Below are 57,671 nucleotides of genomic sequence, written 5' to 3'. Positions count from 1 at the left end.
ACTTCGCATAGCTCGCCGATCATATCGGGCTTCGCGCTGATGCCCACGAGCCGCATTCCCTCTGGCGTATGGAATTCGAAGTCCTCGCCGGGATGCAGCGCAAGAAGCGCATAGCCGTCGACATGCTGCCGCTGGAACGTGCCTGCCAGCGGCGCGAGTACCGGCATCGCCAGCGAAGTCCGTCCGCGCGGCGATACGCCGGTTTGCGCGACGCGCCGGTTGGTCGTCTCGCGGAAAAAATGGAAATCGTCGCACAAGACCTGCGTGACCGTACCCTTGAAGCGGCCGGGCGTCATCTGCCGATAAATCTGATGCCAGCCGGCAATGGCCAGCCCGTGATCGTGGACGTCTTCGAGCGAATGCGACTGAAACAACATGAGTGCCTCCAGACAATTCCGATACGGCAAGCCAGGCGTCGCATCACGGGCTATGCGCGCGGCGGCGCGGCATCCCGACGGCATCCGTGCATGACGTGCGCCACAGTATGTCAGATCGAGCGGCCGTTCATCGGGCCCGCCCGTTGTGCAGCGCATCCTCGACGGGCACCGGCCTGAACGGATGCTTGCGCTGCACGACGACCGTCCAGAACAGTGCATACAGCGCGGTGAGTCCGAGCATCGCGCCGAACGGAATGTAGGTGTCGCGACCGCTCATCCCCGGCGGGGCGATGTACACGATCGCAAGCACGATGCCGATGCTCGAGACGATCTGCGGCAGCGGAAACCACAGCGACCGGTACGGTCTCGGCAGATCCGGCCGGCGAATCCTCAGCAGCACGACCGACAGCGTGACGAGCAGGTACGCGGTGCCCCATGCGCAAGTCGCGGCGAGCACGAGATGCAGGATGCTGCCGGGACTGCCCTGGATCAGCCACGCATGCGCGATCGGCACGACTGCCGCCACGACGATCCCGACAACGGGTGTCTTGAAGCGCGGATGCAGATAGGCGAAGCACTTGGGCAACGCGCCGTCGAGCGCCATCCCGTACAGGATGCGCGGCAGCCCCGCCATCAACGTATTGATCGTCGCCGCGCCGGCGCACAGGAATGCAATACCTAACCAGATGCGCCCGAGCGGGCCGAGCACCTGCAGCGCGAATGCCGGAATCGCGCCAGGCGTATCGAGCAGATGCGTGAAGCCGTCGGCGCTCAGTGCAACATTCGGCACCTGTCGCTTGATCGCCGCGCCGTAGACGAACATGCAGGCCGCGACGCCCACGAGCCCGAGCGCCGTCGCGCGCGAAATCGTCTTGCCCGGCGCCGTCATTTCCGGCGCAAGCGGCGTGACGAATTCGCAGCCGACGAACATGAACATGGCCATCCCGACGAGCGACAGCACGGCCGGCGCCGACACGCCCAGCGACGACGGCCCGAACCAGCCGTCGAGATGCACGACGGGCGCGGCAACGAGCCCCAGCACGCCGAAGATCATCAGCGACAGCCACATACCGGCCGTCAGCACGATCTCGAGCTTGCTGAACACCTGAATGCCGACGATGTTGGTGATCGCGAACACCGTTACGAGACCCACGCCGACGAGCCACGCGCCATTGTGCCGCTCGGATGCCGCGTTCGGCGATTCGAAGTTGACGAGCGCCATCACGCCGCTGAGGATCGTCTCCGCGGTGCCGGCAAACACGTGAACGATGAAATATGCGGAGATCGTACCGGTGATCGCCCAGAAGCGGCCGAGCCCGCATGACAGATAGGCATATACCGAGCCGGCTGTCGGCAGCATCGCCGCCGCCTCGGAGAAGGGCGTCGCTTGCGCCTGCATCATCACGAACGCGATCGCGATCGCGAACGCGAGTACCCAACCGCCGGCGCCGAAGCCGGACGTCGCGGTCAGAATCACGGGACTCGCCATGATGAGACCGACGGCGCTCGCAAGCGCTGTCGGAAAACCGACTGAGCCGGCCGCCGGCTTGGGCTGCGCTGCCGGTTTCGCGGCGGGCACGGTCGGTGTGTCCAAACCGTCTGACCAATCCGACATCCGCGCCTCCTGATTGATGATTGCGTCGATGTCGAGAAAATACGAAGACCAAAATTCCCGGATATAGCGCAAATTGGCAAAACGCTCGCAGCCGTGCCAACGAGGCTCCGAGCGTACACATACGCCCTTCGCGCACGCTCAGCCCGCGTTAAATGGCGTCGCATCGAATCCGGCCGCCAGCCCCGCGACGATCTGCTCGATCTGCTCGCGCTGAATCACGAGCGGCGGCGACAGGATGATCTTCGTGCCGACCGGCCGCACGAGCACGCCGTTTTCGCGCGCGACCTCGGCAACCGAGTTCGCGTAGCCCGACGCAGGATCGATCGGCACGCGCGTCATCTTGTCTGCGACGAGATCGAGCGCGACCATCAGCCCCTTGCCTCGCACCTCGCCCACCGCTTCGAAGCGCTCGGCGAACGGCTGCAGCGCTTCGAGCAGATGCGCGCCCTGGCGCGCCGCGTTCGCGGGCAAATCCTCGCGCAGCACGATATCGAGACTCGCCAACGCCGCCGCGCACGCGACCGGATGCCCTGAATAAGTGTAACCGTGCATGATCGCGCCGCTGAAATCCGCATTTGCCGCGAACGCGTCCTCGATGCGTGCGTTGACCGCGGTTGCGCCGAGCGGCACGTAGCCGGACGAGATGCCCTTCGCAAGACACATGATGTCCGGCTTCACGCCCCATCCGCGGCTGCCGAACAGGCTGCCGCTGCGGCCGAAACCCGTCACGACTTCGTCGGCGATCAGCAACACGCCGTGACGGTCGCAAACTTCGCGCACGAGCGGCCAGTAGTTCGCGGGTGGCACGATCACGCCGCCCGCGCCCTGGATCGGCTCGGCAATGAACGCGGCAACCGTGTCCGGGCTCTGGAACACGATCTCGCGCTCGAGCAGCTCCGCGCAGATCCGGCCCAGCGCTTCGGGGTCCTGGGTAAACGGATTGCGATAGAGCCACGGCGTCTCGACATGAAAACAGCCGGGCAGATTGGGCTCGTAATTACGCCGGAACACCGTGTTGCCGTTCACCGACGCGCCGCCGAAATGCGTGCCGTGATAGCCCTGCTTCAACGAGATGAACTTCGTGCGATCCGCCTGCCCCTGGACTTTCCAGTACTGGCGCGCGATCTTGAGCGCGGTCTCGACGCAATCCGAGCCGCCCGAGCTGTACAGCACGCGGCGCATGCCCTCGGGCTCCATCATGTCGATCAGCCGTTTCGACAATTCCTCGGCGCGCGGATGCGTGATGCCGTCGAACAACTGAAAGTATTCGAGTTCGTCGAGCTGGCGCACGATTGCCTGCTTGACCTCGGCGCGGTTGTGGCCGACGTTGACGTTCCATAACCCGGCGACGCCGTCGACGAGCTGACGCCCGCGATCGTCGTACACGTAGCAGCCGTCGCCACGCACGATGCGGATCGGCTCGCGGCGCGTCATGTCGTTCGGATGCAGCATCGGGTGCCAGAAACGGGAATCGTTGCAGGTCATTGGATTGCTCCGGAAAAACATACTGCCAGCGCATTCAATGCGCGATACAGACAGATTTGGTTTCGGTGAAGCCTTCGATCGCGTATTGGCCGAATTCGCGGCCGACGCCGGATTGCTTGTAGCCGCCGAACGGCATCGCCGGATCGAGCGGCACGTGGCAGTTGACCCAGACCGTGCCCGCCTCGATGCGCGGCACGAGATCCATCACTGCCTTCAGATCGTTGCTCCACAAGCTCGCGGCAAGCCCGTAAGGCGACGCGTTCGCAAGCCGCACCGCTTGCGCGGGATCGTCGAACGGCAACACCACGACGACCGGGCCGAACACTTCGTCACGCACGATCGCGCTATCGTGCTTCGCGTCGGCGATCACCGCCGGACGCACGAAATAGCCGGGCCGATCGTCGGCCGGATCGCCGCCCGCGAGAAACGTGACGCCATCACGACGGGCCTGCTCCAGATGCGCGAGAACCTGGTCGCGATGCCGGGCGGACACGAGCGGATTGATCTGTGCGGCCGGATCGAGCCCTGGGCCGAGCCGCATCGACGCGGCGGCTCCGGCCAGGCCGTCGGCGAGCTGGCGAAACCGGCTGCGATGCACATAGATTCGGGACGCGGCCGCGCACACCTGCCCCTGATTGAAGAACGCGCCGGCCGCGACGCCCGCGAGCGCTTGCGCGACATCCACGTCCTCCAGCATGACGACCGGATTCTTGCCGCCCAGCTCGAGCGAGAACCGCGTCATGTTCTGCACCGCAGCCGCGCCGACGAGCTTGCCCGTCGGCGTCGAGCCGGTAAACGAGATCTTGCCGATCGACGGATGGCCCGCGAGCGCTGCGCCGCATTCGCGGCCTCCGGTGACGACGTTGAACACGCCCGCCGGCACGCCCGCTTCGCGCGCCAGCTCGGCAAGCCGCAGCGCGGTGAGCGGCGTTTCCGGCGAAGGCTTCAGCACCACCGTGCAGCCCGCCGCGAGCGCCGGCACAAGCTTCCAGACAGCAATCATCAACGGGAAATTCCACGGCACGATCGCGGCGACGACGCCGACCGGCTCCTTGCGCGTGTACGCGGTATAGCGCACGCCAGGCGGAAACGGGATCGACACGTCGAACGTTTGGCCGGTGACCTTGGTCGCCCAGCCCGCCATATAGCGGACATACTCGATCGTCGCGCCGACCTCGACGCCGCGCGACACGAGAATCGATTTGCCTTGATTCAGCGTCTCGAGCTGCGCGAGTTCTTCCGCGTGCGCTTCGAGCACGTCGGCCAGCCGCAGCAGGATGCGCTCCCGGTCCGCAGGCCGTAGCCCGCTCCAGACACGCGCGTCGAACGCGCGCTTCGCGCTGGCGACGGCGGCGTCGACGTCGCGCGCGTCGGCGTCGGGCACGCGAGCGAGGCGCTCGCCCGTCGACGGATCATGGACGTCGAGCAGCCGGGGCGAATGTGCGGCGTGCATCGCGCCGTCGATGAAGAGGCCGAATTCGCGCCCGGTGAAGGCGCGTACCGCGTCGCTCACGGCGACGATGTTCGTCTGGGTCATAGGCGTCTCACAACTGGAATGGGCACCTCGCGGCAGCGATCGTGCGGCCGGTTCGCGCCACTGTAGCCGCGCCTGTTTGCAATCGGTTAGCGCAAATTGGCAGGCCGGCGGCCCGCAGCCGGGAATTCAAGCAGCGCCTGCCCATGCCCGCGGCAGATCGACGCGGCGCATGAGCAAGCCGCGCGGCCGGCCGTCAAAGAAACAGCGCGCCGACGAGTTCGGTCCGGTTCGACACGCCGAGCTTGCGGAACATGCGCAGCAAATGCGTCTTGACAGTTGTCTGACCAAGCGCCAGATCGCGCGCGATCTCCTTGTTCGAACGGCCTGCGCGCACGAGACGCGCGATCTGCTCCTCACGATGCGTGAGTCTCGTATCGGATACGATCCTGCGAATTCCGCGCACGGCCCGCAACGGCGGCACGAGCGCCGCCTCGGCGAGCGGCTGGAGCGCATGCAGCGCCGCGATTTCGCTGGCTGAATAGCGCCCGCCGCTCGCAAAACGCAACAGCGAAAACGCGGCGCGCGGCGCGCCGCCGTCGCGCAACAGCACTTCGACGACATCGGCGACGCGATACCGGTGCAAGAAACCCGTCCAGTAAGCCGATGCGGCGCGCCGCTCGTCCGGCAGCTGCGATGCAAGCGTGACGACCGCACCCGGCTGCGCCGCGCAGCGCAACGGATGCAGAGGATCGAGCGGCCGATAGCGATTCACGTAAGCGCGATGCATCGCGGCCGTCATTCCGAACAGCTCGAAATCGACAGGCTCGCCGCTCGTGTCGATCCGGTAGAACACCGTCGCGCTCGGCCGTGCGAGCGTTTGCAGGGCGGTTACGCAGGCGTGCAACGCGCGTGCATACGACGCGCAGTCGGCATCGATACCGTGACGGGCCGGAACTGGATTCATCTCGAAGCACCTCGGGCACAGACGAATGTGCGCCGGCACAGCTTAAGCACGCGATCGCCGCGGCGATGAGCGCAAATCGGCAAATCGCGCGCGCGTCCATTCAGCCGAACGGTCGATGCCGGACGCCAAGCCCGCGCCGTACACTCGTTCGTGAACCGGAAACCATCGCCATATGCCAGGAGAGCCTCGAATGGAAAATACTTCGCCGCGCACTGTCGTCGTGACGGGAGCCGGGACCGGAATCGGCGCCGCATGCGCATTGCGCTTCGCTGCGCAACGCGAGCGCGTCGCGTTGATCGGCCGCCGGCGAGCGCCGCTCGACACGATCGCGGCGCAAACCGGCGGCCTCGCGCTGGCCGGCGATGCAGCAGACGCGCGCGCGTGGACCAGCCACATCGAACACATTCACGCCCGCTTCGGTCCGATCGACACGTTGGTCGCGTGCGCGGGCGGGCACGGGCTCGGCCGCGCCGGCGAAACCGGCGACGCGGCATGGCGCGACGCGCTCGCGGCCAATCTGGACACCGCATTCGTCAGCGCACGCGCATGCTTGCCGGATTTGATCGCGCGGCGCGGTTCGATCGTGTTCGTTGCGTCGATTGCATCGCTTGCGGCCGGCGCGGACGTATGCGGCTACACCACCGCGAAACATGCGCTGATCGGGCTGATGCGCTCGCTTGCACGCGATTACGGGCCGGCCGGCGTTCGCGTGAACGCCGTATGCCCCGGCTGGGTCCGCACGCCGATGGCCGACGCCGAAATGGCGCCGCTGATGCGGCGTCACGGCGAAACGCTCGACGACGCATACCGGCGGGTCAGCGCCGGCGTCCCGCTGCGCCGCGCGGCCGATGCCGGCGAGATCGCGGCCGTGTGCGGCTTTCTCGCGTCCGACGATGCGTCGTTTATGACCGGGGCGGCGATCGTGGTCGATGGCGGCGCGACGATCGTCGATGTGCCCACGCTGGCGCTCGACGGATAAGGCCGCGCGCCGCGAATTCCGTGCGCAAGCAACAGCCGGTGCGTGGTGTTGGCGCTGCGGCGGGCCCAACAATCGCCCGCGACAATCGCACGGCACAGGCCGCGCAGGCTATACAGGCACCGCCCCCGTTTCAGGCAACGTCGCGCCGCCATCGACCACGATCGTCTGCCCGGTGATGTAACCCGCGCAATCCGATGCGAGAAACAGCATCGCGGCCGCGATGTCGTCGGGCTCGCCAAGACGGCCAAGCGGTATGCTCCGCGCAATGCGGGCGGCATGCGCCGCATCGCCGAGATTAGCCGCCGCCGGCGTGCGGATCATCCCAGGCTCGACGCCGTTGACGGTCACGTTCCGGCTTGCCAGCTCCAGCGCCGCCGCACGGATGAAACCGTTCACGCCGGCCTTCGACGCCGCGTAGTGCGCAAGCCCCGGATACGCGACTCGCGGCCCCGTCACCGAAGACGTCGCGAGCACGCGCCCCTGTCCGGCCCGCTCGAACGCGGGCAACGCAGCCTGCGTAAGCCAGAACAGCGCCGATAGATTGACGGCGAGCGTGCGTGCGAGGAGGTCGGGACCGATCGCGTCGAACGGCGTGAGCGGAAAATACGCCGCATTGTGCACGACCACGTCGAGCCGGCCGCTGTCGGCCTCGATCCGCTCGACGAGCCCGGTCAACTCGTCGCGCTGCGCCGCATCGGCGCGATAGGCGCGCACCGTTTGTCCGTCGGCGAGCCCGCGCAGCGCAAGCCCGCCGGCGCACGCGGTGGCCGCGTCGGCTTGAAGATCGGCGATCGCCACTGTCGCGCCCGCCGCCGCGAACGCGCCGGCAATCGCGGCGCCGATACCCTGTGCGCCGCCCGTGACCAGCACCACGCGACCGCGGAAATCCGCGACAAGCGGCCCGCGCAGCGGCGCCGCACGCGTCGAATCGGCACGGCCCGAATCGACGCGGCTCATCGCGTGAACGGATAAACGGTTTCGTTCAGCATCCGGACGTGCGCGCCGACCGGGAAATTCGACAACGCGCAGAAATCGCCGTCGCGGTAGCCGAAGATCTTGCCATCTGTTTTACCCCGGTCAAAATCGATCAGCACGACGCCGAGCGTCGGCACGATTTTTTCGCGCCAGACGAACAGATACAGCGCATCGGCAAGCTTGAAGTAGTGGCACCGGTCGACGTCCGCGAGACCGCGCTCGGTGCCTTCGATGCAATGCCACGCATAGAAACCGTCGTTCAGGTAAATATGCTCGTAGCACTCGGTCGGGCTGTAGCGGTACATCACTCGCTTGCCGATCAGCTCGCGCGTTGGCGCATGCAGCTCGCCGGAGGTAGGCGCTCCGTCGATCGTGCCGTGGCGGAACGTCACCGCGACGCCCGTCAGCGGTAGACCGCGCGCGACGCGGGAAAACGCGTCGATACGCACATCCGCTTCGCCAGGCAGCACGCCTTCGACCGATGTCCACACGCCGCGCGCCCAATCCAGCACGAGGCTGGTCGAGGTTGCGCGGCGGGCCGGATCGACATAATCGACGAGATAGACGCCGGAACGCAATTGCGTCGCGCGATATGCGAGCGCTCCGCCGTCGCCATGCTCGCCGGCACTGCCGCTGCGCGCGGCGTGCCAATGTTGCGCCCCAGGCCGCTCACGCCAGCGCAGCGTGCACGTATCGACGAAGACGTATTCACATGCCGCGCCGCCTTGCGTGGTGAGCGCAATGGTCCGTCCAGCCAGATCGCCGGCCGGCTCGAGAATATGACCATCGGGCGCGAAACCTTCCGCCAGCGCGCCCACCTGAATAAATACCGGGTCTGCTCCCATGCGTTTCTCCGATCGAGCGGCGCGCCGGCTGGCGCGGCCGCGAGACACGTAGCCATGGTGCCCGGACAGCGGGACGCGTGGTATCAACCGGAAGGATGAAGCCCATGGCGGCCGGGGCAAATCACGCTTTGGCCGCTGGCCAGCGCCTCGATGCGCTCGTGGACACGCGCGACGAGCCCGCTCGGCCGCTCGTTGAAGCCTATGCGCCGGATGACCGGACCTTCAATGACAAACGGCAGCAACTGCCGCGCAACGCCTTTGCCCAGTACCGGCCGAGCCGCCTACGGCAACAGTTCGGCTTAAGGCGCGCTTGCGTCGTCAAGCTGTTTGACGTCGCTCGCATCGAGCCGCAGGCGGATCGCCGCGCCAAGCGCCGTCAATTGATCGAGCGACGTCGCGCTCGCGATCGGCGCCGTGACACTCGGCCGCGCGATCTGCCACGCGAGCGCGACCGCCGTGGGCGTCGTATCGTGTTTGTCCGCCACCGCGACGAGCGCATCGACGATCCGCAAGCCGCGTGGATTCAAATATTTCTCGACGCGGCTGCCGCGCGCACGCTCCTTCAGATCGGCTTCGGACCGGTACTTGCCGGACAGAAATCCGCTCGCCAGCGCGAAATACGTGACGACGCCGAGCTTCAGCTCGGTCGCGGCCGGCTCGATGTCGCGCTCGTACTCCGCGCGATCGTACAGGTTGTATTCGGGCTGGATCACCTGATACGCAGGCAACCCGTCGCGCCGGCTGATTTCGGCCGCCTCGCGCAGCCGCGAGCCGCTGTAGTTGGACGCACCGATGATGCGCACCTTGCCCTGCTCGATCAGCGTTTGGTATGCGCCGAGCGTTTCTTCGAGCGGGGTATCGGCAAGGTCGCGGTGCGAGAAATAGAGATCGATGTAATCGGTCTGCAAGCGCCGCAGCGAATCGTCGACGGCCTTCAGGATATTGTCGCGCGACAACCCCGCGCGGCCTTCGAGCAGGCCGACCTTCGTCGCGATCACGAGCTGGTCGCGCTTACCCGTGCGCCTGAGCCACTTGCCGATGATCGTCTCCGATTCCCCGCCTTGATTGCCGGGCACCCAGGCCGAATAGACATCGGCGGTATCGATGAAGTTGATGCCGGTGTCGGCGAGCGCGTCGAGCAGCGAGAACGACTGATTTTCGTCGACGGTCCAGCCGAACACGTTACCGCCGAATACGACCGGCGATACCTGAATGGCCGAGGTGCCGAGTGAGCGTAATGCCATCTTTCTCTCCGTTTTGCGTTCCGAGGGGAGGACCGGCTCGGCGCGCACGCGGCACGCGGCGCCTCCTGAGCCGGGTTGTCAACGATCGTAGCGCGCGAGGCGCGCTGCGCAAACCGATTAAAGCTGATTTCCAAAGACCACATACTGACAAGGGATCGTCAACGGCAAACGGCCGATAGCGGCACTGACAACGCGACCACAGCCCGTGAGCGGAACATGAAGCCGCGCCACGGCAACGCAAGCGGCGGTAATGCGCGGTATCCGGCGGCGCCGCCGATGCGCTGAGCGGCGAATCGGCGGCCGATACAGCAGTCGGGCAGCCGCGGCGGGCGTGGCACCGAACCGCGATGCCACAAAAAACGAATCCGCCGCCGCAACGAAGCACCGCACGTTCACGCCAGCTCACCCGTGCGCGGCACGATCCATGCGCTCGACGGACATTTCGCGTTAATCGCCGCCCCGATCCCGCTTCAAACCCCGCCTTGCAATACCCGCTCAACCGCGGACACCGCCGCCGTGGAACCGGCATACAAGCTCGCGCTGTTCAACACATAGCCGCGCTCGCCGATCGTCAGCAGCAGTTGCGGCACTCCCGACACGCCGAGCTGCCGCATCGCATGCTGCGCACGCTCGACGCGTGCGGCCGTTGCGTCGGCAAGCGCCGCGTCGCTGTCGATGCGGCGCGCAAGCGCATCGGCGTCCACCGCCAGCCCGGCCTGCGCGGCGAGCTCCGCGGCCACGCGCGCCAGCACATCGGCACGCGCGGTATCGAAACCGTCGACATAGCGCGCGCGCTGAGCCGCTTCGAGCAGCGGCCGTTCGAGCCGCGCGTCGATTCCATGCATCGCGGTCAGCACCCGGTTCGCCGGCCCTGAATCGAAACGCACGCCGCCGCGCAGCAACACCTGCTCGCGATACGCGCTCGTAAAACGCTGGCCGGTCATCTGCTCGATACGCTGATCGTTGCGCCACGCGTATTCGCCCCATTCGGGCGTCAAATCGCGCGCACCTTCGTCAGCAAAGAGTCCGGAAGGCATTAGTTCGAGCTTATCCGGATAGGCTCTTGCAAGACCCGCGAGCGCGGGCGCGCTCGCATAGCACCAGCCGCATAGAGGATCGAAGAAATACTGAAGTGTGAAGCGGTCCATCGTTGTTTCATTGATGAGTCAAATAAAATACGAGTCTATTCGATCTAATCCCGATCAAATACAATAGACAAGTCGACAATTTGTTGCGTAGATTGATCGAATATGGATCGAATCACCGCATTGAAGGTGTTCGTCGAAACCGCCGAGCGCGGCAGCGTGTCAGCGGCCGCCCAGCATCTCGACATGTCGCGCGCGATGGCGTCGCGCTATGTCGCGTTCGTCGAACAATGGGCGGGTGCACGGCTGCTGCACCGGACCACGCGGCGTCTGTCGCTGACCACCGCCGGCGCGCGGATGCTGCCGCTCGCCCGCGATCTGCTTGGGCTCGCCGACGATGTCGAGTCGACCTTCGCCGAGCCCGGCGACGCGCCACGCGGCCTGCTGCGAATCACCACGAGCGCGCTATTCGCGCAGGCGCGGCTGACCGACGCGATTCTCGACTATCTCGCCCGCCATCCGGCCGTCTCGGTCGACCTGCAGGCGACGGATCGCACCGCCGATCTGATCGACGAGCGGATCGATCTCGCGATCCGCATTACGAATGAGGTCGACCCGAGCCTGATCGCGCGCCGGATCGGCACGTGCCGCTCGGTGATCTGCGCGTCACCGGGCTATCTGGCCGCGCACGGAACGCCCAAGCGGCCGCACGATCTGGCTCGGCACAATTGCCTGACTTACGCGTATTTCGGGCAGAGCCTATGGCACCTGACACGTGATGGAGAACCGTCGGCCGTGCCCGTGCAAGGCAATCTGAGCACCAACGATTCGCTCGTGCTGCTGCGCGCGGCCACCGCAAACGGCGGCATCGCGCTGCTGCCGACATACGCGGCGGCCGGATTGCTTCGCAGCGGCACGCTCGTGCGCGTGCTGCCCGATTGCGTGGCGCCCGACCTCGGCATTCACGCGGTTTACGCATCACGCAAGCAGATGTCTCTCGCGATGCGCACGCTGATCGATTTTCTTGCCGAGCGCTTCGGCGACACGCCGGATTGGGACAAGTAATGGCGGACAAGGCAAACAGCATGTAGACAACGGCCAAACAGCGACTCGGCCTTTGCGCCCTGCACGCGCCCATCGCGAAACGTCGCGCGGCCGCACGCCGATCGAGCACGAGTAAAAGCTGGCGGGCGGCCGGCGTATCAAGCCGCACGATCGTGCGCTCGATGACAAGCGAGGCTGCATTCCGTGCAACCGCGCTGGCGCCAATTGCGCCGGCCGCGCACAACAGCGCGCCGGCCGGCTGCGGCAAGCGCCCGATGCGCGCGGCGCGCCATGTCGGGCGCGGCACCGCCCGCGCGTCAGCTCAACCGCCACCAGCGCGGCAACAAGCGCCGCACGTCCGGCCGGCAAAAACGGTCGTCGATCAGATGAACGACGCCCTCGTCATGTTCGGTGCGGATCACTCGCCCCGCCGCCTGCACCACCTTGCGCAGCCCCGGATACAGATAGACATAATCGTAGCCGTGGCCGAAGCGCGCCTCCATCGCACGACGCATCTGTTCGTTGACGTCGTTGACCTGCGGCAATCCGAGCGTCGCGACGAACGCGCCGATCAGCCGATCGCCCACCAAATCGACGCCCTCCGCGAAAGCGCCGCCCAGCACCGCGAAGCCGACGCCCTGCCCGAGCGCATCGAAACGCGCGAGGAACGCGTCGCGCGCGGCCTCGTCCATGCCGCGCGCCTGCTCCCAGACCGGCAATGCCGGATGCCGCTCGCGCAGCCGCGCGACCACCTGCTGCAAATAGTCGAAACTGCTCAGGAATGCCAGATAATTGCCCGGCCGCGCCGCGTACTGCCCGGCAATCAGCTCGACGATCGGCTCGATCGAATGCTCGCGGTCGCGCCAGCGCGTCGACACGTGCGCGGCCACCTTGACCGTCAATTGCTCCGCGCGAAACGGCCCGTCGACATCCAGCCAACCGGTGTCGTCCGGCAAACCCAGTGTATCGCGGTAAAACTCGAACGGGCTCAGCGTGCCGGAAAACATGACGGTTGCACGCGCCGCCGCATGGCGCGGCGCGAGAAAATCCGCCGGAACCACATTGCGCACGCAAAGCAGCGACGCCTTCGTGCGGCGGCTGCGTGCCGGTGCGCGCACGAGCGTCGAATCGAAAATCGAATGCGCGCCGAACTGCTCGGCAAGTGCGACGAAGTGCATCGCGTCAAAGCAAAAGCGTTGCACATCGGCATCGATCGCGAGCGGCGTCTGCGCCGCGAGTTCGGAAAACCGGCCGATCAGATTCTGCGCGGCAAACAGCACGCGCGGCGGCACATCCGGATGCACGGCGTAGCTGTCGCGCTGTTCGCGATTGAGCGCATTCCATTCACGGTTCAAGCGTTCGAGCGCTTTGGCAAGCGGCGCGGGCGCGAGCTTGCGAATCGCCGTGAGTTCGCGCTGATCGAGCGTCGCGCTATACATGGCGCGTGCGCGATCGAGCAGATTGTGCGCTTCGTCGACGAGTACGCCAACGCGCCACTGGTTCTGTTGCGTGAGCGCGTACAGCAATGCGCTGCCGTCGTAGTAATAGTTGTAGTCGCCGACGATCACGTCGCACCAGCGCGCCAGTTCCTGCGCGAGATAGTACGGGCACACGCCGTGCTCGAGGGCGGTCGCGCGCACCACCGCGCGTTCGAGCCGGCCCCGTTCGAGGGCGGCGGCACGCGCAGCCGCGAGCCGGTCGTAGAAGCCCCGGGCAAGCGGACAGGCGTCGCCGTAACACGCCGCGCCGGGATGCTCGCACGCCTTGTCGCGCGCGACGAGTTCCAGCACGCGCAGCGGCAGCGCGCCGTCCGAGGCCGCGCGCAGCGTATCTGCCGCATCGAGCGCGAGCGCGCGGCCGGACGTTTTCGCGGTCAGAAAGAACAGCCTGTCGAGACGGTCCTGCGCACACGCTTTGAGAAACGGGAACAGCGTGCCGACCGTCTTGCCGATACCAGTCGGCGCCTGCGCGAGCAACGTGCGGGCGTCGCGCGCGGCACGATACGCGGCAACCGCGAGCGACCGCTGCCCGTCACGAAACCGCGAATGCGGAAACGCCAGCGCATGCAGCGCCGCATTGCGCGCGGCCCGGTGTGCGGCTTCGCACGCGGCCCAATCGGAAAATCGTCCGCACTGCTCGACGAAGAACGCGCGCAACGACGCAGCCGTATGCGCCTCAGTCAGCACCGTTTCACGCAGCGTGGAAATGTCCAGGTAAACGAGTGCGACCGTGAGCTCGCCGAGCCCGCGCGCTTCGCACAGCAGATGTCCGTACACACGCGCCTGAGCCCAGTGCAGCGCACGCTGGTTGGCCGGCATCCGGTCGAGATCGCCGCGATGCGTCTTGATTTCCTCCAGCCGGTTCGACATGGGATCGTAGCCGTCCGCGCGACCGCGCACCGTCAGGCCGCGATGCTCGCCGGCCAGCGTGATTTCCCTCTCATAACCGGCGCCGCGCCGCGACGCCACGGCTGCGTGGCCCGCGATGCCCTCCTGCGCGCTCGGCGCGGGCGTGAAGCGCAGATCGAGATCGCCCTCGCGCGCGGTGAATTCGCACATCGCGCGCACCGCGACAACATAGCTCACGCGCGCACCTCGTCGCTCCGCCGCGCGTTGCCGCTCCAGCGCACGTCGAGCACCCGCACCGGCATCCGATGCCGGAGGCAGTAGTCGAGCCAGCGGATCTGATTGTCCTGCAGGCGATCGCCCGGCCCTTTCACCTCGATCAGTTCATAGCGCTGCTCGCCGGGCCAGAAGCGCACCAGATCGGGCAACCCCGAACGGTTGCCGCGCACGTCGTCGAGCAGACGCTCGAACCATAAACGAAGGTGCGCGGCCGGCAAGCATGCAAGCGCATGTTCGAGCAGCGTGCCGTCGAGCGCGCCCCAGAACACGAACGGCGACTGCACGCCCTGCTTCTGCGCAAAGTGGCGGCAAATCGTATCGCGATATTGCGTGCCGTCGAGCTGCGCAAGGCATGCGTCGAACTGCGCCGCGCGGCGCGCGCGGAAGTCCGGTGCATACAAATCGGCCGGGCCGCGTTGAAACGGATGGAAGAATGCGCCGGGTATCGCCGCGAACACGGGCTCCCAGCACAGCAGCCCGAACAGCGAGTTGATCAGCGCGTTCTCGACGTAATAGGCCGGCGCATCCGCGCGGCTCAAATGATCGCGCGCGGCATATTCGACCGGATACGGTTCGTGCGGACGCGCCAGCTCGATGCAGTCGCGCGGAATCGGCTGCGCGCGCGACGCAGCGCGCGCAGCCGGTAAGCCGGCTTGCCGCCGCAGCCGCGGCAGCATGCGCTCGATTTGCTGGCGTTCCGCATCGCTCTCGGGAGCGCGCAGCGCGTCGACGGCAAGCGCGAGCGCCGCGTCGAAATGCGCGCAGCGCTCAAGCACGCGCACGCGCCGGCAACGGCTGCCGGGCCACGCACTCGCCTCGTAAGCGGCAAGTGCACCGTCCCAGTCCGCACGGCGCTCGCACGTTTGACCGATGGCGAATGTGAGTTTCTCGCGGCGCATCGTCAGCCACGCATTGCCGCAGTCGATGGCGGCAGCCTGCGCGACGAGCGGCGCAAGAGGAGCATCGCCGGGCCATGTGTCGAGCCGCTCCCGGCATGCGTGCAGTTCCAGGTACGTATCGACATCGTCACGCCGCTGAAACGCGCGCGACGACGGCTCGAACGCAACGGTTTCGTATTGCAGCAAGCCGAGATCGGCAAGCACGAACTCCGACCAGTCCTGATGCAGGTTGCCGAAAAACATCAGCCGCAGCCGATTGCACAGCGCATCGACCGTGACGCGCAGCACACGATCGTCGACCGACGGCAGCCACTCGGACCAGGTTCGCTCGCCTTCGTGCGCGGCGCGCAGCATGGTCAGCCAATCGGCCTTGCGGCCCGCGCCGGCCGGCAACGGCGACAAATCGGGAAATCCGCCGAGCAATTCGTGTTTCGTCGACAGCGCAAACAGTGTATCGAGCGTGAGTGCAGGCGACGGTTCGACCCAGCCCAGTTCGACGAGCGCGGCGGATGCCGCGAGCGGACAACCAATCTCGTCGTATGCGAGCTTGCTCGCCCGGAAATACGGCCCTTTGCGCATCAGCATCCGCACCAGCAGCGCGCGCGATGCGCGCGGCAATTCACCGAACGCTGAGATGAACGCGCGTTCGGTTGCATCGAGCACGCCGTCGTAACGCTCGAACAGCCATCCGAGCGCCCGCTCGAAGTTCGACAGGTAGTAGAACGCGAAAGGAGTAGAAGAATCGGACGACACGGGATACGGCGATCACAAAATGTATCGGCCGGGCGCCACGCATCCGTCATGGCGGCAAATGCAAGCGCCGACCGCGCAAGTCATCTGCAGATGATAGCGCATCACAGCCGCCGGCCAGGGCGCGCCGCGCCAGCCGTGCCGGTCTCGCAAACCAGCCTGCCGACATCCGGCGGCTCAGCCGCGCCCCGGCGCGCCGCCCGTCAGCCGATCAGCGTATTGCGATACAGCGCGAGCACCGCGCCCACATCAACGTCCACGCATACGTCGCGTGACGGCCGCCCGTCCCATTGCGGCGCGGGGGTGCTCATCGTAGAAGGTTTCTGGATCGTTTGGCCCACGGCGATGCCCTCCGTCACCACGCGCACCGGCCCTTGCCGAATCGTGTAGAGATGCGGCGCGAGCACATAGGCAACCGCCGACGGATCGTGCGTATATGTGCCGTCGAAACCCGCACTCATGCGATGAAACGCATCGTAATGGCGCGACACTTCCCAGACAAACCGGCCGGCATCGCCCGCATCGTCGCGCAGCGCGGCAAGATAGTCGGTCGTCATGATCGTCTTCTCGGTGACGTCGAGGCCGACGACCGCCAGCGGCCATGCAGCCGACAGCACGATGTCCGCCGCCTCCGGATCAGCAACGATATTTGCCTCTGCGGCGGGGGACACGTTGCCGAGCACGCCGTTCGTGCCGAACGCACCGCCCATGATGACCACCTGCTTGACGAGCGTTGCGATCTGCGGATCTTCGGCGAGCGCATGCGCGAGATTCGTCAGCGGGCCGACCGCGATCAACGTGACCTGGTTCGGATGCGCACGCACGGTATCGATCATGAAGCGGTGCGCTGCCCGCGCATCCAGGTTCGGCGCGCGCGCTGCGTCAGTCGATTCGGACAGACCGGTATTGCCGAGGCCGTCGTCGCCGTGAATCCAGCCGATCGGCGCGGGCGCGGGCCGGCTCAACGGCTTGGCCGCGCCGCGCGCCACGCTTACGCCGGGTGCGAAGCGGCTCGCGAGATAGAGGGCGTTGCGGGTCGTCGTGTCGATCGTCGCATTGCCGTATACGCTCGTCACGCCGAGCAATTCGATGTCCGGATGAAGCGCTTGGAAAACGAGCGCCAGCGCATCGTCGACGCCGGGGTCTGTATCGTAGATGATCTTATGCAGGCTCATAGGTATTCCGTGGTGAGAGCGGCGTTCGCGCCGCGCAATGATGCAGCAGCGACGAATGATAACCGCGCCGCCGCGCCTGTCTCACCAAACCGGTTTCAACCCCCTGCCGTGCCATCGCTACACGCGCTCACCGGCCGCGAAAGACCGAGGTGATCGCGCAGCGTCGCTCCTTCGTATTCGGTACGAAAAATCCCGCGCCGTTGCAGGACAGGCACGACGCCGTCGACGAAATCCTGAAGCCCGCCTGGCAGCACGTCCGGCATCAGGTTGAAGCCGTCGGCCGCGCCGGCATCGAACCAGTGTGCGATGTCACCGGCGATTTGCTCAGGCGTACCGACGATCACCCGATGCCCGGTGCCTCCTGCCATCGCTCGCACGAATTCGCGCACGGTGCAGCGGTGCCGCCGCGCATACGCAAGCGTCGCGTTAAAGAACGTGTGATTGCCGTTTCCGCCGTCCGGTGGCGCGAGATCGTCCGGCAGCGGCGCATCGGGATTCAGGCGCTCGACCGGCACGCCGAGCGTAGCCGCGATCCGGTTCAAACTGTAACGCAGCGGAATCAGATCAATGAGTTCGTCACGACGGCGCTGCGCGTCGGCCTCAGTCGCGCCTACGATCGTCGTCAGCCCCGGCAACACCTTGAGGCTGCGCCCATGCGCGGCCGCTGCGGCTTTCAGCCCGCGCGCGTAGCCGAGCGCCTCGTCGAACGATTGCGATGCCGAGAACACCGCCTCTGCGTGCCGGGCGGCGAATGCTTGCCCATCGGCGGAGCCTCCGGCCTGCACCAGCACCGGATGCCCTTGCGGCGAACGCGGCAAATTCAGCGGCCCATGCACGCGAAAGTGCATGCCGCGATGCGCGATCGGATGCACCTTGCTCGTATCGACGAAGCGGCCGTTGGCCTTATCGCCGACGATTGCATCGTCATCCCAACTATCCCACAATGCCTTCACGACTTCGACGAACTCCGTCGCGCGCGCATAGCGCTCACTGTGATCGGGCGCCGCATCAAGGCCGAAATTGCGTGCAGAGCCCGAATCGGCGGTCGTCACGACGTTCCAACCGGCTCGCCCGCCGCTCGCGTGATCGAGCGAGGCGAAGCGACGCGCGAGATTGAACGGCTCGTTATAGCTTGTCGATGCCGTGCCGATCAGGCCGATATGCGTCGTTGCCGCCGCGATCGTCGCAAGCAGGATGGTCGGCTCGAGCGCGGTGATCGGACGAAAATCGAGCTGGTCGACGATCGATGCATTATCCGCCAGAAATACCGCGTCGAACTTCGCCACCTCGGCGATCCGCGCGACGCGCACGTAATGCCCGACGTCGACGAACGCGCGCGGGTCCGCTTCGTCGAGCCGCCACGCGGACGGCACAAACCCCGAATGCAGGATGTTGACGTTCAGGTGCAATTGCCGGCGATGCGGCCGTTGCGGCGCGGCGGTCATTGCCGTGAGATCCCGCGCGATGCGGATGCAGCGAAGCGATGCACGGCGCGCGCGCCCCGTCCCGTGACAGCAGCCGCGATCCCGAACGGGCCGTTATTGCGCCGCGCCACCGCCGCCGTCGTGCTCAATGCAGCTTCGGAAAACCATGCCGCTCGGCCAGCAATTCGAGGATGCGCCGCGGATCGTCGACGAAGCGCTTGTCGCCGAGCGTCAACGCATCGCCGGGCGCCGGCTGCTCGTCGCCGAGCACGAGCACGGGCAACCCTTGATGGTCGGCGTCGAGCGCGGCGATCACCGCTTCGCGCGGCCGCGCGAAAGGCAGCCGGCGGACGTTGAGGCGGGCCTGCTTCGACGGATCGCTCGCAAGCAGCCCTTCGATCGGCGCGCTGCCGGGACAAACGAAACGCTCGCCCGGATATTGAGGATCAGTGAACCCCGGTTCCAGAAGAAGCAACAGATCACGGCTCATCGGTTGTCGGCCTCGTTTGCAACGGATATCGATGGAAATATCGGCGATTCTCATGCGATTGATCGCTTGCCACCACGAATTTATCCGTAGATCGATATGCGCGGCCGAGCTAACGGATGACACCTGCGGCCGCGCCATCGCAACGGCCGGATGCCGCGAATCGCGCATCCGGTCTGCCGAACCAACACCGCCCCACGCCAAAGGGCATCGGTCCCCATGAAAGGATCAGCAAACCATCGGCCGTCACACAACGGCCTGCCCATGTCCTTCATCTTACGAATACATCGGACAATGAAACATTTGACAGCAAAAAATTGTCACCTAAGGTTCGCAGCATAACGAACGTTATTTACAGAACGCCGCTCTGGTCGAGCTTGATCCAATCGCCGGTTCGACCGCGCACATCTATATGCGACTCTGGTTCGATGCGGATGCGCCATTGCATATTCAATAGGGAGACGTCTCATGCACCCGATCATCCGTCGTGACGTTCGCTTCGCGCTTCCGCCCGAGCGCATCGGCGACTGGCATATCAACGGCGTGGCCAACACACACTACTTCAACGCGCTTTCGCTGATGTTTCCGGCTGGCGAGCGCTTTTTCATTGACTAGGTCCGCCATTACCGCGATCGAATTCAAGATTCCGAATTATTGAAACAGGTTCAGGGCTTCATCGGGCAGGAGGCGATGCACAGTCGGGAGCACGTCGAGTTCAACGACATCGCCGAAGCGGCGGGCTATCCCGCTCACCAGCTCGACCGAGGCTTCTGGGCATTCACGGGACTGGTGACGAAATGGCTGCCGGCACCAATACGCCTCGCCCTGACAATTGCGTTCGAGCATTACACGGCAATCATGACCAATTTGCTACTCGACAATTTCGAGCGCTTTCACGGTTCGGTCGACGCATACGCAAACATGTGGCTCTGGCACTCGATGGAAGAAACCGAGCACAAGGCTGTCGCGTTCGAGGTGTGGAATGCGGTCATCAAGCCGGAGCCGATGCGTTACTTGATGCGTACCGGTTCGATGCTGCTCACGCAGCATCGTATTCTGGAGAACGAATCTCTTTTTCCACTTGGCATTCATGAAAGCGCACCAGCGCATGCACGGTAACGTGCCAGGCAAACTCGCGTTCCTCAGGTTCTTTGTGAAAGGCGTCGCCCGCTTGCCCCCCAAGACGCTCGCCTACTTCGAGCCCGGTTTCCACCCATGGAGCCACGACAATCGGCCTCATTTTGCCCAGCTCGACAAGCTGCTCGCCAATATCGACGCAAGCAACGCACGATATGCGGCGAATGCATCGCCGCGGCGCGCTTCGCTGCACGCGTTTGCGAGGCCGATGGGTTGAACGCCGCATCGTCATGCGGGACGGCCGGCTTGCGACAACCCAACGCGCGCCCCAACTTGCAACGGCGGCCGATGTGATCGATCTCGGGGGCGACGCACCACGCATCCAGCGAAAACGCCATGGAGCGCGCCCCACAGCGAGAACTTGCCCGCTTCGCCTCAAGCAGTCGTTCCGTCAAAGGACCGCGCGCGCTGCCGGCGGATACGTGAGGAACAATCCCACAGCGAATCCGGCCGTTGACACGAACCACGGTCAGCCGGCATGCGCGGCGATGAACGCGCCGGCATCCGGCATGCCGGTGACACACGCCGCCTGCTGGAGATCAGTCGATTCGGTATCCTGATGACGCCAGCAGAACGCCGCTGTGCGTCTCAGCATCGGCCGGCCGTTGTACGGCACTGGCACCTCGGTGCCCCACGTCCAGCGTGGTACCGCACTGTGTCCGCGCCTCACGGCCAAGTTGCACGAACTGAATCACGAATCGGCCGTGGAAGGACTGACAGCTTGGCACTGCTGCTCGGCGTTGTGACTCACGTCGAACGTCTCCCACTTCGAACGCATGCGGAGCCCTTGGTTCACCCGATTCGCCGGCGATGAGTGTGCGCGCATCATTCATTGCCCAGGCTTGGCAAACGTCACGCTCACGGACCGCACATTGGCCGTTGGATTGTTTAGTTCCAGCAGCGCAACGCCGTATGAACCGCTTCGTGGGCAGCGAGCATGATGAATGGCACAGATATGAAAAACGCACGCCTCCGAACGAGGCCGTGCGCAGCGCAACGGCGCGACTGCGGCATGCCGTAAACGGCATCGCCCGCGCCGTGAGACGCGGGCGCAATCGAACGCTATGCGTTATTCGATCCGGAATTGTTCGCGGTCCCGGCCCAAGATCCAAGCTGGCGCACGCCCCCGGCCTGTCCAGGTCAAACCTGTTTCCGGATCGCGATAGCGCGGCTTCGGCTCAGTGTCGGCTTTTCTCGGCCGCCCGAGGCGCGGCGGAAATAAATCCTTCTGGGTCAAACCATACGTATCGATCAACCGGCGAAGCTCGACGATGACCTCGGGCAATTCGGCCGCGCGCGCGGTCCTGGCTTGCTGCTTCAGATCATCCAATTGCGCAAGCAATTCCTTGTATGTTGCCATTACCATTTCCCCGTAGAGTGACTGCCTCTTTTTTGACCGGCTGCTGAAATCCTGTTGTTATATCCAATACTGAGCTGCCGAGCCGGTTTTTGGCTATAATAGCCGAATTAGTCCAAGGTGGACTATTCCAATTCAGCAGGGAGCATTCGCCCATGCTCCCTTCCATCCATCATCCCCGTTACGCCGCGCTGCGCATGCATCTGCGCGCGCTGAGAAGAGCGGCAGGCCTCACCCAGACGCAATTGGCCAAACGTCTTCGTATTGATCAGTCTTACCTTTCCAAAATCGAACGTGGAGAACGTTATGTCGACATTCTCTTTTATCTCGATTGGTGCCGCCACTGCGGTGTTGAGCCGGATCAGGCCGTATCTGAATTAATTGATGCAGGCGCTTGAAAAACTGGCGCCGCACAATCCCATTATTTAAAAATTTATGAATTGCGAATTGCGCGCGCATACGTTTGCGCGCGCCATGACTGCCAACCACCGCAGCCCAGGCGCGCATCGCTACACGCCCGCCACGGTTCACCGCTCAGGCGTCCGTCGACGACATCGACGGCACACGCCGTCCCGCCTGATACGCGTAGTAGCAAACAGTCAACGCGACAATCCACAACGGCCCGACGACGAGCGCCACGCGCGTATCAGGCGAAAATGCCATCAGCACGACGACACACGCAAGAAACGCAAGCGCGACAAACGACGACAATGGATAAAACGGCACTCGCAGTGCAAGCCACGCGAGACGCGTGGCCGGCACCTGGCGACGAAAACGCAACTGGGCGAGCAAGATCACGCCCCAGGTCCAAATCGCACCGAACGTCGACACCGATGTCAGCCATACAAAAACTTTTTGCGGTGCAAAATAATTGAGCACGACGCCGACGATAAGCAGCAGCACTGAAACCAGCACGCCATACACCGGTACGCCGCGCCGGCTCACTGCCGCGAGGCGCGCGGGCGCCTGCCCCTGCTCCGCCAGATTGAACAGCATTCGGGCGGTGCTGAAGATCCCGCTGTTGCACGACGACAGCGCAGCCGTCAGCACAACGAAATTGATGATGCCCGCGGCAGCCGGAATACCGAGCCGCGAAAACGTCATCACGAACGGGCTGCCCTGCGTGCCGATCTGATTCCATGGATAAATCGACATGATGACGAACAGCGCGCCGACATAGAAAATCACCACGCGCCAAAACACCGAGTTCACTGCCTTCGCAAGCGATTTCTCCGGATTGCGCGCCTCGCCCGCCGTAAGGCCCAGCATTTCGACGCCGAGATACGCGAACATCACGATCGGCAACGCATCGACGACCCCCGACCAGCCGTTCGGCATAAAGCCGCCATGCGCCCACAGGTTCGAGATACCAGTGGCGATGCCGCCGTTGCCGACGCCCGCGACGATCATCAGCCCGCCGCCGGCAATCATCAGCACGATCGTCACGATCTTGATCAAAGCGAACCAGAATTCGAACTCGCCGTACAGTTTGACCGCGATGAAATTCACCGCGCCCATGACGATCAATGCGGCGAAGGTCCAGATCCAGTTCGGCACATCGGGAAACCACATATGCATGTAGATGCCGACGCCGGTGATTTCCGCCATGCATGTCACGATCCACATGAACCAGTAGGTCCAGCCGGTCAGATAGCCCGAGAGCGGCCCGAGATAATCCTGCGCATAACGGCTGAACGCGCCGGCGACCGGATTATGAATCGCCATCTCGCCAAGCGCTCGCATGATGATGAAAATCGCAAGGCCGCCGGCAATGTACGCCAGCAGAATCGCCGGGCCGGCTGCCCGGATCGCCGTGGCCGAGCCGAGAAAGAGCCCGACGCCGATGGTTGCGCCGAGCGCCATCAAATTGATATGCCGCTCCTCCAGGCCGCGATGCAGCCGTTCTTCTTGTGATGTCACGAATAGTCTCCTGACGGCGCTGTATGCGCCGCCGCTTTTGGTGGAAAAAAGGAAACCGACCGGGGCGCCGGATGCGGCGCCAACTGCGATTCGACGCCGTGCGAGCCGCCAAAGGCATACCCGGCATGCGGAAAAACACACCCGGCGTGACCTACGCCGCCCGGCACGAGCAACGCGGCCACTCTCGCATTGGACAACGCGAGCAGGCAATGGCGGTCAAGCGAACGCTGGCGGAAATGCGTCGGCGTTTTGATCGATCCTGCACGCCCGGTCGGAATGCAGCGCCAATTATATGAACAATCGAGCGCGCGTTGCCAGCGTTTGCTTCTGGGGCGCCAAGATGCACGGGTTCGGCATTGTGCCGGACAAATATGATCACAGTTCTCGATCAGCCGTCGATCAAGGAGCCCGAGCCATGTGCCGAGATTTGATGCATTGTTCGTCTTCGATCAGATCAAACGGTACGCCGCGCGATTGATAAACAAGGAAACCGAAGAAACAATCGCCGACGCTTCGCAACATCACTCATAGGTGGACAAACCAACTCGCCGGCCGATATCCCGCCCGGCGCCCGCGCCATTACCTCGCCGTCGTCATTGGCGGACATCAGCGAGCGCCCCGCTGCCGCCTTGGACAAAGCCGCACATCACGAGCGACATCGCGGCAAACGCCGCGCCGACAAAAAATGTCGCCGATGCGCCGTAGCGCGCCCAAAGCCAACCGGCGATCGCACTTGCCGCCAGCACACAGATCCCGCCCGCCAGGTTGAACACACCAAACGCCGTACCGCGCCAATCGGCCGGAGCGGTTTCGGCGACGAGCGCGGCCAGCATCCCCTGCGTGAAGCCCATGTGCAGCCCCCAGACAACGGCACCAGACCAAAGCGCGGCCGGCGATGCGCTTGCGCCGAACAACAGATCGGCGGCGATCAGCAGCGCCATGCCAACCGCCAGCGGCGCACGCGCGCCGAGCCGGTCTGCGACCACGCCGACCGGATACGCGGATAACGCATACGCCGCATTCATCACAACCATCACGGCCGGAATCCAGGCAAGCCCAATGCCCGCCTGCTGCGCGCGCAACACGAGAAATGCTTCGCTGAAGCGCGCCAGCGTGAACGAAGCACCGATCAAGACAACGAACCAATAACGCGCGGGAAACGCGCGCAGCGCTCGCCAGTGCATCGGCGAGCGGAACGCGCGGGCGGCGTCGCCCTTATGCGTCGGCTCGTCGACACCGAACACGATCAGCGCAATCGACAAAAACGCGGGCACCACCGCACACCACAACACGATCCGGATATGTTCGGCAAATACGAGCATCAGCACGATCGCGAGAAGCGGACCCGCGAACGCGCCGATCGTGTCCATCGACTGCCGCAGCCCGAAACATGCGCCGCGAATCTCAGGCGGCGCGACATCGGCGACGAGCGCATCGCGCGGCGCACCGCGAATGCCCTTACCGAGCCGGTCGAGCAACCGCGCGGCGACGACTTCCGATGGCCCGTTCGCCAGCGGAAAAAGCGGCTTCGTCAATGCCGCGAGGCCGTAGCCCGCGATGAGCAGCGCCTTGCGCCGGCCCAGCCAATCGCTCAGCGCGCCAGAAAAGATCTTCACGATCATCGCGCTCGCCTCGGCCATGCCTTCGAGCACGCCGAGCGTCACGACGCTCATGCCCATCGTCGTGACGAGATAGATCGGCAGCAGTGCATGAATCAGCTCCGACGACAAATCCATGCACAGGCTGACCAGGCCAAGCGCCCATACGGTGCGAGGAATCCGTGCACGGGAAGGCGTACAGCCGGAAACGGAGGAACGTTCGGACATGGCGGGCATCGAAATCGGTCGGGACAAGTTCGCTGCACAGCATCACAGTACCGCCGCCGCGCTCGGGCGCAGCAGGCACCCGATACTACTCCGTCAAGCCGGCGGCACCGCATAGCCGCCGTCGCGCACGGACAGATCCGTGGCCGGCGCGACATAGCGCGCGGCATCGAAATCGGCGGGCAACGGCTCCACCGGGAAGCCCTCCTTCTCCCATGCGTCGAGGCCGCCCTTCAGCGCCAGCACGTGACGCATTTGCTTGCGATGCAATTGGCTAACGATGCGCTTCGCGCTCGCTTCGTTCGGACATACGCAATAAACGACGATCGAACGCGCCATCAAATCGGGATGCAGCGGGTCGGGAGAATCGAGATCGAGCGGATACGCGCCAGCGATCCGGTATGCCTCCTTCGCGCGGACCGCGCGCGGCCGCGCATCGAAAACGACGGGCGGCGCGCTCGAGCGCATCATCTCGTCGAGCTGCTGCGGGCTGATGCGAACTTTCGCGAGCCAGCGGCGAAAGCGCAACCGGCAAACCCATCTATACAGCAGGAATGTGACGAAGATTGCAGCGAGCGCATCGAATAGCGAGCCACCGCTCGCGCTCACCCATTGCATCAGCCGGGCGATCTCGTCGTGCAGCGCGGCGCCGCCGAACAGCCACACGCCCGCCCACAAAGATGCGCCCGCGATGTCCCATGCGAGGAACACCCACACGGCCACCGCCGTGGTGCCAAGAAGCGGCGCGGAAACGAGGCCGAGCCCCGGCAGGAATTTCGCGAGCACGAGCAGCGGCGCGCCGTGTTTTTCGAACACCTTGCGCGCGACGCGCAACGTCGTGTCGAGCGACAGTGAAAAACGCACCAGCGAATTGAGAAGACGCCGGCCGCGCGCGCGGCCGGCAAAAAACCACAATGAATCGGCAAGCACCGTGGCGCCGACGGCCGCGCACAGCATGCTCGCATACGATGCCTGCCCCATCGCCGCCATCGTGCCGCCGACGATCAGCATCGGCACGGCCGGCACGGGAATGCCAAGCTGTGTGATGAGCACACTGACGAATACGGCCAGCGGACCAAGCGACGCGGGAATAGCCTGCGGAAAATGCCACACGGAACACACCTCGAACGCAGCAAATGCCGAGCGGTTGCAGCGGCGCCGGCATATTGCCCGGCACCGGCCGCGGCGCATGCGCGGCGTGAATCGGCATTTCGCATTCTAAACTTGTTTCATTACAGCCTCCCGCAAACCTGCGACGGCCCGCTCTTTTTCGTCATTGCGCGAAAAGCGGAAACCGGCGCTGTACAATGCACGGGCATCAGCCATCGCGTCCGCGCAACGGGCGCAGCCATGCCAATGCCCGGCAGGCGCCGGTGCTTGTTGCATCGAACGGCAACCGTAGCCTCGTGGGAGATTCATGGATTCGGACATCATGCACATCGGCGGGCGCATCCGCCGCCTGCGCCGCGAGCTGAAAAAAACGTTACTCGAAGTGGCCACCGAGGCCAGCCTGTCGGTCGGATTCCTGTCGCAAGTCGAGCGTAACCTCACCGGCATCTCAATTTCCTCGCTCGTCAACGTCGCGAAAGCGCTCCACACGCCGCTTTCCGCGCTCATCGAGCAGCCGCGCCAGGATGCGCCCAACTCGCACCAGAACAGCCGCGAATCATATTCGATCCGCCCTGCCCAGCAGCGCTACGAACGCCTGTCGACCACCTTTCCGGGCAATCAGCTCAATGCCGTCAAAGTGTCGATGATGGAAGGCTATTGTTCGGAATGGGTCGCCCATGCAGGCGACGAATTCGTGTTCGTGCTGTCGGGACAAGTGCGCTATACGGTCGGCAAGCGGGACTACTTGCTCGGCCCCGGCGATTCTCTGCACTTCAACGCGCATACCCGGCACCGCGTCGCGAACGCCGGGGACGAACCTGCGGAACTGGTCGCGGTCGGCACGCTGCCGCTCTTCGGCGACGGGCAACCGGCATTTCCGTCGCTGCCGGGCGAACAGAAACCGGCGCGTGCGCCGGGCGCGCGCCAACCAAAGCCTGGAGTTGCCGCACAAGCCGTGCCCGCATCGGGCTCGCGGCGCTCGAAGCGCGGTGCGAGCGCGCCGGATGCCGCCATGCGCGACGCTGCGCCAGCCGCTGCGGCGGCTATCCGCCACGTTGCCGCGCGGCGCGGCGAGAAAAAAAACACACGTTAGGCACTGCCAAGGTTAACGCCCTGCTGGGCCCGCACGATCCGCAGCGTTGCTGGCTGCCCCATTGCGCCATTACGAATGGTTGACGCGCTCGCATCGAGCAGGCCGCGCGGCGCATCTGCCCGGGCCATTCACTCAGGGCGCCGCCATGTGCTGCGTGAGCGTAGAGATGAAGCGAACGGTTCGCGGATCGCGCGGCCGAGCGAACAAATCGCGCGACGTGCCCGCCTCCACGACCCGGCCAGCCGCCAGAAATATCGCATCGTGCGCGATCGACGCCGCAAGACGCAGATCGTGCGTCGCCATCAACATCGTCGTGCCGTCGCCCGCCAGTTGCCGTAGCACTTCGACCACTTCGGCCGACAGTTCGGGATCGAGCGAGGAGGTCGGCTCGTCGCATAACAAAACCTGCGGCGAAGGCGCGAGCGCACGCGCGATCGCAACACGCTGCTGCTGGCCGCCGGACAGCATCGCCGGCCACGCATCCGCTTTATCGGCAATGCCGACTTTATCGAGCAGACCAAGCGCCCGTTGCCGCGCCCGCTCACGGTCCCACCCCTGCACGGTCACCAGCCCTTCCATCACGTTCTGCACGACGGTTAAATGCGGAAATAACTGGAAATTCTGGAACACCATGCCAGTTTGGCGACGCACCGCGAACAGCGCGTCGCGAGACAGCCTCTGCCCCGGTGCAAACGAAATGCGTGCGTCGCCAACCGTAAGCGAGCCGGACTCCGGAACCTCCAGCAGATTCACGCAGCGCAGCAGCGTGCTCTTGCCGCTGCCTGACGGGCCGATCAATGCCGTGACACTGCCGGGCTTTAGCACCAAATCGATTTGCGAGAGCACCCGGTGCTCGCCGAAAGATTTATCGATGCGTTCGAGCCGGATCATCGCCATTGCGCCTGGAAAAGTGCATGGCGCCCGAAATACGTTTCGAGACGCCGCTGCGCGCCCGACAATACCGAGCTGAACAGTAAATAGATCAACGCCGCTTCGGTATAGAGAACGAGCGGCTCGTATGTGACCGCCGCGATGCGCTGCGCGGCCTGGAAAATCTCCGGCACGGTCAGCACCGCCGCAAGCGACGTATCCTTGACGAGCGAAATGAACGAGTTCGCCAACGCGGGCAGCGCAACTCGCGCCGCCTGCGGTAAGATCGCGCGCCGCAACGCCTGCGCGCGCGTCATGCCCATTGAGTATGCGGCTTCCCACTGCCCTTTCGGAATCGATTCGATCACGCCGCGAATCACTTCGGCGTTATATGCGCCAACGTTCAACGAAAAACCGATGACGGCAGCCGTCAACGGATCGAGCACGATACCGATATTCGGCAATCCGTAAAAAATCACGAAAAGCTGTACCAGCAGCGGTGAACCGCGAAACAGCCAGATGTAGAAGCGCGCCGCCGCCCGCGCGCTGCGCGGTCCAAACAGACGCACGAGCGCGCTGGCAAATGCAAGCAGAAGCCCGATCGCAAACGATGCGAGTGTCAACGGCACCGTAAACACCAGCCCCGCGTACAGCAGCGGCCACAGCGATTGCGTCATCAAATGCAGCCAAGCCGGCATCGTTCGGCTCCACGTCACTGCGAAACATCGCGGCCGAAATACTTGCGCGAGATCTTCGCGTAAGTACCATCGGCTTTGATGTCGGCGAGCGCCTTGTCAATCGCGGCAAGCAGTTCCGGGTTGCCCTTGCGAATCAGCACGCCCGATTGTTCGCCCGCGCCGGTTGTGTCCGTCGCGGCAATCTTCAGCTTCGCATCGGGCTTATGCTTGCGGAAATCGAGATAGGACAGCGAATCGTTGATCGTCGCATCGACACGCCCCGAAGTCAGTAGATCCACCGCTTCATTGAAGCCTTGTACCGGCACGACGTCCGCGCCATGCGCGGCCGCGAGTCGGCCGAAATTGCTCGTCAACGTGTTTGCCGACTTCTTGCCCTTCAGATCGTCGAACGAACGGATCGTCGCATTGTCGGTACGCACGATCAGCACGGCCCGCGACGTGATGTACGGCGTCGAGAAATCGTACTTCACCCTGCGTGCATCGGTGATCGCCACTTCGTTGACGACCGCGTCGAACCGGTTCACATCGAGCCCTGCGATCAGCCCGTCCCACTTGCCCTCGACGAACTGCGGCTTGACACCAAGCCGCTGCGCAACCGCGGTCGCGATATCGACGTCGAAACCCGTCAGCTTGCCCGTTTCGTCATGGTACGTAAACGGCGCGTAAGTGCCTTCGGTGCCGACTCGGAATACGCCGGACGCTTTGACTTGAGCGAGATCGTCAGCGAATGCACTTGTTGCCAAGACGGCCTGGAACAATGCGGCGAACAGCATGGAGCGGATGAGTTTCATGGCGCATACCCTGATTGATGGACGGGATTGAGCCCTCCCGCCTGCGGGCACCGATCGAGAGGTGCGCGAATTCTACCGACGCGCCACGGACAGGCAAAAAAGCAAATCGGGTATCGATATGAACGCGCTGAATAAGGCGCTCGCGGCACGCGATCTTGAAGATCGACGCGAACCGGCAACACGGCACGCAGGCTCGAATTCCCGAACGGCTTCGAGAAGCGGATCGCTCCATCGATCGATCCGCTCAATCAATATCCCAACATATTCGCGCGTTAAATTAATTCATGTTCGCTTGCGCCCGAGAATTATTTTTTTACGTTCGCTTATATAGATAAATGACAAACTCGTCATGTTCGGACGCCGAACCGCCCTCTCCCCTCCGCGTGAACCGATACGTCTTCCGACCGGCCTACCATGCGACTTTTCGTCGCATGGCCGGCGTCGTCCAAGAGTGCAAGAAATTCATATTTAATCGGATACCGAAATGTTGAACTATGAACCGCACATAATCTCAAACATAGCTTCACGCAATTTCCATGATTTTGAAATGAAGATCCTCATCGTAGAAGACGAGCCGAAGACGGGTACGTATTTGAAGCGCGGGCTCACCGAGGCGGGCTTCGTTTGCGACTGGGTACAGGATGGCGTCAGCGGCTTGCATCAATTGCAGACCGAAGACTACGACCTCGCGATTCTCGACGTAATGCTACCCGGCTGCGATGGCTGGACCATCGTGCGCGAGCTGCGCAAAACCCGTCGCACACCGGTACTGTTTCTCACTGCCCGCGACCAGGTCGACGATCGCGTAAAAGGTTTCGAACTCGGCGGCGACGACTATCTCGCCAAACCTTTCGATTTCGCCGAGTTGCTCGCACGCGTGCGCTCGTTGCTGCGGCGCGGACAGACGTCCGATACGTCAGTGCTTTGCGTGGCCAATCTCGAGCTCGATCTGATTCAACGCAAGGCGCGCCGCCAAGGCAACACAATTCTGCTTACCACCAAGGAATTCCTGTTGCTGTGGCTGCTGATGCGCCGGCAAGGCGAGATTCTGCCTCGCTCGCTGATCGCCTCCCAGATCTGGGACATCAATTTCGACAGCGATTCGAACGTCGTCGATGCGGCGATCAAGCGTGTGCGCGCAAAGGTCGATCAAAACTACGAGCCCAAGCTGATCCATACGGTTCGGGGAATGGGATATGTACTCGAACAGCGAGACGAGTCATGCGAATCCTTCGCATGATCCGCCGGTGGGAAGGGCGCACCATGCGCGCGAAGCTGACGATCCGGTTTGCGCTGTCGACGACCGTGCTGCTCGCAATCAGCGGCCTGATGCTCTATGAAACGCTGACGCGTACGTTTGCCTATTCATCGGAGCGTGCGATGGAAACGACGCTCGCGGGCGTGATCGCGCACATTGGCGATGCAAGCGATATGACGGATCTGCGCGAAAAGGCGCATCGCTTCTACGACTCGTTTCATAGCGACGAAAAAGTCGATTTCGCGATCTACGACGCGCAAGGCGCCGCGCGCATGCAAAGCAGTTGGTTCGTTCCGTACAATGGCGTATTGCAGGCGAATGCGAGCGACCATGCATCGATCGTCGACGACAAGCGTCACGCAAAACGCTATCTGGTTGCGCCGATACGCATCGGCAATCAACCAAACCAGCGATTGCACGTCGCAATCCAATACGATTTTCATCGCGAGCAATCACTACTGCGCACTTGTGCAATCAGCATCATCGCGATCATTTTTGCCGGCACGGCCTGCGCGGCGGCGGTCGCGCATTGGATTGCCGCGTACACGCTCAGGCCATTGCGCCGCTTCGCATTGCAGGCCGACCAGATTTCGAGCAGCCGGCTCACGCAGCCGCTACCTGAAACGGAAATGGCAGGCGAGCTGCGGGAACTTGCGGTATCGTTCAACCGGATGCTCGCACGGCTCGACGCATCGTTTACGCGGCTGAAGGAATACTCGTCCGATCTCGCGCATGACATTCGCACGCCGCTCACCAATCTGCTCGCCGAGGCACAAGTCGCACTGTCGCAGCGGCGCTCGGTCAGCGAATATCGTCAGGTCATCGAATCAAGTGTCGAAGAGTATCAACGGCTCGCTCGCATGGTCGACGACATGCTGTTTCTTGCCCGTGCGGACGGCCATCAGAACACGCTCGCGATCGAGCCGATCGACGCCTATGCAATGTCCGACCGGATCGTGCGCTACTACGAGACGGTTGCCGAGGATCGTGGCATCCGCATCACGGTGGAAGGCAGCGGCCACTTCCAGGGCGATCTGATGCTCGTGCAACGCGCGCTAAGCAATCTGCTGTCGAATGCGATTCGTCATGCGCCGGACCATTCGAGCGTCGTCGTCCGCTGCGAGCCATCGGAGCGGCACGTCGTGATCGCCGTGACCGATACTGGCCGCGGACTCGAAGCCGTGCATGTGCCGCGCATCTTCGACCGTTTCTACCGCGTCGATCCGTCGCGATACGATTCCGCCTCGGGCACGGGGCTCGGGCTCGCGATCGTGCGCTCGATCATGACCGAACACGGCGGCGATTGCTGGGTCGAGAGCGTACCGAACGCCTTTACGACGTTTTTTCTGCGCTTTCCTCGCGAGCACTCGGCCAATTACGGCGATCGCGCCTCGCCCCACCATGATTCGCGCCTGCATCTGGAACAAACCTGAACCGTTTCGCGAGTTATTTTATATTCGACTTCGCCCTTGTCATCAAAATGACAAAAACATCATAGGCGGGTCACGTTGGCGGAGGGACTCTTCTTCAGAATGTCAATCATCGAATTCGCTTGTTGGATTCGAGATCGATATGGAGAACGTATGAAAGCCAAATTCCTTACCGTCGCCCTCGCCGCCGCGATCGTTTCACCCGCGGCATTCGCCGACATGCCCGTCGGCAAGACTCGCGCTCAGGTTTATCAGGAATTGGTCGAGGCCAAGGCCAATGGGCTCGATTACATAACCGACGCGTCGTACCCCGAAATTTCGCCGTTCTATGCACACCGCTTTGCGAATAAGACGAAATCGAAGCAGCCGGTGCACACGGTTGCCAATACCGGCAGCGAGGCGCGCTCAGGCTCGACGCGCGATCTTTCGGAAGCGTATCAGGAAGAGCGCTGCGTCGGCCCGCGGACGTTCTGCAATCCGTACACAGGATCGTGAGCGGCCCCGTAGCATGCCGTAAGCGCCAACGGCCGAACCGATTGTGCGTCGCCCTTGTCGCTGAGCGGCGAGGGCAAGCGCGCAAGAGGACCAACATTCGCCAATCGCCAATCCGAGCGGGCGTGCCGCATCACGGACGCACCGACGCGCCGCGCTCCTCGAACAACCGACGCAGAATACCGCGGTGGCACCGCGCCTCGTCGTCGCAATAACAGCCGACGGCAAAATTCGCCGTCGCCGATAGCACCGCCAGTACATCGAGCACCTTGCTCGCATCGCCACGGCTCATCTCGGCGCGGAATTTGCGCTCGAACGCGCGCCATTCGGCGTCCGAAATCGCGGCCTGGGCTTCAGCGACGAGTTCGGCACTCGGCGAAAGCGTCGGCAGCCACACGTCGTAGTAGTTGCGCGACGCGAATTGCGCTTTCGGGACTCCGCGCGGCGGACGCCGCACGGTGCCGATCCGCACCCCCTCATCGGCCGCGCGCGGCGCGCCAAGCTGAACGATGCTGATGCTCATACGCGCCTGCCGTTGCGTGCGGTAACGATCGATGCCATATCAAACGCCGCTCGCGATCACCGCGCCGAAAGCCTCCGACACGATGCCGACATTCGCCTCGTTCAATCCGGCGACGCACATCCGCCCCGAGCGCAGCACATACACGCCGTGCTCTTCGCGCAGCCGGTCGACCTGTGACGCGCTCAGCCCCGTATACGTAAACATCCCGCGCTGCTTCACGTAGCGGGCAAGCGCATCGGCCGGCACGTGCGCGCGCAGGCCGTCGTGAATCGCGGCGCGCATCTTCGCGATGCGCCGGCACATTGCCGCGAGCTCCTCTTCCCACTGCGCACGCAGCGCGGGCGTCGTGAGCACCTGAGCAACGATCTTCGCGCCGTAGATCGGCGAGCTGCTGTAGTTCGAGCGCACGACGCCCGCGAGCTGACCGAGCACGCGCTGCGCAACCGCCGCATCGTCGCAAATAGCCGACAATGCGCCGACGCGCTCGCCATACAGCGAGAAGTTCTTCGAGAACGAATTCGCAACAAGCGCCGGCACACCGCGACGCGCCAACTCGCGCACCGCGAACGCGTCGGCCGCGAGCCCCGCGCCGAAACCCTGGTATGCGATGTCGACGAACGGCAGCAGCTCACGCGCCTGCACGACATCGATCAGCTTGAGCCACTGCGCCTCGTCGAGATCGACGCCGGTCGGGTTGTGGCAGCATGCGTGCAGTAACACGACACTGCGCGGCGGCAGCGCGTCGATCGCCCCAAGCATCGCGTCGAACTTCAGGCCGCCCGTCTCGTCGTCGTAGTACGGATACGTGTTGACCGTCAGCCCTGCGCGCTCGAAGATAAACCGATGGTTCTCCCAGCTCGGATCGCTGATCCATACTTGCGCGCTGGGAAAATAGCGCTTGATGAAATCCGCGCCGATCCGCAACGCGCCCGATCCGCCGAGCGTTTGCACCGTCGCGATGCAGCCGGCCGCGCGCGCTTCGCTGTCCTCACCGAACAGAACCGTCTGCACTGCGTCACGATACGGTGCGAATCCCGTCATCGGCAGATACGGCTTCGGCCCGCCTTCTCGCTGCACGATCGCCTCGGCTTCGCGCACAGCGTTCAGCACCGGAATGCGGCCTTCGTCGTCGAAGTAAATGCCGATGCACAGGTTGACTTTGCGCGCGCGCGGATCTTGCTGAAAATTCTCGTTCAACGTGAGAATCGGATCGCCGGGAAACGCATCGATATGTTCAAACATGGCGGTTTCTGACTGATGAATGGAAAGGGAAATCGGGTCAACGCGCCGAAGCGCCGTCCGTCAGCACATACTGCGCACCGCGCGGCCGGAGGCGGTAGCCAATCGCGAGCACCGCAAGCCATACCGGAATCAAATAGACCGACAGGCGCAGATCCGGCGTCCGGTACATGATGACGAGGATGGCCGCCATGAACGCAAGACACAGGTAATTCGTCAGAGGATAACCAATGCTCTTGAAGCGCGTTTCGGCGCCCTCAGCACGTTTGGCGCGGCGAAAACGCAGATGAATCACGCTGATCATCGCCCAGTTGATGATGATCGCCGATACGACGAGCCCCATCAACAGCTCGAATGCCTTGCCGGGCATGAAGTAGTTGATCAGCACGCACAGCGCGGTCGCGAGCGCCGACATGCCGAGCGCCGCGATCGGAATGCCGCGCCGGTTGACATGCGCGAGCGCGCGCGGGGCATTGCCCTGCTGCGCAAGCCCGTACAGCATCCGGCTGTTGCAATAGACGCCGCTGTTGTAGACCGACAGCGCGGCCGTCAGCACCACAACGTTCAACACATTCGCCGCGACATCACTCGATAACGCATGAAAGATCATCACGAACGGGCTTCCGCCCGTGACAACCTTCTGCCACGGATATAGCGCGAGCAGCACACCGAGCGCGCCGATGTAGAAAATCAGAATCCGATAGATCACTTGATTGGTTGCGCGCGGAATGCTGCGGCTAGGATCGTCCGCCTCGGCGGCCGTGATGCCGACAAGCTCGAGCCCGCCGAACGAGAACATGATGCCCGCCATCGCCATCGCGAGCCCGCCGGCGCCGTTGGGGAAAAAACCGCCGTGCCGCCACAGATTCGACACGCCGGCATCGGGCCCAGCGTGCCCTGACACTAGCAAATAACCGCCGTAGACAATCATCCCGACGATCGCGGCCACCTTGACGAGCGCGAACCAGAACTCCGTCTCGCCATAAGACTTGACGCTCGCGAGATTGATCGCGTTGATCACGCAAAAGAACACTAGCGCAGATATCCAGGTCGGCACGACCGACCACCAGTACTGAACGTAGATGCCGACCGCGGAAAGCTCGGCCATGCTGACGAGCACATACAACACCCAATAGTTCCAGCCGGACAGAAAGCCGGTGAAATGTCCGCAGTATTTATACGCGAAATGGCTGAACGAACCGGCGACGGGCTCGTCGACGACCATCTCGCCAAGCTGCCGCATGATAAAGAACGCAACGACGCCCGCCAGCGCATAGCCGAGCAGCACCGACGGCCCCGCCGTCTGAATCGTCTGAGCAATACCGAGAAAAAGCCCGGTGCCGATCGCGCCGCCTAACGCGATTAATTGAATGTGACGATTCTTCAACCCCCGTTTGAGGCCATCGTCGTTCTGATCCAAAACCATGTCTTCTCCATTGGGCCCGCCCGCGGCGGAGCGGCGGCGCGCATCCAGACCGGCCGGGGCGCCTTATATAGTGTTTCCGGCGGCCGGTCGCGGTTTCACGCCGGGCTTACCGGGCTGGGGACTGCCGAAAAGCCGGCGCTCAGTTTATCGCTGGCGGGACGAAATCGGGTTTCGTACACCCTTCATGCAAACCCTACATTATGAGATAAAATTGCATGCAGGAGACAAATTAGGAAACAAAAATGCAAGAAGTGCTTCTAGATCGCATCGATCGCCAATTGCTCGATATCCTGCAGGAACGTGGGCGAATCTCCAATTTGGAGCTGGCAAGCGCAGTTGGACTGTCGCCCGCTCAAACATTGCGGCGGCATCGCCGGCTCGAGGAAATCGGCGCAATCAAACGCTACGAAACCCGGCTCGATGCCGGCATGCTGGGCTTTGGGGTCACCGCGTTCGTGCAGGTCACGATGGAGCGCGGCCATATCCGCGATTTGTCGACGTTCCAGAAGCTTGTGTCGGAACTCGCGCAAATCCAGGAATGCTTTTCCGTCACCGGAGATATCGACTACGTACTGAAGGTCGTCGCCGCAGATCTGAAAGGACTGTCGACATTCCTGCTCGATACGCTGATGCGCATTCCCGGCGTGAGCGGTGTGCATTCGAGCGTATGCCTTGACGAGATCAAATGCACGAGCGCGGTACCGCTGTAGCCCGGCCGCCAGCGGGACATTCCACCGGCGCGCGCTTCGATTCGCCGCACAAGGCCATCGGCGAACCGATTGATCTTTACGAGGCCGCGCAACGGCGCTCGCGAAACAGGCCGTAACGAGAAGACGCATACTCGAGGGTAGCCGCTTTCGGAAACATGTGCAGGAAGGATAGCGCCGGCATCATCGGGAAAGCCGGCGGGCACGCATTTCTCGACATTTTCCGCTTCGCCAGATGATCAGGATTCCTGGCCACCTAAGTATCGATATGCCCGGCTCTCGGAACCGCGCCGAACCTGCGCGTACTTGTGAGCATCGGTCGAAGCAGCCTACGGGCCGTGGTTGGCGCCATCCGCGTCGAGGTGCCGCCAATTTAGCGCAAACCAACGTGCCCAGGCATTCCGGAAATTGTTACTCGATGCCCGTTGATTCGGGGCGGAAAACCATTCCGCAACGCCACCTGCCAAAACGCAAGCCACCAGGCGAATTCAATATCCGACACACTTAAAAATCCAGTGTGACAAACAGCCATTCAAACAAGGGAAATCCGAGTTAATTTTTATGGGCTACATAGTTCATCTCATACGATCCGGAAAATATCGATAATTTTAAAAAAACGATTTATGTCAGCCAGATCTTCCCATCGATTCGAATTGCTCAATAATTTTCATAAATCATCTTGCACCTAAATTTGGAGCGCAAAATTTAACAAACCATCCAGCATCACAACCCAGGAAAACCCAACTGTCTCCGGCAATCGATAAGAAATTATTTCTGCCTCCCAATTATCCACCCTCAAAATCCACACAAAATAATTTGACAACATAGAAGTTTTGTATAAGTTATGTAGGACGAAATAACCGCAGCTTCCCCCCCAACAAGGACGATCATGAGAAAAGAAATGCTAAAAAGCGTCGTTTCGATTCTTGCCGGATGTGTGCTGGCAGCATGTGGAGATGGCGGTTCCAGCGGTATATCGGGCATGGCGCAAAAATCGATGAAGGCGGTAGCGGCGGCCACGCCCCGATTGATATTTAGTCCTTATAAAGACATCACGATCAGCATGAACTGGAACACGAATGTCATCTCCACCAACGTGACCGGTTCGCTTCAGCCCATCCTCAACGTCATGCCAAGCAATCTGGACACCTTGACTTGGGCATTCGCCACCGGAGAGTGCGGCAGCGAGAACTGGGGGGGCCTTCAACCTGCAATGGTGGCCAGCGCCAACGTGCAAAACATGGTGAATGCCGGAAAGAAATACATTCTGTCGACCGGCGGCGCGGCTGGCTCGTTTACCTGTAGCTCGGATGCCGGCTTTCAGAAATTCATTCAAACCTACTATTCTGCCAACCTGGTGGGCGTCGACTTCGACATCGAAGCAGGCCAGAGTCAGGACGCGATCAACAATCTCGTTCAACGCGTGATCAACGCTTCGCGGATCTACCCGCAATTGCGCTTCAGCTTCACGCTCGCGACGCTCGGCGGCAACTCTGCGCAAAGCCTGAATCAGACCGGCGCCATGGTCATGAACGCAATCAAGACCTTCGGGCTGACCAATTACACCATCAATTTGATGACGATGGATTACGGCAGTGCCAATCCCGGCAACTGCGTGATCGGCAGCAATGGGTTGTGCGACATGGGAAAATCCGCCATCCAGGCAGCCGTCAATCTGCATAATTACTATGGCACCCCGTATTCGCAAATCGAACTGACACCAATGATTGGAGGAAACGATACGCAGGACGAAACGTTTACACTCGCCGACGTCAACACCATCTCGTCCTTTGCACAACAAAATAGCCTCGCTGGCATCCATTTCTGGTCGTTCGATCGCGACAACGATTGCCCGCCCGGCTATGCATCACCCACCTGTAACAGCTATGGACAAGCCGGAACGCTTGGATTCACCAAGCGATTCCTGTCCGCGCTGAATCTTTGACCGCCGCGCCGGTCCGTTCGTCGAAGAGACGGCAAAGGCCAGTTGAAAATAGCGAGGTTTATCTATTGCCGGGGCACCCAGCATGGGCGCCCCGTGGCCCGCGGCGCGTTGCTCCTCGGCGTCACGTCTTCGGATCGATCCACGAAAATCCGGCGCGCACGCGCACCGGGTTCAGAACGACAACACCGACAAAGTCGTTCCGTATCGAACCGGTATAACGCCGGCCGATCGATAAAAGCCTTCGCGAATACCCCGCGAATGCCTGCCCCCTTCCTTCGATACGAAACGCAATTCACTTTCGAAAACCACGATGGAACCAAGCTTGCCTGGATTGAATCGACGGTTTCATTCTTAATCCAAACCGGAACACGCACACCGCCAGGCCAGCAGCATCACTTCCGGCACCGCATCGGCAGATTTATTGCGAAGCCGCCGCACATTTACTCCGGCATCCGCTAGCGGAACCACCGCCCTTACCATGCACCGCCAAGCCGTTTCGTGCGCGGCGCCTGCGTCCTTATCCGCGGTTTTATACAGTCACTGCCGCAACAGATGGCACACCGCGGATCATATTCGGCTTTTCGCATGTGTTAAATCGATTTCGCGTATCGGTCACATTGTCAATTTCGCACCATTAAAGTAAAACTATCATCATTGATTCGTATTTGTTAAACATTGAAAATTAAATTTTAGATAAAACCGAATTAAAAATGCCGTCGCGCCAGATATGGTTATTCGATGTCATATCGGCGCAAACGATCGATGCCGGACGAAGTTCGGCGGATCAGCGCAACCCTCAACCTGCGTAAACGAATGCCATGCCGACCACCACCAACACCACTGCGATGCCATGTCCGGCGTTTGCGCCCAGCGTGCCTCCCATTCCCAGCACCGCCGCCACCCCAGCAAGAATGGCGAAACGCTCGGAAAGTCTGCCAGCCAGGATTTCCATCGATCATCTCCCGGCACGACGCCCCATCGGCCTGGCAAGGCCATATGGCCGTTTCGTATCGCCGAGGAATCTAGCCAACGACGTCGCGAACAGTTTTTTGAAGAATGCGGGATTCGATCTGGCACTTCGTGAAAACAAATTGATCGTGACCCGCCATCGCGATCTCGAAGCGGCCGAGGCTCAATATCCGCCGTCGGGACAAGTTCTCGCGCAGGTCTGCCAGGCATTGATGACGATGGAGCCGACGCCGGCGAAACTGGACATCGCCGCGGCGCTTCTGCCGGTCATCAATGCGCAACTCCTCGAATACATCGAGGATTGCAAGATGGAAGGCAGTTTGAAGGAGTCGGTCAAAGAACTCGCCAGAAAATACCTGACGGCATTCGGCGGCCGGGATTTGGCAATCGACGATCTGATTTCCACCGTCAATACTTATTTTTTCGACAAGATCGGCACGAATAACACGCTGACGAACGCCAATATCGCCTCGGCGGCATTGACGGCTCTTTTCATGCTCGTGCCCACCATCGGCAAGAACCTGCCGATCCTCATGGCGGCCGTGCGGGACAAGCGCTATAAGGACGCCATCCTGCCCGCGCTGTCGCTCATGTCGATTACCGCGATGACGCTCAATCCAACGATGGCCGCATTGGGACGGGACCTTTCATCGGCGATTGCCGGTTCGGCAGGCAACCTGCTGATGATGGCGCATTTGCCGGAAATCCTGCATCACGGTTACGAATGGGCCCAACTCAAAAAAACCCGCTTCCCCGCCGAAACGCACCCATTCACCAATTTTGCGCGTAACCATGGATTGGTCGACCAGGGTTTGCACGCCGCGCTGGATTTCATGCATGAGTTCGGCGCGCAGTCCGGCTTTTTAGTACTCAATATGGTCAACGCGGTCACCAACGGCGGTTCCGCGCGCAATCCGGCGGTCTTTCCGCTGCTCGCGATGCTGCTCGGCTCGTTTGTACTGCACACGACCAAAGGCGAGCCGCCGTTCTCCGAATTCAACACGGACCGCAGCGCCATCGCCGAAGGCTTGGCGGCGAACAGCGAGCACCATAGCGCACGCGCGCGAGCCGCGATGCTTTTCCTTCAGCAAAAGATCGCCGCGACTTACGACGTGGATTTCGGAAACATCATCGTCCCGCAGTTGAGCAGGTCTTTTGCCGATGCGCACATCGCGCGCCAGCTCGGCGGCCATACGTTGTCCGATGAAGACGAAAAAACGTTCGTCAAAAATCTTCTCAGTCATTTTGTCAACGAAAAAAAAGCGAAGGACTCGATTCAAGTAGCGATCGACAAGATCTACCGCTACGAGGACTTCGATCCGGCAACCAACGCGTGCGGTGATCCGCAGTTGGCTGAGATCCTGCGCTTCGTTCAAGCACAACGTAACAAGGATCGGGCCTTTCTGCGGAACACGCGCGGCTTCGCTCATTCCAATCACGTCTATCGCAACATCATCTCTCACGCAATCAAATGTGCGGTCTTCGAAGAGCTTGGACGTTAGCATCGGCCTCGCCTCCCCGGGTATCACGAAAACGCCCGGTCATAACGGGCTCGCACGCGCGCATCGATCGCCGCCTGCGAGTTGCCCGTTCGGTTTCATCCACGTATTTCGCCGCCCGTGGAACGGCTCGCCCAGCATCACCGGCACTCGGTCAGTGATGTTCGCCGCAACCCAAAACAAAAGTAGAAATCCCCTCTTATCCGTTTGCTCGACGCGAGCCCGCCTGCTCCCAGCACGCTTTCATGTGACGCACGCCACTGCCCGATCGGAACCGCGGGCGCAACGCGTTGAACGGAACACCCGATTATTGGAAGGCTGCTATTCGCGTACTGCGATCCTGGCGCCCGCCTTCGGCGCAAATCTCGCTCAACCTCTTTCTCGTCTAGCTTATCTTCTGCATTCGTCGAGTTCATCGATATTGCCGGCATTCATTCTCTTTACCGCGCCATTGCATAAGAAGCTCAGCGCCGCTCGAAACAATCATCAAAACCATCATTCAATGAATTACTCATGAACACTATTCAATAAAATTGAATATAATGCAGAAAAACTCAGTCTTTATCACCACGGGATTCGAGCACTGACGTCACGACCATCTGATTGATTTAACAACTGTTCGTGGTAAATTTCGACCGCTCGACAAAAACGGACCTTTTTGTCTAGAGGATTTTGCCCCTACCCGCAAGCCTATCTTTGTTGAACAATCTATTTGCTTATTGCGTGACAACGCGCATCTTCGATGCGATGCATGATCTGCTCGAAGAAATTCAATCCACTCGTCGATGCCCGACGCGCTCCATTTATGGGCTATTCCTTTGTGCTGTCTTCGTCACCTCGGTACGCCAATGACCAGTCAATCTGCCCACCCTTCACGCATGCGTCAAAACCACGCCAGTCGCCCTCTGCAGTCTGTTATTCCGAACCACCGCCCGCCCGTTAAAATCGGTTATGCCCGCGTCTCGACTGACGAACAAAATCTACAATTGCAAATCGACGCGCTGCAATGCTGCGGTTGCGAACATATTTTGACCGACCAAGGCATTTCCGGCATGGATTTCTCCCGTCCCGGCCTCGACAGTGCGCTCGAGTTGCTCAAACCGGGCGATACGCTCGTCGTCTGGCGGCTCGACCGCCTCGGCCGCTCGCTGGCAAAGCTCGTCGATCTCGTCAATTTTCTGAGCCGGCGCGATGTCGACTTCGTGTCCATCACGGAATCCATCAATACCGCGTCGCCGGGCGGCGTGTTGGTATTCCATCTGATGGCCGCCCTCGCGGAATTCGAGCGCAGCCTCATCAGCGAGCGCACCCGCGCCGGCCTCGCCGCCGCCCGCGCACGCGGCAAACGGCTCGGCCGCCGCTCTGCGTTATCCGCACATCAGCGCGCGGAGGTTTTACAACTCATTCAAACCGTGTCGATCAATGAAGTCGCCGCGCAATTCAATGTTCACCCCCGTACCGTCAAGCGATTGATCCATGCGTGCAATTTTTCTCAATCCGTTGACGAATAGCATTTCAGCCACTAATATCGGACCGGCTTGCCTCTCCCCGTGGCAAGTCAATATCAGAATCATTGATCGGCGCGGTCCTCCCGGCCGCGTCCTTTTTATTTACAGAATGCGGAAATATAATCTACAATATAACCCGAGCCAGCCACCTATTTTTAATGTCACACATGCCGCCCGAAGGCCGCCGGCAAATGTCTCTAAAATTTTCGCCTGATGCATTTTCCGCTCTTCCATTATATTTTCCAGATATTTATAAACATCAAATTAAAATTGACGGCCGTCTAAATTAGACCTTCCGCCCATAATTTTCAAACCAGTTAAATGGGGATAAGATCAATTCCCAATTCGCTCGTCCGGAAATTCGTTACCGCTCCTCCATTTGCCTGTATGCATGATTTATGTCAGGCCGGCTCATATCAGGCATGCATGCGCGCACCTTTCGTCACCTTGTCGACGAGTTTTTTGTGCTCGCGCAGTGCAAGCCCGACCACCTTTGCATCGGCCGGCGCATACTCGGCAAATACTGCCCGGTTCGCCGCATCGTGGCCGGTCGTGAACATTTCCTCGATATAAACCCCCAGCCGCACATTGCGCTCCAGGGCGCGCCGCTGAATCGTGCGCATCGTCGCCTGGTCCGCCGACAGCACGATCACCGGCTGCACGCAGAGGCTGTGATAAACGTGCCCGTCTGCATCCCGGTACGGATCGCCAACGATCTCCGGCGCCGCGCCAACAACGCCGCTCATCAAAAACGCCGTGACATTGAGCTTCTGCCAGACGGCAAGATCGTCTCGAACCACGATCGCGATCTTGGTGCTGAACGCCGCCGGCGCCAAGTTCGGCGAGGCCTCGGACCAAACCGGCAAGCATTCAGATCCAGACATCATTCTTCGCCGTCCTCTCGTTCGTTTCCTGTCCGGTATTGAGCACGCCGCGCGGCTCGATCAGCATCAGCCTTACTTCACGCTCGGCATAGGGTTTGTGTTCTTTTCCTTTCGGCACGACGAACATTTCGCCTTTCGAAAGATGCACGGCGCCATCGCGGAAATCGATACGCAACGCGCCATCCAGCACGATGAACGCTTCATCCGTATCGGAATGAACATGCCAGACGAAATCGCCCTCGATCCTGACGACCTTGAATTGATAGTCGTTCATCTCCGCCACGACGCGCGGCTGCCAAAGATCATGGATTCGTGTGAATTTCTCGTCGAGGTTGACTGGCGCATACTCCACGGGCGCGCACGATGCGCGTGCAGACTCGGTCACTGTCATGGGGCGTTTTGCTCACTGTCGGATGAAATCGAGCCGATCGTACCGGCGGCGCGACTTGACCGTCTTGAACGATCGTGCATTCGTCGCGGCGGAAAGTGGCGGATGTGGCAAGCCTGAATCCCACGCGCATACGTCGAGGTAACGCAGACATGCATACGCGCTGGCCGCGGACCGGCCGCCCCAGACGGCCAGCCCAAGCCGGCCGGCGCTCACTCGGTGTGAGCCGACAGCATCCTGAGCCACCTCGCCGGCGGCAACCCGTAAGCCTGTTTGAAATGGCGCGTCATATGGCTCTGGTCCGCGAAACCGGCGCTCGCGGCCGCATCAGCGAGCGGAACCTGCCGGACGATCAGCGCGCGCACACGCTCAAGGCGTCGCATCGTCAGATATCGATACGGGCTCGTGCCGAAGAAATGGCGGAAATCGCGGCACAAGTTCCAACGGTCCTGTCCCGCCACGCGCGCGAGATCGTCGAGCGACATCGCGCAATCGGGCGCATCGTGCAAACAGGTGCGCGCGAGTTGCGCCGCGCGATAGTCTCCGGTGCGGCGCGCGCGTTTCGCGCCGCACGCCGCGTCAAGCGCCATCGCCAGATCGAACAGCGCGTCGTCCTGCTCGAACGAATCGCCCCCGCCGTCGAGCTGTAGCAGCAGCGTGCCGACGGCGGCGTGCAGCCGCGGATCGTCCGACATTCCGCCATCGATGAACGGCAGCGGCCGTCCGCCGAGCACCTGCTGGACAAGCGCCGGCGCCACATAGATCATCCGGTAGCGAAATCCCCGATCCGTACCAGCTTCGCCGTCGTGCGGTTCGTCGGGATGAATGACGATCGTGCGGCCGGGCCGGCTGTGCACGAAGCTGCGCCGATAATGGAACGATTGCACGCCGGACAGCGTACAACCGATCGCATAGGTATCGTGCCGGTGCATGTCGTAAGCGTGCGCATGGAAATAAGCTTCGATACGCTCGATGCCGCCGTGCGACGTCCGATGAATCCAATCGGCACGCGTACCGGGAACGGGGCTGCCCAGCGGCTCGCCCGGCATTGCGCTGCACACCTCGTTTTCCATGTCGTCTTCGCCGCGGAAATGAAGCCGGAAAGTCACGCCGGCGCGTGAGAATCGATGTTTCGGCCCGCCAGTTGAACAAAATGGGAAAAATTCTAGCACTGCGTACCGGATGCGTGGACCGTACATCCCGCGCCTGCCGGGTGATCGTCCGTTGGCTAGGTCGTGGGGCCGTCGTCCGTCGTCTTCCGGCCAGCCCCAGGCTCGCGAAGTACCGTCAGTGAAGGAATGCGGTATGCGCATCCGCAGTTCCTGCGCGATCCGAAAACCTCGCACGCGGCACTATCGTCAGACGCATCGAGCGCCGCCCCCCCCCCCCCCCCCCCCCCCCCGCCCGATTTCCCGCGAATCGCTCCCAAACTCCGTCGCACCCTCCGAGATCCGCCGCACGTGCCAAGGCCGTCGGGCGCTTCTCCCCACCAAGCGCCATGTTGCGCCGACGCATCACTTCCCGCACGCGCACTACGATCATTTTCTTTTATCGATATGCGGCCGCCAACGCGTGCCGCGCCCCAACCATCTGCCCGTACCGCGAATCTCCGGCCGCTACCGCGCCCCCCGGCAACATCTGCTCCTATCGGTGCACCGGGCGGCGTGCGAATTTGTTAAGCATCGAATCGCAGATTTTCTAATCGGAATTTGCACGTTTAATCCCGTATAAGACTTTAATAGCATCGGTTTCCTCAATAATTTATTCAAAAAAATAAAGGAAAACAAAATGATCAGGAAATCGATCGCACTGGGTTTGGCTTCGCTGGCATCCACCGCAGCACACACACAAAGCTCCGTCACACTGTACGGAATCGTTGATGCCGGCATCGCGTATACAAATAATCAGGGCGGCGCGCGCAACTTTCAGCAGTCGAGCGGCAAGCTCAACGGCAGCCGTTGGGGCCTCAAAGGCGTCGAGGATCTGGGCGGCGGGCTCTCGGCGCTGTTCACGCTGGAAAACGGCTTCAAGACCAATGACGGCACATTCGGCCAGGGCGGGCGCGAATTCGGCCGGCAAGCGTGGGTCGGATTGTCGAAAACCGGCGTCGGTACGCTGACGCTCGGCCGTCAATACGAACCGCTCGCCGATCTCGTCGCGCAATACGCCGGGCCGGGCTTCTGGAGCCCGGCGACGCACGTGGGCGACAACGACAATCTGAACCAGTCGTTTCGCATCAACAACGCGGTCAAGTTCCGCAGCGCAGTACTCGGCGGCTTCGCGTTCGATCTGCTGTACGCGTTCAGCAACCAGGCGAGTGGCGACACGGGCACCGGTTTCTCGAACAACAACGCATGGGGAGCCGCGGCAAACTACACGAACGGCCCGCTGTCGATCGGCGGCGGCTATGTCGTGCTGCATCACCCGAGCGCGGCATCGAACGCGAACGGCGCGGTCGGCGGTGCGACCTCGACGACCGGCAACGACTACAACCCGGCATTTTTCTATGGGCTCAACGGCGGCGTGCTGAAGCAGCAGATCGCGGCGGCCGGCGCGAACTACACGATCGGCGCCACGCGGCTCGGCTTCGCGTGGAGCCACACGCAGCTCGATTACGTCGACGGCTCGTCGCGCAAGTTCAACAACTACGATACGAACGCGCGCTATCAGCTCACGCCGGCAACGACGCTGATCGGCGTCTACACGTTCACCGATGCCCGCGCGTGCGGCCTGCCGAACACGAACGGCCGCACGCTCAAGCCGCGCTGGCATCAGTTCACGCTCGGCGTCGACTATGCGCTATCCAAACGCACGGACCTGTATTTGTCGGGCGTTTATCAGCTCGCGGCCGGCGACGCGTCGACGTCGACGCCGGGCGGCTACCGGAAGATCGCGTCGATTGCCGACGCCGGCGCACCGTCGTCGAGCGATCGCCAGGTGGCCATGTTCGGCGGGTTGCGCGTGAAGTTTTGAGCGGCGGTCTAATGGAGGCGGGAGCGGCGGCGCGACAATGCGCTGCCTCTCGTCGCGGGCGGCGATGCCGTGCCATCGATGAACGGCAATAGCGCCGCTGCCCCGCGCGTTCGACCGATGCCGAACAACCCGCCCCGCGCGTGCGCGAACCTGGCGGCAAAACGATCGCACCATGATGAAACCACCGCGCGCTCACGCCAGGCGCGCGGTGCGTGCGCGGCCCGGAATCGCGCCTAGCAACGCGCGCGTATACGGATGCTGAGGCGCACGCCAGATCGACCGATGATCGCCGCTTTCGACGATTCGTCCTTGCCGCATCACATGCACCCGATCCGCGATATAGCGGACAACCGACAAATCGTGCGAAATGAACAGCAGCGCGAGCCCCAGCTCCGCCTTCAGCTCGACGAGCAGATTGAGGATTTGCGCCTGGATCGATACGTCGAGTGCGGAAACGGGCTCGTCGCAAATCAGCAGTTCCGGCTCCAGCACGAGCGCGCGCGCGATCCCGATCCGCTGCCGCTGGCCGCCGGAAAATTCGTGGGGAAAGCGGCCAAGCGCCGACGCCGGCAGGCGCACGCGCTCGAGAATCGCGCGTGCGCGAATACGCCGCGTGCGCGTATCGGCTACACCGTTGACGGCAAGCGTCGCATCGAGCATCTGTCCAATCGTGCGGCGCGGATTCAACGATGCGTAGGGGTCCTGAAACACCATCTGCACGCGCCGGCGCAGCGCACGCAACGCGCGCTCGCGCAGCGGCGCGAGATCCACGCCATGCAGCCGGATCTCGCCTTGCTCGGCCGGCACGAGCCGCATGATTGCGCGCGAAAGCGTCGACTTGCCGCAACCGGATTCGCCGACAAGCCCGACCGACTCGCCGCGCGCGATGTCGAGCGACACGCCGTCGAGCGCACGCCGCGCGCCGTGGCCGTTGCGTTGCGGATAATCGACGCGCAGACCGCGAATCGAAAGCAGGATCGGGGCATCGCGCTGGGCAGGCTGCCCATCAGCGGCGGCGGCTGGCTCTCGCACCGGGCCTGCCGTGTATCTCGGCAGCAGCGCATCGCCGCCGTCGTCACTTCGATCGCGCGCCGTCTCGCGCGTCAAAGCTCGCACATCGGCCGCGACGGCTTTCAAACTGCCCTCAGCGTCGCCGTCAATCCGCTCGCGGCGCTCGCTCGCCGCGTCGTTCGACGCGGGCCCGGTGCCCGCCGTGACGGATGCCGGACGTATCGAAGTCACGCCGGCGATCACGCCCACCTCTAGTTCGGCATCCTGACCGTACACCGCGTCAGCCCCTCGCTCGCCGCCCTCGCGCCGCTCGAATGCCATCGCGCCATCAGCCGACACGCGATGCCGGATCTCCGGCAACGCCCCGTCGCGATAATGCAGCTCGTCGGCAAGCGTCAGCGACGCATGCAGCAACCCGCGCGTATACGGATGCCGGGGCGCCGAAAACATCCGCGCGGCGCTCCCCTGTTCGACGATGCGCCCGGCCAGCATCACCGCGACCCGATCCGCGCGATCCGCGACTACGCCGAGATCGTGCGTAATCAGCAGCAGCGCCATGCGCAACTCGCGCCGCAGCGTATCGAGCAGCGACAGAATGCGCGACTGAATCGTCACGTCGAGCGCGGTGGTCGGCTCGTCGGCGATCAGCAAACGCGGCCGGCATGCGAGCGCCATCGCAATCATCACGCGCTGCCGCTGACCGCCCGACAGTTCGTGCGGATAATCGTGCACGCGGCGTCGCGGCTCGGCCATTTCGACGAGATCGAGCAGCTCGACCGCGCGCGCGGACGCCGCGGCTTTCGACAGCGGCTCGTGCGCGCGCAGCGTCTCGACGATCTGCGCGCCGATCGTCAGCACCGGATTGAGCGACGTCATCGGCTCTTGGAAAATCATCGAAATCTGCCGGCCACGCACGTCGCGCGCATCGCGCTCAGGCAACGCGAGCAGTTCCCGCGCGTCGAAGCGCAGGCTGCCGCTCGCCCGCGCCGGCTCGGGCAAGAGCCGCATCAGCGCGAGCGCCGTCGCGGACTTGCCGCTGCCCGATTCGCCGACGAGTGCGAGCGTCTCGCCCGCCGCAATGTCGAAGCTGATCCCACGCACCGCGTCGTGCGCACCGAAGCTCACGCGTAAATCGCGCACTTCCAGCAGCGGGTTTTGACTATCGTGGCTCACCATGCCGCCCCCTCAAGCCCGTTGCCGCAAACGCGGATTCAGTACTTCGTTCAAGCCGTCGCCGAGCAGATTCAGCGCGAGCACCGCGAGCACGATGGCCGCGCCGGGAATCGCGCTCAAATACCACGCGGTGCGCAGCGCGTCGCGCCCCGCGCCGATCATCGCGCCCCAGCTCACGACGTTCGGGTCGCCCATCCCCAGAAACGACAGCGACGATTCGATCAGGATCGCGCTCGCGACCATCACCGACGCAGTGACGATCACGGGCGGCAGCGCATTCGGCAGGATCTCGCCGAAGATGATGCGCGCGTTGCCAAAGCCCTGGCTGCGTGCGGCAAGCACGAAATCCGCATGGCGCAGCGCACGGAATTCGGCGCGCACGATCCGCGCGACGCCCGGCCAGGATGCGACGCCGATCGCAAACGCGATCACCGTGACCTGCGGCCGGCCGATCGCGACGATCACGACGACGAACAAAAACGACGGCACGGTCTGGAACAGTTCAGTCACGCGCACGCACACGTTGTCGACCACGCCGCCGAAATAGCCGCCGAGCGCGCCGACGAGCGTGCCGATCACCAGCCCGAGCGCGGCGGCCGACGCGCCGATCAGCAGTGACACGCGCGCGCCGTGCGCGATGCCTGCGGCGACGTCACGGCCAAGCGAATCGGTGCCGAGCCAGTAGGCTGGATCGGCAAACGGCCATTCGAACGGCGCGGCGACCATGTCGAGCGGATCACCGGGAAAACACACGGGCGCGATCAGCGCAAGCGCGGCGAACACCGCGAGCAGCACGAGGCCAGCGAGCGCCGATGGATTGCGCAGCAACGCGCGCCATGCGGAGCGGCGCGCATGCGTCGGCGCCACGCCGGGCTCGGCCCACGCATCGGCACCGGCCCGCGCCGCCACGGCCGCTTCGAGCGCAGCGCTCTCGCCGCCCGCGTGGCCGCGCCGCCCGGACAGCGCGCCCGCGAGCTGCCGCCGCCACGGCGACGCGCGCCGCCGCCGGGCGGCACGGCGCGCATCGGACGGCACGGAACCGAAATTCGACGAATCGACAGTCATCGGATATCTCTCCATACAAACAGGTATCGGAGTGCGCGGGCGGGCATCAGCCGACGCGCGGATCGAGCCACGCCTGAATCAGATCGACGAGCGCGTTCGCGACGATCACGAGCAGCGACGACAGCAGCAGCACGCCGAGCAGCACGCTGAAATCGCGCGCGAGCACCGCGTCGAGCGCAAGGCGGCCAAGCCCCGGCCAACTGAACACGGTCTCGGTGACGGCCGCGCCGCCGAGCAGCGTGCCGAAGTGCATGCCGACGACTGTCGACAGCGGCATCAGCGCGTTGCGCAGCACGTGGCGCACGCTCACGCGCGCGGCCGACAGCCCTTTCGCGCGCGCGGTGCGCACGAAATCCTGCTGCTCGACTTCGAGCATCGCGGCGCGCGTGAGACGCGCGTAGATCGCGACGAAGAAGGTGGCGAGCGTCGTCGCGGGCAGCAGCGCGTGCCTGGCCAGATCGGCCGCATACGCGAGCCCGTGCAGCGGCGCGCCGATCGTCAGATTGCCGCCGCTCGGCAGCCAGCCGAGCCGCACCGAGAACAGCACGATCGCAAGCAAGCCAATCCAGAAACCGGGCGTCGAATAGAACAGCAGCGCGAGCACCGACAGCACGCGATCCGGCCATTTGCCTGCCCAATGCGCCATCACCGCGCCGAGCGCGACGCCAATGACGAGCGCAAGCGAGAGCGCCGCGCCCATCAGCAGCAGCGTGTTGGGCAGCCTCGACAGGATGAGCTGCATCACCGGCATGTCGTAGCGCGGCGAATAGCCGAGGCTGAAGTGCGCGAGATGCGACAGATACGCGCCGAGCTGGCTGACGAGCGGCTGATCGAGGCCGAACTTCGCGCGCATGATCGCCATTGTCTCGGCGCTCGCGGAACCCGATTCGCCCGCGAGCACGTCGGCGGCGTCGCCCGGCATCAGTTTCAGCAGGCAGAAGTTGACGATCACGATGCCGATCACCGTCGGCACGGCCTGCCACGCGGTCCGGCGCAAGATCGCGCCCCAGCGCGCGTTTCGCCTCATGGGTTCTCCTTGTGTGGTTTCAACGCGGCCGAAATGCGCCGCCCGGATGCGTCCGGCGCGTATTCTTCGCGCGAACGCGCGGCGGCGCCCGGCTCAAATCAAATAGACGTCAGCGAAATTACCTTCGAGCCCCTGCGCGGACACCGTGTGATCGCGCACGCGCCGGTTTGCGAGCGTGATCGAGCGTGGCGCGATCAGGTTCAGGATCGGCAGATCGCGATGGACGATCTGCTGGAATTGCCGGTACAGCGCGACACGCCGGCTCTCGTCCGGCTCGATCGACGCCGCCTCGAGCAGCCGGTCGACGTCGGAATTGCTGTAGTGCGGCGCGTTCGAGAACGGCACGCCGGGCCGGATATTCTTCGACCAATACAGTCGCTGAACGCCGACGCTCGGATCGAACAGCGTGTTGACGCCGGTGCTCGCGAAATCGAACTGCCGGTCGGTGTAGACCCGCTTCAGGAACGACGGCAGATCCTGCGAGCGCACCGTCACATCGATGCCGACGCGCGCGAGTGCCGATTTCGTGTAATCGGCGAGCCGCCGGAACAGGTCGCCATAAGGCAGATAGTCGTGCGTGAGCCGAAAACGCACGCCGGCCGCCCCGCGCGGATAGCCCGCCGCATCGAGCAGCTTGCCGGCCGCCGCCGGATCGAACGGATAAGGCGCGAGCGTCGGATCGTGATACGGCGAGGCGGGCGTGATCGGCGTCGGCGACACGTCCGCATAACCATAAGCAATCGTTTTCTGCACAACTTGCGCATTGATCGCCTGCGCGATCGCCTGCCGCACGCGCCGGTCCCTCAACACCGGATGATCGAGATTGAAATCGATCTCGGTCTGCGGTGCGAGAAACCGGTAGCCACGCGTCTCGACGGTGAGTTGCGGCAGCCGGCTCAGGCGCGGCAGTTCGGTGAGCGGCACCGGGTTTTCGCCGCCCAGATCGAGCGCGCCCGTCTCGAACGCGGCCGAGCGCGCGGCCGGATCCGGGATCACCTTGAACACGAGCGTGTCGATATACGGCTTGCCCGCGTCCCAGTAATCCGGATTGCGCTCATAGACGATGCTCGCGCCGCGCGTCCACGATTTGAAGCGAAACGGGCCTGTGCCGATGGGCGCGTTATTGTGCGGGTTCGACAGCGGATCGCCGCCCGCGTACAGATGCTTCGGCACGATCGGCGATTCGCCGGCCGACAGCGCGCGAATCAAAAACGGCGCGGGCTTCGATAACTCGACGATTGCCGTGTGCGCATCGGGGGTGCGAATGCCGGCGACGTTCGCGAACGTACTGCGCCCGCGCGGATGAATCGCCTTCAGCAGCTCGATCGAGAACGCGACGTCCGCCGACGTGAACGGCTGTCCGTCGTGCCATTTGACGTTCCTTCGCAGCGTGAACGTATATGCGAGACCGTCGGAGCTCACCTGCCACGCGGTCGCGAGCTGCGGCTTCGGCCGTAGATCGAAATCGTATGCGAGCAGCCCTTCGTGCACTTTCGAACTCGCGAGCAGAGCCGGGCCGGTGGTCTGAAAGATCGACACCAGCACGGGCGGCTCCGGATTGATCGAAACGTTCAGCGTGCCGCCGCGCTTGCGCGCCGCGCCGTTCGTTTGCGCGAGCACGGCGGCGGGAAGGCCCGCGCTCGCGAGCGTTGCGCCGGATGCGATGAGAAAGCCGCGTCGGGTCAGCCAAGACATGCGTCGTCGTTCCTATCGGGAATGCGTGGGCCTCAGGCCGTCGCATCGCGCGACGGACAGACCGAAAATCGTAGCAATGCGGCCGGGCGGAACGAACCAACACATCGTGCTATCGATATGACGGCTTACGTCTCACATGGCTCGCGGCCTAGGCTCCCCACTCGCGACGAGTGCCGCAAGCACGCGTAAATGCATTCGACGATCGACGTGACCATGCGGTTGCCGGCGTTGCGCGTCGCCGTCGTCAACGGGCGGGATCGGGTGGGCTGCGCCGTTCTAACATCGTGCAGCCCGGGCATGAAGCCGATGCGGTCGGCTCAGGCGACACTGGCGAAGCCGCGCGGCTTCGTCGCTTCGAGTGGGCGAAGGCGGGGTAAAACGTGGCCGGACGCGATCGCTCAACCCAGGATCGCTTATCGGCCATACCGGCCAAACGGCATCAAAAGCGTCGCGCCGCTCGCGGGTGCCGTATCGGATTTCCACAAAGTCGTCGCGCCGCGCACGCGAATGATCGGCACGCTGGCCGATGCGGGATTGACGACATAGGCGCTCGTCCCGTTAGGCGTGAACGTGGCTCTAACGGGCCAAATGCGAGTGAAACTGCTTACGACGCCGGTCTGCGTGTTCGACGCGACGTCGATCACCGAGACCGTGTTCGAACTCGTGTTAACAACATACGCACGCTTGCCGTCCAGCGTGACGGCCACCGCCCATGGCATCGTGCCCGAGTATTCGGCGACCGCGCCGATCTGAGCGTCGTCGGCCGCGTGCCCTCCATCGACGCGGTTGTGGACCACCCGCCGCCAAGACGCATGCGGAGCGCTTCGCGGCAAACCGCACAGCCTTCATTGGCTGACGCGGCCGCGCCAGCGGCATGAGTTGTCGGCGTATGATGTTTCCTTTTTACCGATGAGTGGAATTCCGCGCTGGCTCGGGCGGAGCCGAGGCGACTGAAAGGCTTGACCGTCCGCAGCCTTCTTTCCGATGGGTTGATCGACCGATTCGGGTAAGAACGCCGCCCATCGGATTTAAAGCGTTTTCTTCTCCGATATCACCGGTCACCTGCGGGAGGATAAACGCTAAATACAACGCAGCGCCTTCCGCCGCCGCGGTGCCCCCTCATGCCCTCCGCATACCAGCGCCCCCAAGTATCGAATTTCAAATAAACAGAAATCATTCTTGACTGCGCAGCGCACCTGGAACACGCGTTATCCGAATCGGCAACGCTCAGGCAACGAATCGGCAAGCCACTCGCACAGATAAGGCAAGCTGCTTAAGCAAACGTTTAATCAAACGGAATTCGCTTCCGTTTTCGAATCGACTCGGACCATGCAACCGCGATCGGCCGTTTTTCCCAAGCCCAATGCCGCCACGCCGACACCATCCTCATTAAAAAGGCGTTTAAATAAATCATGGCTTGTTCATCGACTCATAGGATAGAGAACGGTATTTCGCTTTATATTTGGACGTTATCCTCCAGAAGATAGCCGGTGATATTGGAGAAAAAAACGCTTTAAATCCGATGGGCGGCGTTCTTACCCGAACCGGTCGATCAACCCATCGGAAAGAAGGCTGCGAACGGTCAAGCCTTTCAGTCGCCTCGGCTCCGTCCGAGCCAGCGCGGAATTCCACTCATCGGTAAAAAGGAAACATCATGCGTCGACAACTCATGCCGCTGGCGCGGCCGCGTCAGCCAATGAATGCCGGACGATTCGCCGCAAAGTGCTCCGCGCTCGCGCTGGCCGCCGTGGTGGCGGCAACCGCGCCGGTGGCCGCCTACGCGGCCAACAACGTCCAGATCGGCACGGTCGCCTCGTTCTCCGGTGATACGCCCACGAAAATCGCAATCAAGCCGGACGGCAAGCGCGCCTACGTCACCAATCTGTTCTCAGGCACGGTCTCGGTGATCGACGTCGCGTCGAACACGCAGACCGGCACCATTCTCAACTTCGCCGGGCGGCTTCCCTATGACATCGCCTTCACGCCGAGCGGAACGCAAGCGTATGTCGTCAATGCAGGATCGAGCACGATCTCGGTAATCGATGTCGCGTCGAACACCCAGATCGGCACCGTTTCCGGCCCCATCGGAACACCCGAGGGCATCGCGTTCACCCCGGACGGAAAGAAAGCCTATGTGGCCTACTCGACCTCGCCGGTGAGCGCGATCGGGGTCATCGATGTCGCGTCGAAAACCGTGATTGACCTGGTCAAAGGCTACACCGGCCTCTTGCCCAGCAGCATCGCGATTACGCCGGACGGCACAAAAGCCTTCATCGCCAACTACGGTTCGAATACGGTCTCGGTAATCAATGTCGGCGCGAACACTCAGATCGGCACCGTCGCGGGCTTCACCGGCGCGGCGCCCGCGAACATCGCGATTACGCCGGACGGAAAGAAAGCCTATGTCACCAACTACAATTCGAATACGGTCTCGGTGATCGATGTCGCGTCGAACACCCAGATCGGCACTGTTTCCGGCTTCACCGGCGTCGCGCCCTTGGCCGTCGCCTTCACATCCGCCCCGACGAGCGCGGGAACGATCGCGTATACCGCATATGTGACCAACGCGAACTCCAACACGGTCTCGGTGATCGACGTCGCGTCGAATACACAGACCGGCGTCGTGACCAACTTCACCGGCCAGAGGCCTAACGGCGTTGCATTCACGCCGGACGGGGTGACGGCTTATGTCGTCAATGGGACATCGGCCAGCGTGTCGGTCATTCGCGTGCGAGGCTCGACAACTTTCGGTGGAGCCAATACGGCGCCAGCGAGCGGCGCGATGCTTTTGATGCCGTTTGGCCGATAGGACCGATATAGCCGGCAAGCGGGCCTGGGCTCGGCGAGCGAGCCGCCCTCATCCCGTTTCGCCTCCGTTCGCCCGATCCCGCCGATTCGATGCGACAAAGCCGCGCCGCTTGCGCGCGGCTTTGCCCGGACAACTTGGAGCTTCACGCGCCAGCCGGTGAATGTTGCGCAGTTCCGCCGGACGCGTTGCGCGTTGAATGGGCCGCCGCTCACGGCTGTGATTCGGATGCCTTTTCGCATTAAGCGGATTAGCGCAGGCAAATGAAAGAGAGAAAGAATGAAATCGAAAGCCACGGCAATAGAGCGATCGAAGATCTTCGATAAAACCAAGCCAAATCCATCAGCCAGACATTAATCCGCAAATCAAACATCGCCCGAACATAGGAAATTACCCGCATCTCAATTCACGAAAATTCCATCCCTTTATTCACCGCTCACACACTTTTTTATTTGAATAAATTCTTGATATCTTTCCCGCCCCGTCTAATCTACTTATTATGAATTGGCCACACGAATCATGCCATTGCATTGCAACCTATATAAGGCCATCGCCCCAACCGCCAAAGGCAAACAAAGGAAGCTTGTGTTAAATTCATTAAAATAATTAAACCCCGAAAATATTAATACCAGAAATCCATCCATCTTATTCGATCAACCTTAATTAGATGCATCCCGCAGCAGCCGCACTTTGAATCCCGAATCCCGAGGCGCTCGCCGCCGGCATTCGGTTCTCATTCCCGGCTCAGGAGATACCGTGAAAGTAGAGCCACTATCGGACACGCTCGGCCTACAGGTCAGTGGTGTCGCACTCCAGGCGTGTTCGCCCGACGATCAGGCAGGCTTTCTGCGGCTGGTCGCGCAGGCCGGCTTGGTGATATTCCGGCGTCAATGTCTCGACGATCGGGAACTGCACGCATTGGCGCGACGGATTGGTCCGTTGGAAGAGTCGTCGCGGAGAATCTGCTTGTCCCCCGACTATCCGGCAATCAGCTATTTATCCAATTTGCGCGACGAACACGGCAAGCCCATCGGTTTCGCCGGAGCCGACACGGATTGCTGGCACTCGGATCAGCAGCATCGGCAAAATCCGGCGACGCTCGCGATCTTGTATTGCGTGATTCCCGCGAGTTCCGGCGGAGCGACCAGCTTCGTGTCGACCGATGTCGCGACGGCCAGTCTGGACGAGACTACCATCGCGAATCTTGCCACTCGGCGCGCGGCCTATGAGCCGGCGTACAACCATGACAACGTGCCCAAACTCCGAGTGTCGCACCCGGCATTGCTCGTGAGTCCAACATCGGGCAAACGCTTCGCCTACGTCAGCGAGAACACCCAGGGCTTTACCGGCTTGGATGCCGCCGAATCGGCCGCGCTGAAGGACCGCGTGTTGGCCCGAATGCTGC

47 protein-coding genes and 2 pseudogenes (2 of these 49 cut by a window edge) are annotated in these 57,671 nt (G+C 62.7%); 15 read left to right on the top strand and 34 right to left on the bottom strand.

Going from position 1 to position 57,671, the window contains the following annotated elements; translation table 11 throughout:
• The 5 genes from WS68_RS23005 to WS68_RS22985 form a co-directional block, all read right to left on the bottom strand.
• Positions 1-377 carry the start of a helix-turn-helix domain-containing protein gene (locus WS68_RS23005; protein WP_059572947.1) on the bottom strand. The gene continues 562 nt to the left of window position 1, outside the view, so only the first 377 of its 939 coding nucleotides appear in the window; it begins with the start codon at positions 375-377; its stop codon lies off the left edge, out of view.
• Between the two features lie 127 nt (positions 378-504).
• Positions 505-1,992, bottom strand: coding sequence for an APC family permease (locus WS68_RS23000; protein ID WP_059573143.1), 1,488 nt, complete (start codon positions 1,990-1,992; stop codon positions 505-507).
• 138 nt (positions 1,993-2,130) lie between these two features.
• Positions 2,131-3,477, bottom strand: a complete 1,347-nt coding sequence (locus WS68_RS22995) for an aspartate aminotransferase family protein (protein ID WP_059572946.1) — start codon at positions 3,475-3,477, stop codon at positions 2,131-2,133.
• A gap of 34 nt (positions 3,478-3,511) precedes the next feature.
• The gene (locus WS68_RS22990; RefSeq protein ID WP_059572945.1) at positions 3,512-5,014 is read right to left on the bottom strand and encodes an aldehyde dehydrogenase family protein; all 1,503 of its coding nucleotides are present in this window, start codon (positions 5,012-5,014) and stop codon (positions 3,512-3,514) included.
• A gap of 193 nt (positions 5,015-5,207) precedes the next feature.
• Entirely contained in the window at positions 5,208-5,918 is a 711-nt protein-coding gene (locus WS68_RS22985; RefSeq protein WP_082710229.1) for a helix-turn-helix transcriptional regulator, read from the bottom strand.
• Between the two features lie 190 nt (positions 5,919-6,108).
• Between WS68_RS22985 and WS68_RS22980 the strand changes: the two genes are divergently transcribed.
• Complete coding sequence (locus WS68_RS22980; RefSeq protein WP_059572944.1) at positions 6,109-6,897, top strand: SDR family NAD(P)-dependent oxidoreductase; 789 nt, start codon at positions 6,109-6,111, stop codon at positions 6,895-6,897.
• A gap of 108 nt (positions 6,898-7,005) precedes the next feature.
• Here WS68_RS22980 and WS68_RS22975 read toward each other — a convergent pair whose 3' ends face one another.
• From WS68_RS22975 to WS68_RS22960, 5 genes are all read right to left on the bottom strand, one after another.
• The gene (locus tag WS68_RS22975; RefSeq protein WP_059572943.1) at positions 7,006-7,854 is read right to left on the bottom strand and encodes an SDR family oxidoreductase; all 849 of its coding nucleotides are present in this window, start codon (positions 7,852-7,854) and stop codon (positions 7,006-7,008) included.
• The gene (locus tag WS68_RS22970; protein ID WP_059572942.1) at positions 7,851-8,717 is read right to left on the bottom strand and encodes a molybdenum cofactor biosynthesis F family protein; all 867 of its coding nucleotides are present in this window, start codon (positions 8,715-8,717) and stop codon (positions 7,851-7,853) included. Before WS68_RS22970 ends, WS68_RS22975 begins: the two co-directional genes overlap by 4 nt.
• 83 nt (positions 8,718-8,800) lie before the next feature.
• Positions 8,801-8,959 carry a hypothetical protein gene (locus WS68_RS27990; protein ID WP_156429624.1) on the bottom strand — a complete coding sequence of 53 codons (159 nt, stop codon included), beginning with the start codon at positions 8,957-8,959 and terminating at the stop codon, positions 8,801-8,803.
• A gap of 57 nt (positions 8,960-9,016) precedes the next feature.
• The gene (locus WS68_RS22965; protein WP_059572941.1) at positions 9,017-9,961 is read right to left on the bottom strand and encodes an aldo/keto reductase; all 945 of its coding nucleotides are present in this window, start codon (positions 9,959-9,961) and stop codon (positions 9,017-9,019) included.
• A gap of 470 nt (positions 9,962-10,431) precedes the next feature.
• Positions 10,432-11,109, bottom strand: a complete 678-nt coding sequence (locus WS68_RS22960; RefSeq protein WP_059572940.1) for a DsbA family protein — start codon at positions 11,107-11,109, stop codon at positions 10,432-10,434.
• 102 nt (positions 11,110-11,211) lie between these two features.
• Here WS68_RS22960 and WS68_RS22955 point away from each other — a divergent pair, with 102 nt between their 5' ends.
• A complete protein-coding gene (locus WS68_RS22955; protein ID WP_059572939.1) occupies positions 11,212-12,111 on the top strand; it encodes a LysR family transcriptional regulator in 900 nt (299 codons plus the stop codon).
• 296 nt (positions 12,112-12,407) lie between these two features.
• On the opposite strand, the gene WS68_RS22950 is transcribed toward WS68_RS22955, so the two are convergent.
• From WS68_RS22950 to WS68_RS22930, 5 genes are all read right to left on the bottom strand, one after another.
• On the bottom strand, positions 12,408-14,675 hold the full coding sequence (locus WS68_RS22950; protein WP_059572938.1) for an ATP-dependent DNA helicase: 2,268 nt from the start codon (positions 14,673-14,675) through the stop codon (positions 12,408-12,410).
• On the bottom strand, positions 14,672-16,366 hold the full coding sequence (locus WS68_RS22945; RefSeq protein ID WP_059572937.1) for a VRR-NUC domain-containing protein: 1,695 nt from the start codon (positions 16,364-16,366) through the stop codon (positions 14,672-14,674). Before WS68_RS22945 ends, WS68_RS22950 begins: the two co-directional genes overlap by 4 nt.
• Before the next feature lie 200 nt (positions 16,367-16,566).
• Entirely contained in the window at positions 16,567-17,538 is a 972-nt protein-coding gene (locus tag WS68_RS22940; RefSeq protein WP_059572936.1) for a nucleoside hydrolase, read from the bottom strand.
• Positions 17,539-17,633: 95 nt separating this feature from the next.
• Positions 17,634-18,983 carry an LLM class flavin-dependent oxidoreductase gene (locus WS68_RS22935; protein ID WP_059572935.1) on the bottom strand — a complete coding sequence of 450 codons (1,350 nt, stop codon included), beginning with the start codon at positions 18,981-18,983 and terminating at the stop codon, positions 17,634-17,636.
• 124 nt (positions 18,984-19,107) lie between these two features.
• Positions 19,108-19,452: a DUF3088 domain-containing protein gene (locus tag WS68_RS22930; protein WP_059573141.1), complete on the bottom strand. Its 345-nt coding sequence runs from the start codon at positions 19,450-19,452 to the stop codon at positions 19,108-19,110.
• A 465-nt stretch (positions 19,453-19,917) separates the two neighbouring features.
• On the opposite strand from WS68_RS22930, the pseudogene WS68_RS22925 reads away from it, so the two are divergent.
• A pseudogene (locus tag WS68_RS22925) lies at positions 19,918-20,803 on the top strand (metal-dependent hydrolase).
• Between the two features lie 252 nt (positions 20,804-21,055).
• Here the strand turns inward: WS68_RS22925 and WS68_RS29095 are convergent.
• Positions 21,056-21,181 (bottom strand): hypothetical protein, encoded by a 126-nt coding sequence (locus WS68_RS29095; RefSeq protein WP_442857183.1) that lies wholly within the window; start codon positions 21,179-21,181, stop codon positions 21,056-21,058.
• A gap of 474 nt (positions 21,182-21,655) precedes the next feature.
• Positions 21,656-21,946: an H-NS histone family protein gene (locus tag WS68_RS22915; protein ID WP_059572933.1), complete on the bottom strand. Its 291-nt coding sequence runs from the start codon at positions 21,944-21,946 to the stop codon at positions 21,656-21,658.
• A 152-nt stretch (positions 21,947-22,098) separates the two neighbouring features.
• Between WS68_RS22915 and WS68_RS26735 the strand changes: the two genes are divergently transcribed.
• The gene (locus WS68_RS26735; protein WP_069235727.1) at positions 22,099-22,341 is read left to right on the top strand and encodes a helix-turn-helix domain-containing protein; all 243 of its coding nucleotides are present in this window, start codon (positions 22,099-22,101) and stop codon (positions 22,339-22,341) included.
• A 136-nt stretch (positions 22,342-22,477) separates the two neighbouring features.
• Here the strand turns inward: WS68_RS26735 and WS68_RS22905 are convergent, their stop codons facing one another.
• From WS68_RS22905 to WS68_RS22895, 3 genes and pseudogenes are all read right to left on the bottom strand, one after another.
• Positions 22,478-23,863, bottom strand: coding sequence for an amino acid permease (locus WS68_RS22905; RefSeq protein WP_059572931.1), 1,386 nt, complete (start codon positions 23,861-23,863; stop codon positions 22,478-22,480).
• A gap of 593 nt (positions 23,864-24,456) precedes the next feature.
• Positions 24,457-25,698 carry an MFS transporter gene (locus WS68_RS22900; protein ID WP_059572929.1) on the bottom strand — a complete coding sequence of 414 codons (1,242 nt, stop codon included), beginning with the start codon at positions 25,696-25,698 and terminating at the stop codon, positions 24,457-24,459.
• 76 nt (positions 25,699-25,774) lie between these two features.
• Positions 25,775-26,799: pseudogene (locus WS68_RS22895) on the bottom strand (VTT domain-containing protein).
• A gap of 304 nt (positions 26,800-27,103) precedes the next feature.
• Between WS68_RS22895 and WS68_RS22890 the strand changes: the two are divergent.
• Entirely contained in the window at positions 27,104-27,889 is a 786-nt protein-coding gene (locus tag WS68_RS22890; protein WP_059572927.1) for a helix-turn-helix domain-containing protein, read from the top strand.
• A gap of 132 nt (positions 27,890-28,021) precedes the next feature.
• Here the strand turns inward: WS68_RS22890 and WS68_RS22885 are convergent, their stop codons facing one another.
• Genes WS68_RS22885 through WS68_RS22875 form a run of 3 tightly spaced genes read right to left on the bottom strand, consistent with a single transcriptional unit; the run spans position 28,022 to position 30,248 of the window.
• On the bottom strand, positions 28,022-28,780 hold the full coding sequence (locus WS68_RS22885) for an amino acid ABC transporter ATP-binding protein (RefSeq protein ID WP_059573138.1): 759 nt from the start codon (positions 28,778-28,780) through the stop codon (positions 28,022-28,024).
• Positions 28,777-29,457 (bottom strand): amino acid ABC transporter permease, encoded by a 681-nt coding sequence (locus tag WS68_RS22880; RefSeq protein ID WP_059572925.1) that lies wholly within the window; start codon positions 29,455-29,457, stop codon positions 28,777-28,779. Before WS68_RS22880 ends, WS68_RS22885 begins: the two co-directional genes overlap by 4 nt.
• Positions 29,458-29,471: 14 nt before the next feature.
• Positions 29,472-30,248: an amino acid ABC transporter substrate-binding protein gene (locus WS68_RS22875; protein ID WP_059572923.1), complete on the bottom strand. Its 777-nt coding sequence runs from the start codon at positions 30,246-30,248 to the stop codon at positions 29,472-29,474.
• Between the two features lie 547 nt (positions 30,249-30,795).
• Here WS68_RS22875 and WS68_RS22870 point away from each other — a divergent pair.
• From WS68_RS22870 to WS68_RS22860, 3 genes are all read left to right on the top strand, one after another.
• Positions 30,796-31,488, top strand: a complete 693-nt coding sequence (locus WS68_RS22870; protein ID WP_059572921.1) for a heavy metal response regulator transcription factor — start codon at positions 30,796-30,798, stop codon at positions 31,486-31,488.
• Positions 31,485-32,939: a heavy metal sensor histidine kinase gene (locus tag WS68_RS22865; protein WP_059572919.1), complete on the top strand. Its 1,455-nt coding sequence runs from the start codon at positions 31,485-31,487 to the stop codon at positions 32,937-32,939. Before WS68_RS22870 ends, WS68_RS22865 begins: the two co-directional genes overlap by 4 nt.
• 150 nt (positions 32,940-33,089) lie before the next feature.
• A complete protein-coding gene (locus tag WS68_RS22860) occupies positions 33,090-33,431 on the top strand; it encodes a DUF4148 domain-containing protein (protein WP_059572917.1) in 342 nt (113 codons plus the stop codon).
• Positions 33,432-33,561: 130 nt separating this feature from the next.
• Here WS68_RS22860 and WS68_RS22855 read toward each other — a convergent pair whose 3' ends face one another.
• From WS68_RS22855 to WS68_RS22845, 3 genes are read right to left on the bottom strand one after another with little or no spacing between them, the layout of a single operon-like run.
• Positions 33,562-33,951: a DUF488 domain-containing protein gene (locus tag WS68_RS22855; RefSeq protein WP_059572916.1), complete on the bottom strand. Its 390-nt coding sequence runs from the start codon at positions 33,949-33,951 to the stop codon at positions 33,562-33,564.
• A gap of 39 nt (positions 33,952-33,990) precedes the next feature.
• Positions 33,991-35,193 (bottom strand): amino acid aminotransferase, encoded by a 1,203-nt coding sequence (locus WS68_RS22850; RefSeq protein ID WP_059572914.1) that lies wholly within the window; start codon positions 35,191-35,193, stop codon positions 33,991-33,993.
• A 37-nt stretch (positions 35,194-35,230) separates the two neighbouring features.
• Positions 35,231-36,616, bottom strand: a complete 1,386-nt coding sequence (locus tag WS68_RS22845) for an amino acid permease (protein WP_059572912.1) — start codon at positions 36,614-36,616, stop codon at positions 35,231-35,233.
• A 242-nt stretch (positions 36,617-36,858) separates the two neighbouring features.
• Here WS68_RS22845 and WS68_RS22840 point away from each other — a divergent pair, with 242 nt between their 5' ends.
• The 4 genes from WS68_RS22840 (at position 36,859) to WS68_RS22825 (ending at position 43,247) form a co-directional block, all read left to right on the top strand.
• Positions 36,859-37,326, top strand: a complete 468-nt coding sequence (locus WS68_RS22840) for an Lrp/AsnC family transcriptional regulator (protein ID WP_059572910.1) — start codon at positions 36,859-36,861, stop codon at positions 37,324-37,326.
• 886 nt (positions 37,327-38,212) lie between these two features.
• Positions 38,213-39,268 carry a chitinase gene (locus WS68_RS22835; RefSeq protein ID WP_059572909.1) on the top strand — a complete coding sequence of 352 codons (1,056 nt, stop codon included), beginning with the start codon at positions 38,213-38,215 and terminating at the stop codon, positions 39,266-39,268.
• An 818-nt stretch (positions 39,269-40,086) separates the two neighbouring features.
• On the top strand, positions 40,087-41,739 hold the full coding sequence (locus WS68_RS22830) for a hypothetical protein (RefSeq protein WP_156429622.1): 1,653 nt from the start codon (positions 40,087-40,089) through the stop codon (positions 41,737-41,739).
• An 875-nt stretch (positions 41,740-42,614) separates the two neighbouring features.
• A complete protein-coding gene (locus WS68_RS22825) occupies positions 42,615-43,247 on the top strand; it encodes a recombinase family protein (protein WP_059572905.1) in 633 nt (210 codons plus the stop codon).
• Positions 43,248-43,660: 413 nt separating this feature from the next.
• On the opposite strand, the gene WS68_RS22820 is transcribed toward WS68_RS22825, so the two are convergent.
• From WS68_RS22820 to WS68_RS22810, 3 genes are all read right to left on the bottom strand, one after another.
• Positions 43,661-44,044, bottom strand: a complete 384-nt coding sequence (locus tag WS68_RS22820; protein ID WP_231753096.1) for a DUF2000 family protein — start codon at positions 44,042-44,044, stop codon at positions 43,661-43,663.
• Between the two features lie 70 nt (positions 44,045-44,114).
• Positions 44,115-44,519 carry a cupin domain-containing protein gene (locus WS68_RS22815; protein ID WP_082710226.1) on the bottom strand — a complete coding sequence of 135 codons (405 nt, stop codon included), beginning with the start codon at positions 44,517-44,519 and terminating at the stop codon, positions 44,115-44,117.
• Positions 44,520-44,728: 209 nt separating this feature from the next.
• Positions 44,729-45,565 carry an AraC family transcriptional regulator gene (locus WS68_RS22810; protein WP_059573135.1) on the bottom strand — a complete coding sequence of 279 codons (837 nt, stop codon included), beginning with the start codon at positions 45,563-45,565 and terminating at the stop codon, positions 44,729-44,731.
• A 739-nt stretch (positions 45,566-46,304) separates the two neighbouring features.
• On the opposite strand from WS68_RS22810, the gene WS68_RS22805 reads away from it, so the two are divergent.
• Positions 46,305-47,489: a porin gene (locus WS68_RS22805; protein WP_059572901.1), complete on the top strand. Its 1,185-nt coding sequence runs from the start codon at positions 46,305-46,307 to the stop codon at positions 47,487-47,489.
• 192 nt (positions 47,490-47,681) lie between these two features.
• On the opposite strand, the gene WS68_RS22800 is transcribed toward WS68_RS22805, so the two are convergent.
• The 5 genes from WS68_RS22800 to WS68_RS26720 form a co-directional block, all read right to left on the bottom strand.
• Positions 47,682-49,676, bottom strand: a complete 1,995-nt coding sequence (locus tag WS68_RS22800) for an ABC transporter ATP-binding protein (protein WP_059572900.1) — start codon at positions 49,674-49,676, stop codon at positions 47,682-47,684.
• Between the two features lie 9 nt (positions 49,677-49,685).
• Complete coding sequence (locus tag WS68_RS22795) at positions 49,686-50,738, bottom strand: ABC transporter permease (RefSeq protein WP_059572899.1); 1,053 nt, start codon at positions 50,736-50,738, stop codon at positions 49,686-49,688.
• Between the two features lie 46 nt (positions 50,739-50,784).
• A complete protein-coding gene (locus WS68_RS22790) occupies positions 50,785-51,765 on the bottom strand; it encodes an ABC transporter permease (RefSeq protein WP_059572898.1) in 981 nt (326 codons plus the stop codon).
• A gap of 93 nt (positions 51,766-51,858) precedes the next feature.
• A complete protein-coding gene (locus tag WS68_RS22785) occupies positions 51,859-53,460 on the bottom strand; it encodes an ABC transporter substrate-binding protein (RefSeq protein WP_059572896.1) in 1,602 nt (533 codons plus the stop codon).
• A 413-nt stretch (positions 53,461-53,873) separates the two neighbouring features.
• Entirely contained in the window at positions 53,874-54,257 is a 384-nt protein-coding gene (locus WS68_RS26720) for a YncE family protein (RefSeq protein WP_082710224.1), read from the bottom strand.
• Between the two features lie 857 nt (positions 54,258-55,114).
• On the opposite strand from WS68_RS26720, the gene WS68_RS22770 reads away from it, so the two are divergent.
• Entirely contained in the window at positions 55,115-56,269 is a 1,155-nt protein-coding gene (locus tag WS68_RS22770) for a beta-propeller fold lactonase family protein (protein ID WP_082710223.1), read from the top strand.
• A 687-nt stretch (positions 56,270-56,956) separates the two neighbouring features.
• Positions 56,957-57,671, top strand: partial view of a TauD/TfdA dioxygenase family protein gene (locus tag WS68_RS22765; protein WP_082710222.1) — the 5' portion only. It continues 191 nt past the right edge of the window; 715 of the gene's 906 nt are visible here — the first part of the coding sequence; the start codon lies at positions 56,957-56,959; its stop codon lies beyond the right edge, outside the window.

Source organism: Burkholderia sp. TSV86 (genome assembly GCF_001522865.1).
Classification (GTDB): domain Bacteria; phylum Pseudomonadota; class Gammaproteobacteria; order Burkholderiales; family Burkholderiaceae; genus Burkholderia.
Note: the sequence above shows the minus strand (reverse complement) of the source record. Positions and strands in the feature narration are given on the sequence as shown.

Coding starts and splice junctions, on each gene's coding strand:
- WS68_RS22980 (WP_059572944.1), top strand. CDS start 6,109: ATGGAAAATACTTCGCCGCGCACTGTCGTCGTGACGGGAGCCGGGACC.
- WS68_RS22825 (WP_059572905.1), top strand. CDS start 42,615: ATGCGTCAAAACCACGCCAGTCGCCCTCTGCAGTCTGTTATTCCGAAC.
- WS68_RS22860 (WP_059572917.1), top strand. CDS start 33,090: ATGAAAGCCAAATTCCTTACCGTCGCCCTCGCCGCCGCGATCGTTTCA.
- WS68_RS26735 (WP_069235727.1), top strand. CDS start 22,099: ATGCTCCCTTCCATCCATCATCCCCGTTACGCCGCGCTGCGCATGCAT.
- WS68_RS22970 (WP_059572942.1), bottom strand. CDS start 8,717: ATGGGAGCAGACCCGGTATTTATTCAGGTGGGCGCGCTGGCGGAAGGT.
- WS68_RS22885 (WP_059573138.1), bottom strand. CDS start 28,780: ATGATCCGGCTCGAACGCATCGATAAATCTTTCGGCGAGCACCGGGTG.
- WS68_RS22935 (WP_059572935.1), bottom strand. CDS start 18,983: ATGACCGCCGCGCCGCAACGGCCGCATCGCCGGCAATTGCACCTGAAC.
- WS68_RS22790 (WP_059572898.1), bottom strand. CDS start 51,765: ATGAGGCGAAACGCGCGCTGGGGCGCGATCTTGCGCCGGACCGCGTGG.
- WS68_RS22960 (WP_059572940.1), bottom strand. CDS start 11,109: ATGGACCGCTTCACACTTCAGTATTTCTTCGATCCTCTATGCGGCTGG.
- WS68_RS22830 (WP_156429622.1), top strand. CDS start 40,087: ATGCCGACCACCACCAACACCACTGCGATGCCATGTCCGGCGTTTGCG.
- WS68_RS22990 (WP_059572945.1), bottom strand. CDS start 5,014: ATGACCCAGACGAACATCGTCGCCGTGAGCGACGCGGTACGCGCCTTC.
- WS68_RS22785 (WP_059572896.1), bottom strand. CDS start 53,460: ATGTCTTGGCTGACCCGACGCGGCTTTCTCATCGCATCCGGCGCAACG.
- WS68_RS22865 (WP_059572919.1), top strand. CDS start 31,485: ATGATCCGCCGGTGGGAAGGGCGCACCATGCGCGCGAAGCTGACGATC.
- WS68_RS22900 (WP_059572929.1), bottom strand. CDS start 25,698: ATGCCCGCCATGTCCGAACGTTCCTCCGTTTCCGGCTGTACGCCTTCC.
- WS68_RS22965 (WP_059572941.1), bottom strand. CDS start 9,961: ATGGCATTACGCTCACTCGGCACCTCGGCCATTCAGGTATCGCCGGTC.
- WS68_RS22815 (WP_082710226.1), bottom strand. CDS start 44,519: ATGACAGTGACCGAGTCTGCACGCGCATCGTGCGCGCCCGTGGAGTAT.
- WS68_RS22915 (WP_059572933.1), bottom strand. CDS start 21,946: ATGGCAACATACAAGGAATTGCTTGCGCAATTGGATGATCTGAAGCAG.
- WS68_RS22875 (WP_059572923.1), bottom strand. CDS start 30,248: ATGAAACTCATCCGCTCCATGCTGTTCGCCGCATTGTTCCAGGCCGTC.
- WS68_RS22870 (WP_059572921.1), top strand. CDS start 30,796: ATGAAGATCCTCATCGTAGAAGACGAGCCGAAGACGGGTACGTATTTG.
- WS68_RS22810 (WP_059573135.1), bottom strand. CDS start 45,565: ATGCCGGGCGAGCCGCTGGGCAGCCCCGTTCCCGGTACGCGTGCCGAT.
- WS68_RS22880 (WP_059572925.1), bottom strand. CDS start 29,457: ATGCCGGCTTGGCTGCATTTGATGACGCAATCGCTGTGGCCGCTGCTG.
- WS68_RS22890 (WP_059572927.1), top strand. CDS start 27,104: ATGGATTCGGACATCATGCACATCGGCGGGCGCATCCGCCGCCTGCGC.
- WS68_RS22770 (WP_082710223.1), top strand. CDS start 55,115: ATGCGTCGACAACTCATGCCGCTGGCGCGGCCGCGTCAGCCAATGAAT.
- WS68_RS22985 (WP_082710229.1), bottom strand. CDS start 5,918: ATGAATCCAGTTCCGGCCCGTCACGGTATCGATGCCGACTGCGCGTCG.
- WS68_RS23000 (WP_059573143.1), bottom strand. CDS start 1,992: ATGTCGGATTGGTCAGACGGTTTGGACACACCGACCGTGCCCGCCGCG.
- WS68_RS22855 (WP_059572916.1), bottom strand. CDS start 33,951: ATGAGCATCAGCATCGTTCAGCTTGGCGCGCCGCGCGCGGCCGATGAG.
- WS68_RS22940 (WP_059572936.1), bottom strand. CDS start 17,538: ATGAGCCTGCATAAGATCATCTACGATACAGACCCCGGCGTCGACGAT.
- WS68_RS22835 (WP_059572909.1), top strand. CDS start 38,213: ATGAGAAAAGAAATGCTAAAAAGCGTCGTTTCGATTCTTGCCGGATGT.
- WS68_RS22795 (WP_059572899.1), bottom strand. CDS start 50,738: ATGACTGTCGATTCGTCGAATTTCGGTTCCGTGCCGTCCGATGCGCGC.
- WS68_RS22800 (WP_059572900.1), bottom strand. CDS start 49,676: ATGGTGAGCCACGATAGTCAAAACCCGCTGCTGGAAGTGCGCGATTTA.
- WS68_RS22850 (WP_059572914.1), bottom strand. CDS start 35,193: ATGTTTGAACATATCGATGCGTTTCCCGGCGATCCGATTCTCACGTTG.
- WS68_RS22805 (WP_059572901.1), top strand. CDS start 46,305: ATGATCAGGAAATCGATCGCACTGGGTTTGGCTTCGCTGGCATCCACC.
- WS68_RS22840 (WP_059572910.1), top strand. CDS start 36,859: ATGCAAGAAGTGCTTCTAGATCGCATCGATCGCCAATTGCTCGATATC.
- WS68_RS22995 (WP_059572946.1), bottom strand. CDS start 3,477: ATGACCTGCAACGATTCCCGTTTCTGGCACCCGATGCTGCATCCGAAC.
- WS68_RS22930 (WP_059573141.1), bottom strand. CDS start 19,452: ATGAGCCGTGATCTGTTGCTTCTTCTGGAACCGGGGTTCACTGATCCT.
- WS68_RS22975 (WP_059572943.1), bottom strand. CDS start 7,854: ATGAGCCGCGTCGATTCGGGCCGTGCCGATTCGACGCGTGCGGCGCCG.
- WS68_RS29095 (WP_442857183.1), bottom strand. CDS start 21,181: ATGCTGAGACGCACAGCGGCGTTCTGCTGGCGTCATCAGGATACCGAA.
- WS68_RS22955 (WP_059572939.1), top strand. CDS start 11,212: ATGGATCGAATCACCGCATTGAAGGTGTTCGTCGAAACCGCCGAGCGC.
- WS68_RS22845 (WP_059572912.1), bottom strand. CDS start 36,616: ATGGTTTTGGATCAGAACGACGATGGCCTCAAACGGGGGTTGAAGAAT.